Genomic DNA, 54,486 nt, shown 5'->3' with positions numbered 1-54,486 from the left:
ACCACGTCGCGGGGTGTTTCCGCGCGGGCTGAGCCGCGCGGAAACACCACAGGAGGACCTACTTTCCGGTGAACTTGGGGCGGCGCTTCTCCACGAACGCCTCCACGGCTTCCCGATGGTCGGCCGTGCGGCCCAGTTCGGTCTGCGCCGCGTCCTCCTCGGCCAGCGCCTCGGCGAGCGAGGACGACGCCGCGGCAGCCACCGTGCTCTTGACCTTGGCGTAAGCCCTGGTGGGGCCTGCCGCGAGCTGAGCGGCCACGGCCTGGGCGCGGGCGGCGAGCTCCTCGTCCGGCACCACCTCGCCGACAAGCCCGAGCCGCAGCGCCTCGGCGCTGTCCACCTTGCGGGCGAGCATCATCAACTCGATCGCCCTGCCCTGGCCGATCAGCCGCTGGAGCGTCCACGACGCCCCGGAGTCCGGCCCGAGCCCGACCCCGGCGAACGCCATCACGAAACTCGCCGAGGCCCCTGCGATGCGCAGGTCGGAGGCGTAGGCGAACGCCGCCCCCGCTCCCGCGGCCGAGCCGTTGACGGCGGCGATCACCGGCTTCGGCATGTCCACGATCGTGGTGACGATGGGGTTGTAGTGCTCGGACACGGTCCGCAGCGGCGCGCTGTCGCCGGAGCGCAGCATGCCGACGTGCTCCTTGAGGTCCTGGCCCGCGCAGAACGCCTTGCCCGCACCGGTGAGCACGACCGCCCGTACCTCGTCGTCCTCCGCCGCGTCCCGCAGCGCCGTGAACAGGCGCTCCTTCAACTCCACGGTGAGCGAGTTGTACGCCTTCGGCCGGTTCAGCGTCAGGGTTCGCACGCCGTCGGCGTCGGCGATCAGGAGCACGTCCTCCGCGCTCCTCTCGCTCTCGCCTCCTGCGTTCGTGGTCGTTTGTGTGCTGTGGTGTGCGGTCACCGAATCCTCCGTTGTCGTTCTCGACCCGCGAGTCTGACAGGCTCGCGGCGCGCATACCAGCAGCGATCCCGCGCCGCTAAGATCGGTCCACGTTCGCGGCCGACTCCTCATGGGGGACAATGGTCACGACCCGGTTGCTTTGACGAGCGCGACCCGGGCGCGCTGGTTCGTAACGGAGGGAGCACGCTATGGCGGCCATGAAGCCCCGGACCGGAGATGGTCCCCTCGAAGTGACCAAGGAGGGGCGGGGCCTCGTGATGCGCGTACCACTGGAGGGCGGTGGGCGTCTCGTCGTCGAGCTGACGGCTGAGGAGGCCAAGGACCTCGGTGCGGCCCTTCAGCAGGCCACCAGCTGAATTCCCCTTCCAACCCAGCCTGCGTCGATTCCGATCGACCTGGCCTGATTCGTAGTGCCTGGAGATCGCATGCCGCGTTCGCCGCTTCCGTCAGTCCCCTCGCGGTTGATCGACGTGGAGGTGGCAGGCCGCGCCAAGCGAGGAGCCCCCGAGGCGTTGCTCGTCCCCGAGGGGGCCGTGGCTTCAGCGTCTTCCCTGCCTTCCCTGCCTTCCGGCGTGCCGGCCGAACTGGGTTTCGGCGGTAAGGAAGGGGAGGTCGCTGTCCTGCCCGGCGCCGAAGGCCCCCGGTGGGTCGTCGGACTCGGCAAGGGCGCTCCACGGCACTTCCGTGCGGCGGGCGCCGCGTTCGTGCGCGCCGCACAGTCCTACGCCGACGTCGAGGCCGACTCGGGTGGCCGTCCACCGTTGACCGTGCAGGTGCGGTTTCCCGAGTCGGCCCTCGCCGGTGACTACGCGGCTTTCGCCACCGGAGCCCTCCTCGGCGGCTACCGCTACCGCGTGACCTCGGACGAGAAGCCCGCACGCGTGCGCACCGTCCGGCTGCTGGTTCCCGACGGTTCGGGCGGTGACGTCGGGAACGTCGGCGAGTTCGCGGACGCGGTGTCGCGGGCCCGCGAACTCGGCCGGGCCACCGCACTGGCGCGCGACCTGGCCAACACGCCGTCCAACGTGAAGACACCGGCCTGGCTCTCGAACACGGCCGAGTCGGTCGCGAGGGACGTGCGGGGTCTCACCGTCACCGTGCGCGACGAGAAGTGGCTGGCCGAACACGGATTCGGCGGCATCCTCGCGGTCGGTGGAGGCTCGGCGAACGCGCCACGGCTCATCGAACTGTCGTACCGGCCGGAGGGCGCGACCACTCACCTGCTGCTCGTCGGCAAGGGCATCACGTTCGATTCCGGTGGGCTGTCGCTCAAGCCCGCGGAGGGCATGCACCTCATGCGCACCGACATGTCCGGTGGCGGTGCGGTCATCGCGGCGTTGCGTGCGATCGCCGCGTTGGAACTGCCCGTGCGGGTCACCGGTCTCGTGCCGTCCGCGGAGAATCTCGTCTCCGGCTCCTCCTATCGGCCCGGTGACGTGGTGCGCCACTACGGAGGCCGCACGACGCAGATCGACAACACCGACGCCGAGGGCCGGATCGTGCTCGCCGACGCGCTGGCCTACGGGATCGCCACCTACCGGCCTGACGTCGTGGTCGATGTCGCCACCCTCACGGGCGCGATGAAAGTCGCGCTCGGCCTGCGCACCGGCGGTCTCTTCGCCACCGACGACGACCTCGCCTTGCGCATCGGCGCGGCAGGCGACGAGGTGGGGGAACAGTGGTGGCGCATGCCGCTGTCCAGTGAGCACGCCGACGCCGTTCGCGCCGATGTCGCCGACGTCCGCCAGTGCCCACCCGGTCCCGGCGGTATCACCGCTGCGTTGTTCCTGCGCGAGTTCACGGCCGATGTTCCGTGGGCGCACCTCGACATCGCGGGCCCGGCCCGTGCGGAGGGAACCTACGCCGAGGTGGTGCCCGGTGGTACGGGTTTCGCCGCGAGGACACTCGTGGAGTTCACGGCCTCCTACGCCCGTTGAGCGGCAGGGAGTGAGCTGCCTGGGGCGAATCCGATCGCGTTCGACGTCCTGCGCCGCCGAGCGGCAGCGAGTGATCGCCGCCGAGCGGCAGCGAGTGATCGCCGCTGGTGCGGTTGCGGACGAACTCGCGGAACGCGGCCACGGCGGGTGGCAGCGGCCGGTCAGACGGCCACACCAGGCCGATCTCACGAGTGACGCGCGGGGCGAGCGGGATCTCGACCACCCCTGACGGCGGGTGCGGTTCGAACGCGGGGAGCAGGGCGACACCGAGCCCAGCGGCGACGAGTCCCCGCACCGTGTCCGACTCCTGCCCCTCGAAGGCCACCGTCGGCGTGAACCCGGCCTCGGCACAGAGGTCGTCGGTGATCTGCCGGAGCCCGTAGCCGTGTTCGAGCATCACGAACGCCTCGCTGGAGAGTTCGCTCAGCTCGACGGTGGGTCTCGCGGCGAGCGGGTGGTCCTCCGGCACGGCGACGAACAGTTCCTGATCGGTGACCACCACCGAGTCCAGCGACGGTCCTGCGGGCAGAGGAGCCACCAGCGCGAGGTCGATGTCGCCCGAGGTCAGCCTGTCCACGATGCTCTGCCGGGAACCCTGCACGAGGCTGAACCGGGTTCGCGGGTGACCTGCCCGGAAGTCACGGAGCAGGCCGGGCACGAGGGAACGTCCGAGCAGGTGCAGGAACCCGAGTGCGACGTGCCCTGACTCTGGATCGATCTCCTCCCGCACCCGGCGCACACCCTGTCCGAGGACGCCGATGGCCTGCTCGGCCGCGTCGGCGAGGAGAAGCCCCGCGCGGGTGAGTCGGATTCCCCTGCCGTTCGGGACGGTGAGCGGAGTGCCGAGCGCGTCGCCGAGCGCGGCGAGGCGACGGCTGGCGGTCGGCTGGGGGATGCCCAGTTCGGCGGCGGCTTTCGTGATGTTCGAGGTGAGCTTCACCTCACGCAGCAGTGCTGCTGCCGGGGCCAGTTCAGCGGCCAGCCGCGTGACGTCGCATTCATCCATCATCGTATAGATCGTGGCATATATAGGTATTGGACGCATAGTTTAGCGTCGCTTACCGTCGGTCGGTGTGAATGTGACCGCGAGGGAGCCGCACGTCGAGGTGAGTGGTCGCCGCGTCACGGTGTCGGTGGCCGCGGCCGGGATCTGCTCGTTCTCGCTGCTGTACGCGCCGCAGCCGCTGCTTCCCCAGTTGGCCGCCGAGTTCGGGCTCGACCCGGGAGCGGCGTCACTCGCCGTGTCGGCGGGCACGGGTGGCCTCGCGGCGGCGGTCCTGCCGGTTGCGATCCTGTCCGAACTCGTCGGCAAGCGGCCGGTCATCGTCGCCTCGGTGCTGGCATCGGCCGTGCTGGGACTGCTGCTGCCGTTCGCACCGTCTTTCGACGTCCTGCTCGTGCTCCGAGTGCTCCAGGGGGTGGCCATCGCCGGTTTTCCCGGCGTCGCGGCCGCCTACCTCGCCGAATTACTCGGCCCGGCCGGAGTGGCGGCCGCTGTGGGTGCCATGGTCGCCGGGAACACGGTGGGCGGCATGCTCGGGCGCCTCGCGGCAGGGGGAGTCACCGAGTGGCTCGGGTGGCCGGGTGCGCTCGCCGTCGTGGGCGGAATCGCGCTGCTGTGCGCGGCGGTGGCTGTGGTGACCCTGCCGCGTTCGCCACGGCGAGAGCGGGCGGGGCCGCAGCGTCTCCGCATGCGCACGGTGTTGTCCGGGTTCCTCCTCGGGCTGCGCAGACCCGTCCTGCTGGCTCAGTACGGTGTGGCGCTGCTCGCGATGGGGGCGTTCGTCGCCCTGTACAACGCCGCGACCTTCCGGCTCACCGGTGAGCCGCTCGATCTCAGCCCCGCCATCGCCTCTCTCGTGTTCCTCTGCTACGCCGTGGGCTCAGTGTCCTCGGCGACGGCAGGCAGGCTGGTTGCCCGATTCGGCAGGCTTCGCTGCCTGCTCGCCGCGCTCGCGCTGACGGCCGCCGGAGCGGTGGCGACGGTCGCGGACTCGCTCGTCGTCGTGATCGCGGGATTCGTGGTGTTCACGGGTGGTTTCTTCGCCGCGCACGCCGTCGCCAGCGGGTGGGCGGTCGCTGAGGCGCCGCCGCGGGCCAGAGCGTCGGCGTCCGGGTTGTACACGCTGGCGTACTACGTGGGGAGCAGTGTCGGCGGCACCCTCGGCAGCGTCGTGTTCGGAAACGCGGGCTGGGTGTGGCTGGTCGGCGCGGTCGTGGCGTGGCTGGGATGTGCGGCTGCGGGTGTGGTGGCACTGGCTCGGCGCTGACACCCCTGACACCCCGGAGTTTCAGTTTCACTCCATCGTGTCCGAACGTATGTTCGAAATTCGGGCTACGGTGGAGGCATGAACGAACACAGCATGTTGTCAGGCGTGGGCCGTGGTCATCGCGGCGACAAGCAATCCGTTGCCCATGGGCAGCAGTGTGGGAACGAGGCGGGCGTCCTCCCGAACGGCGCGAGCCACGTCGCGCAGGGCCAGCAGTTCCGGCTCCCTGCGGGTCGGATCGGCGATCTGACCCGCAGCCAGCACATTGTGGAAGGCGATCACCCCGCCCGGACGCAGCAGCTGGACTCCGAGGTCGAAGTAGCCCGGATACTCCACCCGCGCGGCGTCGGCGAATACCAGGTCGTAGCCGCCCGTGGTGAGCCGGGAGAGCACATCGAGGGCCCGTCCCATGATCAATCGTGTTCGCCCGGAGGGATAACCCGCGTCGAGGAACGAGCGCCGTGCGCTGCGGTGGAACTCCGGCTCGATGTCGATCGAGGTCAGCACGCCGTCGGGCGTCATCCCCCGTAACAGGTAGAGGCCGCTGACACCGGCGCCGGTGCCGATCTCGACGACGGCCTTGGCCTGTACCGAGGCCGTCAGGAAACTGAGTGTCGAACCCGTGGCGCACGACACCGGTGGGCAGCCGAGTTGCTCGGCTCGGAGGCGTGCCGTGGCAAGGACGTCGTCCTCGGGGAGGTATGCCTCGATGAATTCGCCGAGATCAACCCAACCGGTGATGTGCGTCTCGGAGTTCACGCGCCAGAGGTTAGCGCGGCACAGTGGGTCGTCATGGCCAGTACAGAGCCTAAGGTGCCGTTCGTCTCGGGAGGATCGGTCCAGGACTGACGGGTGTGGCCGCCGTGACAGCCGACGAGGTGGGCTGCGGGGACCGCGTGAAAAGCGCGTTGCACCTGGTAGCGATGATCCGGGTCGGCCGCTGACCACGATCACGACGTTTCTCAGGGTGCTCTCAGACGAACTTCACTACAACCACAGGAAAGCGGGTAACACTGTGGTGCCAATGGCGGGAACTCCCGTCATAGCCGCCACGTTGGGTGGAGTAGTGAAGGGGACGGGCCGATGGAGGTGCCTCAGCTGCCACACGACAGCACGCAGACCGCTCCGGTTCCGGTCGAGGACGAGGTCACGTGGACACCGCCGACCTGGGAAGAGGTCGTCCGGCAACATGCCGATCGCGTCTACCGGCTCGCTTACCGGCTGACGGGTAACGCCCACGACGCGGAGGACCTCACCCAGGAGACGTTCATCCGGGTGTTCCGGTCGCTCGCGTCTTACAAGCCGGGGACGTTCGAGGGCTGGTTGCATCGCATCACGACCAACCTGTTCCTCGACATGGCGCGTCGTCGCGCTCGCGTCCGTATGGAGGGTTTGCCCGAGGACACCGATCGGATCGTCGGGGACGACCCGAGCCCCGAGCAGGTGTACTCCGACACCCATCTCGACCCCGACCTTCAGGCCGCGCTGGACGAACTCCCGCCGGAGTTCCGGGCCGCGGTCGTGCTCTGCGACGTGGAGGGTCTCTCCTACGAGGAGATCGGTGCGACGCTCGGCGTTAAGCTCGGCACTGTCCGAAGCCGGATCCATCGTGGCCGGCAGGCCCTGAAGTCTTCCCTCGAGCGCCGCCGCGCGCTCAAACAGGAGGCAACGGTATGACGGTTGGCAAGGGATGGGGGATGGCCGAATCCCATCTTCTGCCCGACGCCGTGGTGGCGTTCGTGGACCAGGAGTTGTCGCTCGGCGCGCAGGAACGTGCCGCTTCGCACCTCGCCCGCTGCCCACGCTGTGCGGCCGAGGTCGCCGCACAGCGTGCTGCCAGCGCCGCAGTGCGCCAAGCGCGGACACCCGCCATCTCTGCCGGTTTCCTCGCGAGTCTGTGCGAGATACCGCACACAGTCGAACTGCCACATTCGCCGGACAGCCTGGCCGTGGGGGCTGACGGTCAGGTGATGGCCGTCCAGCGCCCTGATCAGGTCGCCGGGTTGCGCGACAGCCTCCCGCCAGGGGCGCTGGGCACATCGACTCCCCTCGGTACGTCGCCGAACGTGCTGGGCAGCGGCCCCCGGCTGTCCTCCGCCCGGCGGAGAGCCACGCAGGGTGCCGGAGTCGTCGTCTCGGGCCTTGTGCTCAGCGCGCTCGCGCTGGTCGCCACCACCAGCGGAGGAGAGGGGCCTACCGTCGAGGCGGACCCGGAGTCCACGGCGACGCCGCGCACGGACGTCCTGCCCGCCGCGAAAATGGGCAGTCACCCCGCTGCCTACGCGACCGGAGAAGTCAAAAGCACGCCCTCCACACCGTCGGGTACCTCGGCGGCCCTCAGCACGCCCCCCGCGCCTACAGGCGTTCACAGCACAGTGAACACCGGGGTCTCAAGCTCCTCCGGCAGCGCAGCACCGGTCACGACGGGGCCGTAGACCGCTCCGACGGGGTTCCCACGCTGACTTCACCGGCCTGCGGGCAGCATCACTGTGGGAGGCTTGGCGTAGGGTCACACGCCGAGCGATCCCAGTGATCACAGCAGTCCAACCGGGGAAGAATGAGCGAACGAGCGACGCCGAAGCAGGAGGAGTCCGGGCCTCAGGAGCATCGTCTCCGACCCCGCCCGATCACGCGCCCGTCGGTGGACCCGGCATTGGCTGCGACGTTCGGCAGGCCACGAGGCGTGGACGGTTCGTTCGACCTGCTGCACTCACCGGACACGGCACAGCGTTCGCAGCCGCCGAGGCCCGCGCCGCCTCCGCCGTCGCTCGCCGAGGCGTTCGGGCGTCAGCCGGGTGAGGAAGACGTCATCCTGCAACGCCCCGAGGGGCAGCGATCGGGCGAGCGAGACTCCGGCGGCACCTCCGGGCCCGCGGACCCGCTGTGGACTGGTGAGGACGACCCGTGGCGTGATCCGGGCTCACCTGCCGTTCTGGGGCAGCCTGCCGCGCGGGAACCCGGCAAACCCGACGAGACAGTCGGCCGCCCGACAGGGCCGCTGCTGAGCCTTCCCGAGGTGCTGTTCGGCCGTCGCGTCAAACCGACCGCGCTGGCGCTGCTCGGTGTCGTCGCGCTGCTGGTGGGAGCGGCGGGCGGCCTTGTGGGATGGGCCGTCGCCACCGCGGGTGACTCCTTGAGGGGAGAGCTGAACATCACCGAGGCGGAGGCGGCCAAGGAACGGCCTGCCGGCTCGGTCGCCGCGATCGCGCAGAAGGTCGCCCCCGCCGTGGTGTCCATCGAGGTCGAGGCGGGCCAGTCCGGTGGAGTGGGGTCGGGCGTCGTCATCGACGAGGAGGGCTACATCCTCACCAACCACCACGTCGTGTCGCAGGCGTCCCGATCGGAGAACGCGAAGATCACGGTGGTGTTCATCGACGGCACCCGGACTCAGGGACGCATCGTCGGCACGGACCCGAAGACGGACCTCGCCGTCGTGAAGGTCGTTGTGGAGAACCCGGTCGTGATTCAGATCGGCGATTCCGAGGCGCTGGCACCCGGCGACAGCGTGATGGCCATCGGCTCGCCTTTCGGCCTGGAGAACACGGTCACCGAGGGCATCGTGAGTGCGTTGAACCGTCCGGTCACGGCACCTGGGGAGAACGGCGATCCGGCGGTCACCTACGACGCCATCCAGACCGACGCGGCGATCAACCCCGGTAACTCGGGTGGCGCCCTCGTCGATTCCACCGGCGCGCTGGTCGGCATCAACTCGATGATCCGCACCGCGGGAAGCGCGGGCGAGGGCGGGAGCATCGGTCTCGGCTTCGCCATCCCGATCAACGAGGCCATCGAGATCAGCGAGTCGCTCGTGCGTGACGGCGCCGTGAAGCACGCCTCACTCGGAGTCAATGCCGCGTCCGTCTCGGCCAACACGTCACAGGGAGCGCAGGTCCGCAACGTCGCCCAGAATGGTCCTGCCGCGAGGGCGGGCATCGCGGAAGGCGATGTCATCGTCAAGGTCGGTGACCGCAGGGTGCGCAACGCCGCCGAACTCACCGTGGCCGTGCGCAAACACGACATCGGTCAGTCGGTGCCCGTCCAGGTGGTCCGAGATGGACGGCAGCTGACCGTCGATGTCACCTTGGGTTCAGACTGACGAGGTAGGCTTTCACCGCATCGTGGTTCGAGGCGGAGGTTGGTCGCGTGTTCGACAGTATTGGCTGGGGTGAGATCCTGGTTCTGATCGTCGCGGGCCTGTTCATTCTCGGACCGGAGCGACTGCCGGAAGCCGCGGCGTGGCTCGGGCGGACCGTGCGCAAGGTCAGGGATTTCGCCACCGGCGCTCGCCAGCAGCTTCGCGACGAAGTGGGCACGGATTTCGAGGAGTTCCGCAAGCCCATCGAGGACCTGCGGAATCTCCGCAACTTCGATCCGAAACACGCTGTGCGCGAGCACCTGTTCGACGGGGACCCCGACCCGTTGGGCCTCAACAACATCAACGGGGCAGGCCCGGTAAACGGCAACGGCGTCCACGGCGTCCACGGCGCCCCGGCGTCCGCGCCACAGCAGGCCGAACCCCTGAAACCGGGGGAGAAGCCACCTGTGGACCCGGACGCCACCTGAGGGCTCCCGCCCGGCCCCGCCAGCCGGATGCCGGCAAGTGTCAGCGACCCGCAGGGCTGACGTTCAACATCATTCCCGCGAGGCCCCGCGCCCGGACGGACAGCTTCTCGGCCGCCTCGGTGAGCACCTGGCTCGCGGCAGCGTCCGGCTCGGCGAGCACGATCGGCGTTCCGGCATCGCCCTGTTCCCGCAGTTTCGGGTCGAGAGGGACCTGACCAAGCAACGGCACCTCGGCACCGACGGACTTCGACAGCGATTCGGCCACCGCCTTGCCTCCGCCCGAGCCGAAGATTTCCATGCGGGAGCCGTCCGGCGTCTCGAACCACGACATGTTCTCGATGACGCCCGCGACCCGCTGCCGGGTCTGCAATGCGATGGCACCCGCCCGCTCGGCGACCTCGGCGGCGGCCTGCTGCGGCGTGGTCACGACGAGGATCTCCGCGTTGGGGATGAGCTGGGCCACGGAGATGGCGATGTCTCCTGTGCCTGGCGGCAGGTCGAGCAGGAGGATGTCGAGGTCGCCCCAGAACACGTCGGCGAGGAACTGCTGCAACGCGCGGTGGAGCATCGGGCCGCGCCACACCACGGGTGTGTTGCCCGGAGTGAACATGCCGATGGAGATGACCTTCACGCCGTGAGCCTGAGGCGGCATGATCATCTTCTCGACCTTGGTCGGCTTGTCGCTCGCGCCGAGCATGCGGGGGATCGAGTGCCCGTAGATGTCGGCATCGACCACGCCGACGGACAACCCCTTGCGGGCCATCGCGGCAGCCAGGTTGACGGTGACGCTGGACTTGCCGACCCCGCCCTTACCGGACGCCACGCAGTACACGCGGGTGAGCGAGCCGGGTTGCGCGAACGGGATGACCGGCTCCTCCACGTCGCCGCGCAGCTTCTTGCGCAGCTCGGTGCGCTGCTCATCGCTCATCACGTCCAGCTCCACGCGCACCTGGGTGACACCGGGGAGTTTCTCCACCGCGGCCGTGGTGTCGCGCGTGATGGTGTCCTTCAGCGGGCAGCCGGCCACGGTGAGGTAGACGGCCACGGTGACGACGCCGTCGTCGCCGACGGAGATGTCCTTGACCATCCCCAACTCGGTGATCGGCTTGCGGATCTCCGGGTCGTTGACGGCGTTCAGCGCGGTGCGCACGTCATCGACGCTGGGAAGCTCTTGTGTGGTGGTCACTGCTGCGGCACCGACCTTCTCGTCGCTGATGGGTTGCTGTCCTCATGCTACGTGCCGGTAATCGGCGCTCACCGGCTACGTCCCGCCCCTCAGGACGAGAGCGAGGTAGCATGGATCACACTATCCCGACTGTGGTCGGGGCCGCGTCGCCGGACGAGCGAGGCGGGCGGCGCGACCCCGCGGAAAGCGGGGCGACGATCATGGAAACGTTGCTCGTCATCCTCGTCGTCGTTGGCATCGCGCTGGTCGTGCTGCTGGCGTCGTCGATCCGCATCGTCAGGCAGTACGAGCGAGGGCTGGTCTTCCGGTTCGGCCGTGTCGCGCGGTTGCCGAGGGAACCCGGTCTCGCGCTGATCGTGCCGGGCGTCGATCGCATGCACAAGGTCAACATGCAGGTCGTGACCTTGCCTGTGCCCGCGCAGGACGGCATCACGCGGGACAACGTCACCGTGCGCGTTGACGCCGTCGTGTATTTCAGGGTGATCGACCCGGTTCAGGCGATCGTCGGTGTGGAGAACTACCGGTTCGCCATGTTGCAGGTGGCGCAGGCGAGCCTGCGGCGCACGATCGGTGAGAGTCAGCTCGACGACTTGCTGTCGCATCGCGAGCGGCTCAACGAGGGGCTCGAATTGATGATCGACAGCCCGGCCGCGAGCTGGGGCATCCACATCGACAGGGTCGAGATCAAGGACGTCGCGCTGCCGGAGTCCATGAAGCGGGCGATGTCGCGGCAGGCGGAGGCCGAGCGTGAGCGCCGGGGCAGGGTCATCGCCGCCGAGGGCGAGTTGCAGGCATCGGAGAAGCTGTCGCAGGCTGCGGCCACGATGGCCGGTACGCCGGCGGCGCTCCAGTTGCGGCTGCTCGAGACGGTGGTCGAGGTGGCTGCCGAGAAGAACTCGACGCTGGTGTTGCCCTTCCCCGTCGAACTGCTGCGGTTCCTCGACGAGAGAGCGAAGCGGGACGCCGCGCGGCGGACGCAGGCAGACGACACGGTGCCTCAGGCGCGGGGCGCGTCGCAGCCGTGAGCGGGTGGCTGCCGCGCGCCCTGTTCACCCGGTTTCCCGGGTGTGCGAAGCGTGAGATCATGGATTCATCCCGCGCCGGGTAGCAGGCAAGCGCAACGAGCAGAACACAGGTGATGATCGTGACCGGTCCCTTCTCGTCGGGTCGTCAGGCGCCGAGGTCGCCTCGCCTCCCCACGCCTCCGTCCGGTTGGCCGATCGGCTCGTACGCCACCTACGAGGAGGCGCAGCGCGCCGTGGATTACCTCGCGGACAAGGAGTTCGAGGTCCAGGACGTGACCATCGTCGGGGTGGACCTGATGCTGGTGGAGCGGGTGCTCGGCAAGTTGTCGTGGGCGAAGGTCCTGGGTACCGGAGCGGCTTCGGGCGCCTGGTTCGGTGCGTTCGTCGGCATCCTGCTCAGCCTGTTCGACACCACGCAGGGATTCTCGTACATCCCGTTGTTCGTCGGTCTGATCGCCGGTGTGGTGTTCGGGGCCGCTTCGGCCGCGATGGGGTACGCGTTCACCCGGGGCCGCCGCGACTTCTCGTCGGCCAGTCAGCTCGTCGCGGGGCGTTACGACGTGCTCTGTCAGCCTCGAACGGCCGAGAAGGGTCGCGATCTGCTTGCGCGCCTGGCCATGGGATCACACGGCTGACCGAACAAGGTCTTCTATCTGGTTTACGGTCGTTACTGTCCGTACTTGCGCGCTCTCATCGACCGGCCTAGATTCATGGCACCGGTCACAGGCTCTTGTCTGACCTTGTGACAACGATGTCCATGCACGTCGGGGTGGGTGAGCCTGAACTCCTCCTCCCGACGTGCGGTGGGGAGGAGACTCATGGTGAAGGTCGCTGCACGGCGGCGACGACGCTCACCCGGTCGTGTGGCAGCGATGCTCGGTGTCACCGCGGTGACGAGTTCGATGCTGGCCGCGTGCGGGTCGAGCGACGGGATGCAGATCAACGTCTACTACGCCCCGGAAGACAACTTCCAGAAGGTGGTGGACGACTGTAACGCGCAGGCGAACGGTCGCTACGAGATCGTCTACAACAAACTGCCCCGCGACGCCGACGGCCAGCGCGAGCAGATGGTGCGCAGGCTCGCGGCCGGTGACACGTCGCTGGACATCCTGGGGCTCGACGTCACGTGGGTGCCCGAGTTCGCCGAGGCGGGCTGGGTCGAGGAGTGGACCGGCGAGCACAAGGCCGAGGCCGAGAAGGACGTGCTTGCCGGGCCGCTGGAGACGGCCGTCTGGGACGGCAAGCTCTACGCGGCGCCGAAGAACACCAACGTGCAGCTGCTCTGGTACGACGACCGCATCACCCCCGAGCCGCCGCGCACGTGGGAAGAGATGATGGAGATGTCGCGGCAACTGCGCGAGGAGGGCAAGCCGCACCAGATCCTGTTCACGGGCGCGCAGTACGAGGGCCTCGTGGTCGTCTACAACTCCATCGCCGAATCGGCAGGCGGGCACATCCTGTCCGAGGACGGGCAGTCCGTGGTCATCGACCCCGGTGCCGTGCGCGCGCTGGAGATCCTCAGGGAGGTCAGCTCGACCGGGCTCACGGACCCGTCGCTGACCAACCAGCAGGAGGACGAGGTTCGCCTGACCTTCCAGCAGGGACGTGGCGCGTTCCAGCTCAACTGGCCGTTCGTCTACGCCTCCTACGCGGCCGAGAAGCCGGACGAGCTGAAGCACTTCAAGTGGGCGCCCTATCCGGGTGTTGGGGAGCCGGGCACCGGGCGCAGCACCATCGGTGGCTACAACCTCGCGGTGAGTTCGTCGTCGCAGCACAAGGAGGAGGCGTTCGAGGCGGCGCTGTGCCTGCGCAACCCCGAGCACCAGAAGTTCTCCGCGTTGATGGACGGCGTGCCGCCGACCATCGAGTCGGTCTACGACGACCCCGCGCCGCTCGACCCGTCGAAGCAGGCCGACCCCGAGTCGAACCCGACGATGGAGCAGAAGTACCCGATGAAGGACACGATTCGGGACGAGCTCAAGGACGCCGCCGTCCGCCCGCTGACACCGGCGTACCAGAACCTCTCCATTGTGATGGCGAAGGTCCTTTCGCCGCCGTCGGCGATCGATCCGCAGTCCAAGGCACAGGAACTGCGTGACCAGCTCGACGAGGCGCTCAGCTCGAAGGGCGTGATCCCATGAGTGACACGGCTGCAAGCCCCGCGACCGAGGCCACGCCCGCGCGGCGGGCCGAGACGGGAGCGAAGCGCGGCAAGGCCCCGATGAGCGAGGGCAAGCGCGCCGAACGCAAACTCGGCCTGCTGTTGGTCGCGCCTGCCGCCATCGTGATGCTGGCCGTCACCGCGTACCCGATCGCGTACTCGGTGTGGTTGTCGTTGCAGCGTTACGACCTGCGGTTCCCCGACGAGCGCGAGTTCGTGTGGTTCGACAACTACGCCGCCGTGCTCACCAACTCGTACTGGTGGACGGCGTTCGGGGTGACGATGCTCATCACCGTGGTGTCGGTGGCCATCGAGTTCGTGCTCGGTATGGCGCTGGCGCTGATCATGCACCGGACCTTGGTGGGCCGGGGTCTCGTGCGCACGGTGACGCTGATCCCGTACGGCATCGTCACGGTCGTCGCGGCGTTCTCGTGGTTCTACGCCTGGACGCCGGAAACGGGTTACCTCGCGAACGCGCTCGCACCCGACGGCGCGCCGCTGACCGAGCAGTGGTCGTCGCTCGGCATCATCATCCTCGCCGAGGTGTGGAAGACGACGCCGTTCATGGCGCTGCTCCTCATGGCAGGTCTGGCTCTCGTGCCGGACGATCTGTTGAAGGCGGCCTCGATGGACGGTGCGAACGCGTGGCAGCGGTTCACGAAGGTGATGCTGCCGGTGATGAAGCCGGCCATCCTCGTGGCCCTGCTGTTCCGCACCCTCGACGCGTTCCGGGTGTTCGACAACATCTTCGTGTTGACGAACGGTGCCAACGACACCTCCTCGGTGTCGATGCAGACCTACAACAACCTGATGAAGGGGCTCAACCTCGGCATCGGTTCCACGATGGCAGTGTTGATCTTCATCGCGGTGGCGATCATCGCGTTCATCTTCGTCAAGGTGTTCGGCACGGCGGCGCCGGGCAGTGACCAGAACGGGAGGCGCTGATGGCTGTGTCTGGCCTGGGTACGGTCACCACCGCGCGGAAGGCGCGGTGGGCTCTCATCGACATCGTCGTGGTGGTCTACGCGCTGGTACCGGTGTTGTGGATCGTCTCCCTCTCGTTCAAGACGAAGGAGACGCTCGCGGACGGCAACTTCATCCCCCGCGAGTGGACGTTGGACAACTACCGCGAGATCTTCGCGACCAACGAGTTCATCCGGCCGCTCGTCAACTCGATTGGCATCGCCATCATCGCGACGCTGATCGCCGTCGTCCTCGGCATGATGGCGGCCTACGCCGTGGCGCGGCTCGACTTCCCCGGCAAGAAGCTGCTCATCGGGGTCTCGCTGCTGATCGCGATGTTCCCGCAGATCTCTCTGGTGACGCCGCTGTTCAACATCGAGCGCGAACTCGGGTTGTTCGACACGTGGCCGGGACTGATCCTGCCCTACATCACCTTCGCCCTGCCGTTGGCGATCTACACGCTGTCAGCGTTCTTCCGGGAGATCCCGTGGGAGCTGGAGAAGGCGGCGAAGATGGACGGCGCCACGCCGGGGCAGGCGTTCCGCAAGGTCATCGCCCCGCTGGCCGCGCCCGGCGTGTTCACCTCGGCGATTTTGGTGTTCATCTTCTGCTGGAACGACTTCCTGTTCGCCATCTCGCTGACGTCCACCGAGGCGTCGCGGACGGTGCCTGCCGCGCTGTCGTTCTTCACGGGTGCCTCCCAGTTCGAGGACCCGACGGGGACCATCTCCGCGGCAGCGGTGGTGATCACCATTCCGATCATTCTGTTCGTGTTGTTCTTCCAGCGACGTATCGTCGCGGGGCTGACCTCCGGTGCGGTGAAGGGTTAGGCAATGGCTGAGATCGTGCTCGACAAGGTGACCAAGCGGTTCCCCGACGGAGCCCTCGCCGTGTCGGAAATGGACATTCACATCGCCGACGGCGAGTTCGTGATCCTCGTCGGCCCCTCGGGCTGCGGTAAATCGACGGCACTGAACATGATCGCCGGGCTTGAGGACATCACCTCGGGCGAACTGCGCATCGACGGTCAGCGCGCCAACGAGAAGACGCCGAAAGACCGTGACATCGCAATGGTGTTCCAGTCCTACGCGCTGTACCCGCATATGAGCGTGCGGGAGAACATGGCGTTCCCGCTGCGGCTGGCGAAGGTGGACGACGCCACGGTGAAGCAGAAGGTCGAGGAGGCGGCGCGCATTCTCGACCTGACGCAGCACCTCGACCGCAAGCCCTCCAACCTCTCGGGCGGTCAGCGGCAGCGAGTTGCCATGGGGCGTGCCATCGTCCGCAGCCCGAAGGCGTTCCTCATGGACGAGCCCCTGTCCAATTTGGACGCGAAGTTGCGAGGGCAGATGCGGACATCGGTGTCGAAGCTTCAGAAGCAACTCGGCACCACCACCATTTACGTCACCCACGACCAGACCGAGGCGATGACACTCGGCGATCGCGTCGTGGTGCTGCGCGGCGGTGTCGTGCAGCAGATCGGTGCGCCGCAGTTCCTCTACGACAACCCCGCCAACCTGTTCGTGGCCGGGTTCATCGGCTCGCCGTCGATGAACTTCGTGCCCGCGACGCTGGAGAACGGGGCGTTGAACAGCGCGCTTGGTTCCGTCGAGCTGCCCGACCGCCTGCGCAGGCTGGTGGAGGAGGCAGGCGCTCCGCGTGAAGTGATCATGGGTGTGCGCCCGGAGAGCTTCGAGGACGCCGCGCTGGTCGAGGAGGGGCACCGGCGGGGTGGCGCCACGTTCGGCGCGACGGTGGACGTACTGGAGTCGATGGGCTCCGAGAAGTACGCCTACTTCACGGTGGAAGCCGAGCTGGCGCAGACGGCCGAGCTTCAGGAGATCGCCGCCGATGCCGGAGCGTCGGACGTCCCCGGAGCCGCGTCGTCGATCGTGGCCCGGTTGTCCGCGGCGTCGGAGGTCCGGGAAGGTGACGAGGTGCAGGTGTGGTTCGACGTGGAGAAGATCCACCTGTTCGACCCGTCGTCGGGCAAGAACCTCACCTACCAGGGCTGACCCAGCCTGCGGTAAGCCGGGGTTGCCCCAGGATGCGGTGAGCTGCAGGCTGCGGGCCAGGACGCCACGTCCCGTGTCCGCAGCCTGCGCACGGGTGTTTGCAGCTTATGTACGGATGTTTGCAGGCTGTGCACTCGTGTCCGCAGGCTATGTGCGGGTGTTTGTAGCCTGTGTACTTGCGTCCGCAGTGTGTGTGGGTGTTGGCAGTTTCGGTACGGGGGGTTGGCGTGTCCGCGCCGGAGGCTGCGGACACGCGTGCGGGAAGTGCGGACACGCGTGCGGGAAGTGCCTCAGCGGCGGCGGGATCGCACCGCCTCGATGACCTCATCGTCCCAACGATGGGTTCGGATGAGGCGGTAGCGTTCTCCCGCCACCCACAGGTACGCCTCGGCCTCCGTGCGGTCGCCCACCAGATCGGCCTGCCGCAGCATCCGCACCACCGGCACGTACTCGTCGGTGTACCAGCGGTGCGCCACGGTGGCTCTGTCGAGGAACGTGCCCTCGTCCTGCATGAGCCGGAAGCCCCACGCCTCGACGTGCTCGCCCAGTTCGGCGTAGTCCCATGGATCGGTCACCACCACGGCGGCGCGGGCCTCACCGCGCAGCGGTACACGTTCGAGGAACAGCCGCCGGTACCCCTTGACGATGAGGTCGCCACGGTACCGGATCCCGCCGGGATCGAGCGTGGTCCGGACCACGATGACGTTGGCCTCGATCGTGGAGAGTCCGAGCGCGTACGCCACCGACACCCGGTGGTGCCCGTCGATCACGAAGTGGAGATCGCCGACGCGGTAGACGTCGATGGGCGGGATGTGCTCGCCGCGCCTGCTCGCCAGAGCCAGCCGTTCCCACCGCTGCCGCACCCGTGCCGACGTGGGCCGGAACCGGCGGTCGAAGTCGCGGCCCCGGTCCACGCTCCCCACGATGGAGTCGAGCCGGATCACACGCAGGCCGATCCGCTGCTCGCCCTCCCTGCCGAGTGCCTCCACCACCTCGTCGAACGGCAGGGTGATGTTGACGTCGTCGGGTTCTCGCCGCAGCCAGGTGGCCAGCCGGGACAGCACCTGGCGGCGACGGGCGCGGAGGAAGTCGTGTTCGGCGTCGATGCGGGGGAATCCGGTGTCGTGGTTTCTCACGGTGCCTCCGTTCGAGACAGGGGACCGAGCCCGAACACGTGTGCGCCGACGACGTTACGGACCCGGGTGTCGCCGAGGCGCTGTTCGGGCGGATGTCTGCCGTAGGGGTGGATGTGTCCGTGCAGCAACCACCGTGGCCGCAGGCTCGTGACGGCGTCGTGGAGGCAGCCGAAGCCCCGGTGCGGGCGGTCCGCATCGGCTCCGTCCGCGTCACCGACGCCGAGGGGAGGGGTGTGGGTCAGCAGAACGTCAACGGGTGCGCCGCGTGCCAGCCGCACGAGCCGTCGGGCACGGCGGCTCTGCCGGCGTTCGGTCCACTGGTTCGGACCACCGTTGTACCAGGGTGATCCACCCAGACCAGCGACGCGGACGCCCGCGACCTCCACGATCCGCCCGTCGGCATTGATGCCTCCGGGCGGGCCGGGCCAGCGGGACGGGAATCCCGCACGAAGGGAAAGCCCGTTCCGCCAGCCGAATCCGCTCAGATCGGGGTCGTGGTTGCCCGGCACGAACACCAGAGGGCGGTCGAGCGTGCTCGCGAGGAAGTCGAGGTAGTCGAAGGGGAGATCACCAGCGGCGAGGATGAGGTCAACCGCCACGTCCTTCACGGACGTGGTCCACAGTGCCTCGTTCACCTCGTCGGAGACGGCGAGAACCCTCGGAGGCAAGTCCGCGCCAGGCACGCCACGCTGGAAACCGTCCGGCAGCGACACGCCTTGATTATCCCGCACCGCGCGCGAACTCGGGGTTCGTGGCGATGATCACGGTGACGACGACGACCCACACCAGCGCGGTGGTGAAGGCCCAGAACTTGAGGTTGGTGAGAATCCGGGGCATGCCCTCACTCCTTTCGGTCGAGCACGGGGAAGGGAGACGACTCGGTGCGACGTGGAGTCCGCGCCAGTCACAGCCATTTCTTCTTGCGGAACACGCGGTAGAGCACGAGACAGATCACGAGGATGACGGCGATCACGGCCGGATAGCCGTAACGCGACTGCACCTCGGGCATGTACTCGAAGTTCATCCCGTAGATGCCCGCGATGGCCGTCGGGACCGCGATGATCGCCGCCCACGAGGTGATCTTGCGCATGTCGGAGTTGAGCTGGAGGGTGATCTTTCCGAGCGTGGCATCGACGAGTGTGGTCAGCAGTTCGTCGAACGCGGCGACGCGGTCGGCGACGGTGGTCACGTGGTCGTGCACGTTGCGGAAGTACGACCGGACCTCGTCGGGGATCAACCGGGTGTAGCCCTCGGCGAGCCCGCGCAGCGGGGTCGCGAGCGGCAGCACGGCCCTCCGCAGTTCGAGTACCTCGCGCTTGAACAGGTAGATCTGTTCGGAGGTGACGCGGGTGCGCGGCGCGAAAACCTCGGTCTCCATCTCGTCGATGTCGTCCTCGATGCGTTCGGTGACGTTGAGGAAGTGGTCAACGACGTGGTCGGCGATGGCATGCAGCACCGACGCGGGGCCCGGCGCGAGACGTTCCGGGTCAGCGTCGAGCTCTCTGCGGAGGTGGGCGAGACCGGCGTGGTTGCCGTGCCGGACGGTGATGATGAAATCGGACCCGAGAAACGCCATCAGTTCGCCGGACTCGACGATCTCGTTGGCCGTGGTGGGGGAGTCGTGCTCCACGTAGCGGACGGTGCGGAACACCATGAACAGCGTGTCGTCGTAGCGTTCGAGCTTCGGCCTCTGATGGGCGTGTACCGCGTCCTCGACAGCGAGTTCGTGCAGCCCGAACGTGTCGGCGATGCCCTGGATCTCAGCCTCGTCGGGCTCGTGCAGCCCGATCCACACGAATCCTTCGCCCCGCTTGCGGACCTCGGCGATGGCGTCCCTGTGGGACCACTCGCCCGGCTGCCTGACGCCGTCGAGGTAGACGCCGCAGTCAACGACGTACGTCGAGGGCCTGACCTCGCGGGTGTCGCGGGCTCGGCCGTTGCGGGAGACACGGCCGTTGCCCCGGCCGCGCAGGTTGCCGAGTGAAGGAATGGCTGGCATGAGGATCTCCTGGCTGTGGCGTCGCGGATTCTTGACGACAGGCACACGCCAGCGGTCCCGTTCTCGGGCTCACGCCACGGGCAGCGCTACGACTATCGCGGCGGCAGTGGCCGAGCCATGGAGGTGGGAACGCCGGCTGAACTAGGAAGCGGACTATCGCCACTACTCATCTGCGTCCTCACCTCCTCGGAGTCGAAAGGCGCCTGCGGGGAAGAAATCTCGCCGTTCGCGATCTCGCCGCGCCGTTGTCCGAGGGTACTCCTGCCGGGGTGGTCGTGTCGGCACAGGTGGGTGTGACGCAGGTGAATTCCCGGTGGTACGGACGTGGCGCTCGCGTGGTGACCCCTGCCGGCCGCGTCCCACCGGCTACGGTGAGGCGAGTCCACGCCTGCCTCCCCGATGCGCGGGGCGAGGACGTCTTTGCCGCCACACTCCCCGAGGACGGACATGGCTTCGAGTCTGGACACGGTTCGCGAGAGACTCCGGCGCTTCGCCGAGGACGAGGCGGCGGAGGCCTCGCCGCTGTACTCGCACCTTGCCGCCAGAGCCGCAACCGACGATGACGTGGCCGCGCTGCTGACCGCGGCCTCGGGCAACGACGCGCACCCGACGTTGCTGCTCGCGGCGGTGCACCGGCTGCTCCAGTCGGAGCCGATCCACCCGTTGACGCGCTACTACCCCTCGCTCGGTGGGCTCGACGGTCCTGACGACCGGACATGGCCGCTGTTCCGGGAGTTCGTGCTGGAGCGCGCCACGGCGATGCGGGAGCTCGTCGCCACCCGGTACACGCAGACCAACGAGGTGGGCAGGGCCGCCGTGCTGTATCCCGCCGTCGCCTCCGTGGCGAAGCGGATTCGAGGCGCCGTCGGCCTGCTCGAAGTCGGCTGCAGTGCGGGACTGCTGCTCGGCATGGACACGTTCTCCTATCGCTACCTGCGTGACGGTGGTGAGCAGATCACGGCGGGGCCGTCCAAGGCGGCCGTCGGCCTGCACTGCGCGCTGTCCGTGCGTGAGGGAGCGGTGTTCCCGGCGCTGCCGAGGAAGATGACCGTCGGGGCGAGGATCGGGCTCGACCGCTCACCCGTCGATGCCTCCGACGAGGACGAGCTGGCGTGGCTGGAGGCGTGCGTGTGGGCCGATCAGCCGGACCGCGTCCGGTTGCTGCGCACGGCGGCCGCGGCGCAGCGCCGCCACCGTCCGGAGCTGGTAACCGGCGACGCGGTGGACGACCTCGCCGTCGCGGCGGCGAAGGTTCCCGCCGAGTTGCCGTTGATCGTCTTCACGAGCCACGCCCTGCCGTACCTGCCAGCCGCACGGCGGGACGACTTCGTGGCCGCGCTGCGCGAACTCGCCACCCGGCGCAGCCTGTGGTGGGTCGCGATGGAGAACTACGAGGTAGGTCTGCGGCACGTGCTCCCTGGCCACGACGAGCTGGCCTACCGCGCGACCGGCAAGGACACGCTGGGCGTGGTGTCCTTCGACGAAGGGAAGGCGCACGCCGAACTCAAAGCGCAGGCCGTCCCGCACGGGCAGCGGATGACGTGGCTCGCCGGTTGAGCGATGCGCCTTTCAGCGGCGGGGTAGTGCGTTCCACGTCGTGAGGGCCTCGGTCAGGCCTGCGGTGAGGAGTCCGGCCTCGTCGAGTTCGGCCAGCTCGGCCGAGGTCACCCAGCGGGCGTCGTCGGCGTCGTCTCCCGGCCGCAACCGCCCGCCTTCCACGGTGCACGTGTAGTCGTGGATCTCGTACCTCCCGCGGGTGACGAGTCCCACACACGAGATCGGCCGAACAGTGAGGCCGGTTTCCTCCCGCAGTTCCCTGATGACGGCCTCGGGGTCGCTCTCTCCCCGCTCCACCCGGCCTCCCGGCAGCGACCAGAGTCCCGCCGAAGGCTCCTGACGTCGGCGGATGAGCAACAGCCTGCCCTCGGCGTCGAACACGACACCGCCCACACAGCGTTGGGTGTCCACCGCGACCTCCGCTCCCCAGGTGAGTGGCGTGCGTCACTCGAAAGCCTCACGCAGTGTAGTTGAAGATCAATTTCGCCGCAGCGGACTGACCCAAGCGCAGTACTTCACTGCCGTAACGGAGCGCAGTGCGGTACAAACTTAGTGGCACCAAGCCGCACACACAGGTCTGCACTTCGAGAGACGGGATTGATCGCCGTGAACGCGAAAAAGCTTGCGACGTTCGCTGGTATCGCGTTGGTCCTCTTCTTCGTGATCGCCCGGCCAGGAGAGGCGGCGGGGTTCGTGGACAACATCATCACCGCGTTGCGAGACGCCGCCGAGGCCGTGATCACGTTCGTCAGCAACGTCTTCAGCTGACCGGCGAAGGGCTCCGGCCATGTTCGCGCCACGCGACCCAGACGAATATCTTCTCGACACCGAACGCCGGGTGATCAGGATCCGGCGGCACTGGGCCTGCCTCATCTGGCAGACGTTCGAGGCCGTCGCCCTGATCGCCGTGTGCGTGATGGTGTCGTACATCCTGCCGCCCGCGATGTGGGTGTTGCAGAACGTCCTGTGGTACGTCGCGCTGTTCCTCGTGTTGCGCTTCGCCTACCAGGTGGTCGAGTGGTGGGTGGAACGGCTGGTGGTCACGGACAAACGGTTCGTCATGACCACCGGAGTCTGGACCACGCAGGTCCTGATGATGCCGATCACCAAGGTCACCGACCTGACCTACGAGCGGCCGTTCCTCGGGCGGATCTTCGGGTACGGGACGATGGTCGTGGAGTCGGCCGGTCAGATTCAGGCGCTGAACCGCATCGAGTACCTGCCGAAGCCGGAGGAGTTCTACGACACGATCTCCGAGCTGGTGTTCGGCGACAAGCAGAAGCAGGCCGAGCGGTTCTCCATGATCAAGGCTCAGCGCGCGGCGCGGCGGAGCAAGAAGATGGTCGGCTGAGCCCGGCGAGGGCAGACGAGGCAGGTAACCCACACGCTGGACAATGGTCGGCGTGCGAATCGACCTGCATACCCACTCCGCCGTCTCCGACGGCACCGACAGTCCGGCCGATCTCGTGCGGGTCGCCTCGGACGCCGGTCTCGACGTCATCGCGTTGACCGATCACGACACCACCGAGGGCTGGGAGGCGGCCGCGAGTGCGCTGCCACCAGGGCTGACGCTGGTTCCGGGTGCGGAGCTGTCGTGCGAGGCGCGTTCGGCGGAGGGGTACGGCCTGAGCGTGCACCTTCTGGCGTACCTGTTCGACCCTGCCGCGCCTGCGCTGGTGGCGGAGCAGCGCAGGCTGCGGCAGGAGCGCAGGCGGCGGCTGCGGGTGATGGCGGAGCGGATGGCGGCGGACGGGCTGCCGATCGATCCCGACGAGGTGCTGTCCGGACTCGGCCCCGACGCCCCGGCAGGAAGGCCGCACCTGGCACAGGCCCTTGTCAGGGCCGGAGTGGTCCGGACCGTTGACGAGGCGTTCGCGCGCTACCTCGGCGGTGCGCGCGGGTACCTGGTCCCGAGGGCGGACACACCGGTGGACACGGCGATCGCCATGATCGAGGCGGCGGGCGGGGTCACGGTGCTGGCGCACCCGTTCGCCACCTCGCGGGGGCCGACGGTGTCGGAGGACGCCATCGCCGCGCTGGCCGAGCGGGGACTCACCGGTGTGGAGGTGGATCACCCCGACCATGACGCGGCGACCCGGCGACGGCTCCGCGCGCTGGCCGACGACCTCGGTCTTGTCCGGACAGGGGCTAGCGACTACCACGGCACGAACAAGGTCATCGCCATCGGGCAGGAGACCACGGAGCCCGATCAGTTCGAGGAATTGCTGGCGAAGGCGGCGGGAACCCCGGTGGTGGCGGCATGAGCGAGTTCTTCAACGCCACCCTCTTCCTCGAAGCGTCGATCACCCTGCTGGTGATCATGGACCCGCCTGGCACGGTGCCGGTGTTCCTGAGCCTTGTCGGCCGCAAACCGCCTGCCGCGAGAGCGAAGGCGGCGCGGCAGGCGGTGCTCGTGTCACTTCTCGTGATCACCCTGTTCGCCGTGGCGGGGCAGTTCATCCTGGCTTACCTGGGAATCGGCATCCCCGCGTTGCAGGGCGCGGGAGGACTGTTGCTGCTGCTGGTCGCGCTCGACCTGCTCACCAGCAACAATACGGCGGAGCCCGAGGCGGCCGAGGACGTGAACGTCGCGCTCGTGCCACTCGGTACCCCGCTGCTCGCGGGGCCTGGTGCGATCGCCGCGACCATCGTGTTCGTCCGCCAGGCACACGGGCAGGTTGGCGCGTACGTCGCACTGGGGGCGGCGATCGTGGCAACGCATCTCGTGTTGTGGGCGTGTATGCGGTATTCGGGTGTGCTGATCCGGGTTGTGCGCGAAAGCGGGATCACGCTGCTGGCCAAGGTCGCGGGTCTGCTGCTGGCCGCCATCGCCGTCGAGCTGGTGGCCGACTCGATCCGTGGCTTCATCGAGGGAGCGTGAGATGGAACAGCTCGGGTTCGATTTCGGTGTCGAACCTCGGCCGCTGATCAAGGTGACTCCCGCGAGGCTCTCGATCTACGACGATTGCCCCCGGCGATACCGGATGACCTACCTTGACCGGCCTGCTCCGATGCGGACGGGACCCTGGGCGCACAACACGCTGGGGGCCGTCGTGCACAACGCGATGCGTGAACTGTTCGGCCTCCCATCGGGCGAACGAACACCGGAACGGGCGGCGAAACTGGTGAGCCGACATTGGCGCGGCGCAGGATTCGCCGATGCGGTGCAGGTGGCGAGATACGCGGAGGCCGCCCGCCGATGGGTCGCCGATTACGTCGAGGAACACGGCGCGGACGCCGACGTGGTCGGCCTTGAGCGGTGGGTGTCGGCCACGGTGGGCAGCGATCCGGCCTCGCCGTCGTTGATCGTGGAAGGAAGGGCCGACCGCATCGATCGAAGGGACGCCGAACTCGTCGTCGTTGACTACAAGACCGGGCGGCGGGCACCCGAAGACTCCGACGCGCGACGATCGCAGGCTCTCGCACTCTATGCCGTCGCGGCGGGGCGAACTTTGCGTGCGCCGTGTTCGCGCGTGGAACTCCATCACCTGCCGTCGGGCACCGTCGCCGTGGCCGAGCACACCGACGAGTCGCTGAGCGAGCATGTGCGCAGAGCGGAGGAGACCGCTACAGCGTCACGCACAGCGACCGATAGGCTCACCGAAGGGGGCGATCCGGACCAACTCTTTCCTGCGCGACCGGCACCTCGTTGTGCCTGGTGTGAGTTGCGTCCCAGCTGTCCGGACGGCAGGCAGGCGGCGCCTGCTGCTCGTCCGTGGGACTTGCTGGTGCCGACGACGTGACGACGATTGACGGAGTGACATGGCTGAGCCGGAGACGGTGGAGTTGACGGTGGCGGCTCCTGAACGGGGGCCCGTCCAGGAACCCGCGCGGGCGCGGGTTCCCGTGTGGCGGGGGGTCACCGGAGCGCTGGTGGCAGGCTGGGGGGTGGTGTTCCTCATGTTGATCGTCGCGCAGGTCGCGGCTTGGGCGGACGAGGGTGAGGGGCCGGGCGCCTACTCGCTCGGCGGTCATCTGGTGGGAATCGCGCTCGCAGGCGGCGCGCAGTACGTCGCCGACCGCAGTGTGGGCCCGCGGGCGGGGCTGGCGGGTGGTGCCGTCGCGTTGCTCAGCCTCACGATGCTGTGGCTCTTCTGGTGGTCCTGACAGCTCCGTCCTCTCTGCGGACAGCAGCGGCGCTGGTGAACGGTTCCGGCTGAGTGGACGGTGTCCGGCAACGCCGCCGGTCCTTCCCGCCGGAGCCCGGTGAGCCCGGTGAGTGTCAGCGGCTCATCTCAGCGCCACCAGCGTCCGGCCCCGCTGTTCGAGCAGGACAGGGCCTGCCGTCTCCAGTTCGACAGGCCCCCGGTATCCGTGGCGGTCCACGGCCACGGTGCGCGTGGTGGCGCCGGTGCGTTCGTCGAGCACGGCGATGCCACCTGCCATGGGCACCACGTATTCGCCCGCGAAGACCGTGCCGGGGCCGAGTGTCCCTTCCACCGTCCAGCGAGGCCGCAGCCCGTCACGGGACAGCGCGACCGTGTGGGAGCCGGTGAACCAGTACACGTGCTCCCTGCTGACGGCGGTGGAGACCACGCCCGGCTCGGGGACGGCGGCGAGTTCGTCCGTCCCTGGCACGAGCCCGTAGGTTCCCACCTGCGTGCCGTTGTCGTCCCACACGAAAAGCTGCCGCCTGCCTGGCAGCGCCACAGCCACGTGCGTATCGGACATGGCGACGAGTTGCGCCGTCATTTCGGGCAGCAGCGCGCTGAACACCTGCTCGGGCTCGTCCGCCTCCGCGCCCGCGGCCTTCAGGACGGTGAGCCGCGCTCCGGTCTCGCGCGGGCAGTGTTCGATCACCCCGACCTTGTCGCCCCCCGCGGCCACCGTGGAGTACCGGCAGCCGGGCCTCGGCTGCCGTTCGGGATTGACGGGTGCCGGAACCTGGCCGTACTCGAGTGTCTTGACAAGGTCGCTGCGCCACGTGTTGATCAGCCGGGTGCCCGTTGTCGTCACGTGCGCTTCGTCAACGACCAGCCGCGTCGGTGACTCGGCGTCGCCGTTGCGCTGGGCCGTCCTGCGGCCGGTGGTGGGGTCGAGCTGGGTGACCTCGCTGCACCCGGCGTCCTTGCGGTAGACGGCCAGGACCTTCGACCACGCGGTGCCCACGGTGCACAGCTCCAGGTCGCGTTCGTAGCTCCAGCGGATGGCCCCCGTGAGCGGATCGCGGCCTGCGACCGTGCCGTGGGAGGCGGTGACCACGAAACCGCCCTCGGCGACGGGGACGGGGGCGGCCTCGCTGGGAGCGCTCCAGCGTTCCGCGAGGCTGCCCGGCACCGATTCGGGCGTGGCGAGGCGTGGGGGTGCCACGGACGTCGTGTGCAGGCTCGTGGCGTGGCTGTCGCCGAGCAACCACACCATCACGCCTGCCGCGACGCAGAACACCGTCAGCGCCACGGCCACTATGCGGTCGCGACGCCGGTTCCACGGCGAGCGCCGCGACGATCGCGGGAGCCGACGTTCGTCATCCGATGGGCTGTCGGTGGCACGGTGGGTGACCACGCTCCGTTCCCGATCTCCGGGAGAGGCCCCGGCCGTCGCGAGCACGTCCTCGGTCTCCGGCGGATGCGCCGTCGTCTCGGGTGAGTGCTCGCTGGGCCGTCCGGACGGGGTGGTCACGGGCCCTAGTCTGCCTCCGCCGCCGTTTCGGGAGTGTTGGAGGGGCCAGCGGCGCCCACTCCGGCTGCGCGGGTCCTGCGCCTGCGGCGCCGGGCCGGGCGCTCACCGTTGTCGCCGTGGGCCAGCTCTTCCTTGTCGGCAGGCGCGGGATGCTCGGCGGTCGGGGTGTGTGTGGCGCCTCCTCTGGTGCGGCGCCTGCGCGAGCGGCTGCCGTCGGTGGGTGCCTCGTCAGTGTCGGAGGAGACGGCCGACGGAGCCGTGGCGTGGTCGCTCGCACCTTCCTTCGCCGCCGCGACCTCACGCCCACCTCGGGTGCGCCTGCGCTGGCGCGAGTCGCGCTGGCGCGGGGCGTCCGCACGGCGCCGCCGCTTGCCCCCGAAGTCCTCCTCGTCCTCGGCGGACAGCCCGGCACGGGTGCGCTTCGACAGCGGCAGCCTTCCTGTCGCGCTCTCCGGGATACCGAGATCGGTGAACAGGTGCGGTGAGGTGGAGTAGGTCTCCACGGGCTCAGGCATCCCGAGTCCGAGTTCGTCGGAGATGAGCTTCCAGCGCGGCAGCTCGTCCCAATCGACGAGCGTGATCGCCACACCGGTCTTGCCCGCTCGGCCCGTCCTGCCGATGCGGTGCACGTAGGTCTTCTCGTCCTCGGGCGTCTGGTAGTTGACGACATGGGTGACGTCGTCAACGTCGATGCCCCGTGCGGCCACGTCGGTGGCCACCAGCACGTCCACCTTGCCGGAGCGGAACGCCCTGAGCGCCTGTTCGCGTGCGCCCTGACCGAGGTCTCCGTGGACGGCTGCGGCGGCGAACCCGCGTTCGGTGAGGTCGTCGGCGACCTTCTGGGCCGTCCGCTTGGTCCGTGTGAAGATCATCGTGAGCCCCCGGCTCTCCGCCTGGAGCACCTTCGCCACCAACTCGGGCTTGTCGAGGGAGTGCGAACGGTAGACGAACTGGGTCGTGCGCTCGTGGACGGCGCTCGCCTCGTGGTCCTCGGCCCTGATGTGGGTCGGCTGGCGCAGGAAGGTCCTGGCGAGCGTGAGGATCGGGCCGGGCATGGTAGCGGAGAACAGCATCGTCTGGCGCTTCTCCGGCACCATCCGCAGGATGCGTTCGATGTCGGGAAGGAAGCCGAGGTCGAGCATCTCGTCGGCCTCGTCGAGCACGAGCGTGGCGACCTTGCTGAGCACCAGGTGCCGCTGTTCCGCGAGGTCGAGCAGCCTGCCGGGAGTTCCGATGACGACATCGACGCCGTCTCGGAGAGACTTGATCTGAGACTCGTAGGGGCGGCCGCCGTAGATGGAGGCGATCCTCACCCCGAGGTGCTTGCCCGCCTTCTGGAGGTCTTGGCTGACCTGCACGCACAGCTCGCGGGTCGGCACGACGACGAGGGCCTGAGGGGTGCCATCGCCGGGGAGTGCCAGTCGTTGCAGCAGCGGAACGCCGAAGCCGAGCGTCTTGCCCGTTCCGGTCCGCGCCTGTCCGATGACGTCCTCGCCGCTCAGCGCGATCGGCAACGTGAGTGCCTGGATGTCGAAGGCACGTTCGATGCCCGACGCGTCGAGCGCGCGAACGATGTCCGGGTGGACGCCCAGTTCGGCGAACGTGGGGTTACCTGTGCCGGCGCCCGCCGAGGGCGAGGTCACCGGGACCGTGGTGTTGTCGTTGTGATCGATGTCGGATCGCCTCTCTCATACCAGCGCGCACAGCCGGGTACTGGCGGCTTTCGACCACCACGCGACAAGCGTTCGCTTCGCGACGCGTCACACGAAACGCGGTGGGACGCCGCTGGAGGCGTGCACGCACACTGTCAGTACGGAGTGAAGTGGTGTGACGGAAGACGGCGCGGAACAGGCGCCGGAACATCCGGTAACTGCCAGGACCGACACTGCCGTGTCGAGCGCCTCGTGCGTGCCGTCTCGACGTCGTTGCACTACACGAGGTCAACTTCACTACCACTCGACAGTCTAACCCGTTCAGCCCCGGGGGCCGGGAGCCTCGCCGGTGCGGCGGCGTGTTGTTGGTCTCGCCACCGGCTGAACTACGGTTGTCCCGTGACTGACGCGAAGGCTGGTGGGACCCGCGAGATCGGGACGGGTGTCGTCGATCTGATCGGCGTGCTCGCGTACGGCGAACTGTCCGCGTTCGACCGGCTCGCGGAGGACGCCCGCACGGCGCCGACGTTGTCGGGGCGTGCTGCGCTCGCGTCCATGGCCGCGGCCGAGATGGGCCACTACGGCCTGTTGGAGCGCTACCTCGCCGAACGCGGGGTGCGGGTCGAGGACGCCATGCGCCCGTTCATGCGTCACGTCGATGCCTTCCAGGACTCCACTGCGCCGAGGACATGGCTGGAGTCTCTGGTCAAGGCCTACGTCGTGGACAACCTCGCCGCCGACCTCTATCGCGAGCTCGCCGGTGTGCTCGACGACGAGACCCGTGGGCTCGTGGTCACCGTGCTGGCCGACACGGGTCACTCCGCGTTCGCGCAGCGCGAGGTCGCGGCGGCCATCGAGAACGAGAAGCCGCTGCGCGACCGGCTCGCACTGTGGAGCCGTCGCCTGCTGGGGGAGGCACTGACGCAGGCGCAGTACGTCGTGGCGGAGAGCGACGGTCTCGCGGAGCTGATCGTGGCGGGCACGGGGGATCTGTCGGGCATCGCCGCGTTGTTCCGCAAGCTCCAGCAGCAGCACACCAAGCGGATGCAGGCCCTCGGTCTCGGCTAGCCTTGAGGTGACGAACGGTCACGACTAGGCGGAGGTCGCAGTGGAGGTCAAGATCGGCATCAAGGACGCGCCGCGAGAGCTCGTGGTGGCCAGTAACTCCACGTCCGACGAGGTGGAGAAGCAGGTCGCCGACGCGCTGAGTGCCGACGACGGACTGCTCCGGCTCACCGACGACAAGGGCCGTACGTTCCTCGTTCCGGCCGATCGCGTCGCCTACGTCGAGATCGCGCCGTCCGACGCGCGCAGGGTCGGCTTCGCCGTCGGCTCCTGAAACCCGCTTTCGAATCCTGAGACGTCCGGCCATCCTCCGTTCCTGCCTCGCGGGCCACGGCGGGTGGCCGGACGTTGTCCCTGGTCGGCGACGCGGTGTGTAGCTTTGTGTGCATGACGCGTTTCACCGTGTATGTGCCGGACGACCTCGCGAAGCGGGCGAAGGCTGCCCGGTTGAACATCTCGGCCCTGACTCAGAACGCCATCGCGACCGAGTTGGATCGGCAGGCGACCAGTCGCTGGCTCGACAGCTTGCCCGCTCCGCGTCACCGGGTGACACACGAGGCGGTCTTGGCAGCGTTGGACGGCCAGGACCGAGCTGGGCTGCCGTGGCGATGGCTGAGACACCTGACTGCCACCTGGCCGAGTCTGTGACCGAGCCGCCCGCCTAGTCTGCGGCGGCAAGGTCGGCCAGCGAGGTCGGCACCGCGAACGGCGGTGTGCTGACTCCGGTGATGCGGTAGCGGCCCCACGGGTCGGGGTCGGAGAGTTCACCCCTGGCGCTGCCTTCCGGGGTGTGGATCTCGACCTCGCGCTTCCTGCCGCCCGCGAGTTCGGAGACCCGTTCGTCGGCCGCGATCCGGCCGTACCAGCGGTAGTAGCCGTCGATGGGCTGGAAATGCCCGCGCAGTTCCACCGCGACGTCGAGTTCGGTGTCGCCGAGGCGCAGCGTCGCGGTGCCCGCGTAGCCGTCCTCGTCGTGGTCGTGTCCGGTCACGATGGTTCTCCCGTCCGGTCGGGGGCAGGCCTGCGTTTCAGCATGACGACCTTGTTGGCGTCCAGCGGTTTGTGAGGGTCCAGCACGATCCCGTGCTGCCTGGTGAGGCCGTCGAGCGCGGCCCAGATGATCTGCGTCAGGTATTCCACGACGCTGTCGCGGCTCATGGTCCGTTTCTCCAGCCACCACTCGCCGGTGTTCTGCACCATGCCGACGATGCCGTGGGCCCACGGTTCGGCCGCGCCCGAATCCATGTTGAGCATTCGCAGGTAGTCGCCGAGGAGCGCGGTCAACGCGGTGGCGATGAGTTCCTTGTCTTCGGCGACCACGTCGGCGTCCACGGGCCTGTCGGGGAAACCCCTGCGAGCCAGCAGCCGGTAGAGGTTCGGGTGTTCCTCGATCACCGAGAAGAACGCCTCAAGGGCCATGCGGATGCGCGGCAGCGGCGCGAGTTCCGCGTTGATCGCCGGGATGAGCCGGGCGAACAGGATCTCCGTGCCGCGGTGGCCGAGCGCCAGATACAGGTCGGCCTTGTCCTCGAAATGGCGGTAGAGCACCGGTTTCGTGACACCGGCCGCCGAGGCCACGTCGTCCATGCCCAGATCGGGGCCGTGCTCGTCGAGCGCACGCAGTGCGGCCTCGACGAATTCGGCTCGACGGGCGATCCGGTGCTTGCGCCACCGGTCGCGCCGCGCGTCACCGGTGGATCGCTCCCCGGACGCGCGCCCCGATCTTCTGGATCTGTTGACAGGCTCGACCATGACGTCCATGCTACCAGAAGTAACCGTTACCTCAGGTAACAGACAAGGGGAAGGTGGTTGTCGCGATGACACGGGCCGTGACGGAGTCGAGCCGGGAGAAGACCGCCGAACGGCTGCTGAGGTCGTCGGCAGGCAAGTTCTACGACCCTGAGATCGACATCGACTGGGACGCTCCGCTGGTGGAGGGCAAGCGGTACCTGCGAGAGGAGCGCTCCAGCCTCTACGGCACCGAGTTGTGGGAGCGGCTCACGCCCGAGCAGCGCATCGAACTCGGCAAGCACGAGATCGCGAGCATCGCCACCAACGGCATCTGGTTCGAGGTGTTGCTCATGCGGATGCTGCTCAAGCAGGTCTACGACGCCGACCCCACCACCAGGTTCGCCCAGTACGCGCTGACCGAGATCGCGGACGAGTGCAGGCACTCGACGATGTTCGCCCGGTTCAGCGAGCGTGTCGGCTGCCCGCACTACGGTCCGGTCGTCTGGCGAAAACGACTCGGCAAACTGCTGAACGTGATCGCGTACGGCCCTGCGATGTACGGGTCGATCCTTGTGGCAGAGGAGATCCTCGACCGGTTGCAGCGCGAGCAGATGAACGACCCCGAGATCCAGCCGCTCGTGCGCATGGTGAACCGCATCCACGTGCTTGAGGAGGCGCGGCACGTGACGTTCGCCCGCGAGGAAGTCGTGCGCGGCATGCGGCGTCTGCGCGGCCCCGAGAAGGTCTACCAGCAGTGGCTGCTCGCCGTGGTGTCCCACGAGATCACCCGCAGCCTCGTGAATCCGGCCGTGTACGCGTCCGTGGGAATCCGGCCGAGGGACGGCTACGTCGCGGCGGTGAACAACCCGCACTGGCAGGAGACGATCCGCTTCTACGGTGAGCGGATCATGGGCTTCCTCGACGAGGCTGGGCTGGTCGGAGGCCCGGGTATGCGGTGGTGGCGGCGCTCGTTCCTGCTCGGCGACCGATGAGCCCTCGGATCGTCACCCGCGACGGCGTCTCGCTCGCGGTCGAGCACGGCGGCCCTGCCGACGCGGACACGACCGTCGTGCTCGTCCACGGATGGGCACAGGACCGGCGGACGTGGGACCGCGTGGTGGAGCTGCTGCCAGCCTCAGTGAGGTATGTGCGCTACGACCTGTGCGGGCACGGTGAGTCCGATCCACCGGAGGCGACCACCATCGATCGGTTGGCCGACGACCTCGCGGAGGTGGTGGCGGCCTTCGCGCCCACGGGCGGGCTCGTGCTCGCGGGGCACTCGATGGGTGGCATGACGATCATGGCCATGGCGGACCGATATCCGGACCTCGTCCGCGACCGCGTTCGCGGCGTGGTGTTCGTGTCCACCGCGTGCGCGGACATGGGACGGCTCACCCTGGGGCTGCGGGGCGTTGCCGGGACGGTGGCCCACCTCATCGAGCGCGCCGTCGCGACGGCCCTGGTGCGGTACCGGCCCCAGCGGCTACCGCTCGGGCGACGAGCCGTGATGCTCGGCGCACGGTGGCTCGTGTTCGGCCGCAGGCCGAGGCGTGCCGACGTCGCGTCGGTGGCCGACCAGCTGCTCCGTGCCCACCCCGCGAGTGTGGGAGCGTTCCAGAACGAGATCTCCTTGCACGACCGCACGGCGGCGTTGTCCGTGCTCCGCCGTACGCCGGGCGTGGTACTGGCAGGCACGGCCGACCGGCTCTGCTCCGTCCGCCACGCCAGGGCGATCGCCGACGAACTGGATGCTGCGCGTCTCGTGCTGTGTCCCGGCGCGGGGCACATGCTGCCGCAGGAGCGGGCGAGAGAGGTGGCCGACGAGATCGTGGCACTGTGTCGGGCCACCTCTGCGCCGGTTGTCAGTGGCTGCCCGCGAGTTCGCCACTGAGTCTGCCGTGGAGCTTGGCGCTGGGGTCGTTGAGGCCGATGATCTCCACGGTCTTGCCGCGCTGCCGGTACTTGGTCTCGATGGCGTCGAGAGCTGCGACGGAGGAGGCGTCCCAGATGTGGGCGGCGCTGAGGTCGATGATGACCTTGCCAGGGTCGCCTGCGTAGTCGAACTGCGTGACGAGGTCGTTGGACGAGGCGAAGAACAGCTCTCCCGTGACGGTGTAGATGACGCTGGTGCCGTCGGGGTCGGTGACGGCGGTGACCTCGGCGAGGTGAGCGACTCGCTTGGCGAACAGCACGATCGCGGTGATCGAGCCGACGACGACCCCGATCGCGAGGTTGTGGGTGACGACGACGCAGGCCACGGTGATGGTCATGACGGCGATCTCGCCGGCGGGCATCCGCTTCAGTGTCTTCGGCGCGATGGAGTGCCAGTCGAAGGTCGCGAAGGCCACCATGATCATGACGGCGACGAGCGCGGCCATGGGGATCTCGGAGACGATCGGGCCGAAAGCGATGCACAGAACCATCAGGAACACACCGGCGAGGAACGTGGACAGCCGTGTGCGGGCACCGGACACCTTCACATTGATCATGGTTTGGCCGATCATGGCGCAGCCGCCCATGCCGCCGAAGAATCCGGTGACGATGTTGGCGATGCCCTGGCCGATGGACTCCCGGGTCTTGGAGGAGTGGGTGTCGGTGATGTCGTCCACGAGCTTGGCCGTCATGAGCGACTCCAGGAGACCGACCAGCGCCATCGCGAAGGCGTAGGGTGCGATGACCTTCAGAGTGTCCACAGTGAACGGCACGTCCGGCAGGCCCGGCATCGGCAGCGACGACGGCAGTTCGCCCTTGTCGCCCACCGTGGGCACGGCGATTCCCGCGCCGACGGTGATGGCGGTCAGCGACACGATGGACACCAGCGGAGCCGGGATCAGCGTGGTGAGTTTCGGGAAGACCACCATGATGGCGAGTCCTCCGATGATCAGCGGGTAGACCGGCCACGGCACGCCGTGCAGCTCGGGGATCTGCGCGAGGAAGATGAGAACGGCCAGCGCGTTGACGAAGCCGACCATCACCGAACGCGGCACGAACAGCATCAGCTTCGCCACCCCGAGCGCGCCGAGCGCGATCTGGATGACGCCGGCAAGGATCACAGCGGCGATGAGGTAGCCGAAACCGTACTCGTGGTTGAGCGGGGCGATAACCAGCGCGATCGCTCCAGTGGCGGCCGAGATCATCGCCCTGCGGCCCCCGACCACGGAGATCACGACTGCCATCGTGAACGAGGCGAACAGCCCGACCGCAGGGTCCACCCCCGCGATGATCGAGAACGAGATCGCCTCGGGAATCAGTGCCAGCGCGACGACCAGACCGGCCAGCACCTCGGTGCGCCACACCCTCGGATCGGACAACCAATCAGGACGCAGACCGCGTCGCCCCGGTGTGGAGATGTCAACGGAAGAGGACAAGAAAGTACCCGTCGTTCTCGGGCACACCCATGGGCGGTTCCCGGGGCGTGCGGGGAAAGGACAGCAGAGGCAGCGAGCGCCGAATCGACGCGAGGGAAGGCTCGGCCTCGCGGTCAGTGGGCCGGAACGAGGCCGGAGCAGGCAAGCCGGGGCACGTGCCGGTGCCAGCGCGCGTTATGGCGGGCAGGACGCGACGCTGGGCACCCTGAGTGCCATGGACAGGCGCACGCTGCTCTCCCGTAAGGAATCGGCTTGGCGCCGGGACGTCATCGGCGCCGGCACGGCAAAGGGCGGGTTCGGACAGTCGCACCCACGGCCAGGGACGGCGTACGGCCACCCCTGCGCCTGGAAACCCTACCGGTAACGCCGATCGTGCTCGCGGGCGGCCTGATCCTCCCTGGCCGGCGCGGAGCGGGGCAGGTAGCCGTACAGGAACGCCCGCACACCAGCGGCGAGCACCCTGTGCCGGGACTCGGCGGACACCGTGGTGACGCCGTCGTGACCGCATTCGGAATACACGCCGACGGTCAGCACCAGGAAGTGTTCGGCAGCCAGTTCGGGATCGGACACGGTGAGGACGCCCAGCTCGTTCAGGCGGGTCAGGTGCCGCGCCAGCTCCTGCCGGGTCCGTCGTGGACCCGCTTCGTGCCACGCGCGCAGGAGCGTTTCCGGGAGCTGGGCGGCCTCGGCCTGCATTCGCCGCACGAGCGCGAAATGGTCCGTGAACTCGGCGCGCGGTGTGTTCCATTCGTCGGCCAGTGCCAGGAGCGCCTTCTCGGCGCCGTCCGGGTCGTTCACCGGCCCCAGCTGCCGCCGCATGAGTTCCGCGAGGATGTCTGCGACGTGGGTCGAACTGTGCTGAACCACCGCCGTGAACAACTCTTCCTTGCCCGCGAAGTGGTTGTAGATCGTGCGCGTCGATACCTGTGCCTCCGCCGCGATCGTCTCGATCCGCGCGGCGGTGAAGCCCTCACGCCCGAACACGGCTCTGGCCGCGCGGGTGATCGCCTCGCGTTTGGCGACGCGTCCCCTGGGCTCACTGGTCGGTGTGGGCACACGCGCCTCCCTGTTTGCATTGGTCATTTTACTTTTTTGCCATCGTCATTGTACTGTTCGTTCGTGTCCCGAGTCAGTGAAACGAACCCCGCAGGCGACAGCGTCGCCGACCCCGGATCCGAGCTCGACGGTGGCGGCGCCGTGGCCCGCACCCGATGGGTGGCGGTCTCCGTCTCCGCCTTCGCCACGCTCCTCGTGGCGAGCGAATTGAGCATGGCAGCCTTCGCGCTGCCCCTGATCGCCACGGACCTCGGCGTCGGAGAGGGCGCGACGGCGTGGGTGTTGCTCGCCTACCAACTTCCGCTCGCCGCGCTGGCTCTTCCGGCGGGCCGCTGGATCGACCGGACCGATCCCAGGACGGCGTTCGCCGCGTCGATGGCCTTGATCGCGGTGGTCAGCGTGCTGGCCGCGATCGCCCCACAGTTCTGGGTCCTCCTCGTGGCCAGGGTGCTCCAGGGGCTCGCCTCGGCGGCCTACCTGGCCGTCTACCTACCGGTCGTGACGCTGTCGGTGCGTCCTGACCAGCGGGGGAGGGCCATGAGCTACCACGCCACCATCATGATGGTGGGCAGCATCGCCGTCGCTCCCCTCGGAGGCTGGCTGGCCGACGCCTTCGGCTGGCGGGCGGTGTTCCTCGCGAAGGTGCCGCTGCTGCTCATCGCCGCTGTCCTGGGGCTGCTGGTCGTTCCCTCCCTGTCCCGCCGCGCCGGTGAGGGCGAGCGAACCGGCAGGGCACTGGCCGCCGACGTGCTCCTGGTCGGTTCCGCGGTCACCGCCGCCCTCCTGGCGGTCGAGCAGGCCGGGAAGGACCTGACGTGGACGCTCGTGCTCGCCGTCGTCGCACTCGGTTTCGGCGTGGTCTGGTCCCGGCTGGGCACGTCGGGGCCTGTGCTGGCGCTGGTCCGGCGCCCCCGCGTCGGATGGCCTGCCCTGGCGTTGCTGCTCACCGCCTCCCTCGTCGGGCTGATCACGTTCTCGCTGCCGTTCTTCATCAGCGCCGTACTGCACAGAGGTCCAGGGCTGCTCAGCACGGCGGTGGTGTCCTTCGTGGCGGGCAGCGCCGTCATCAGCCCCCTGGCCGGGTTCTTGGCCGACCGGTTCCGGCCACTTCCCGTCGCTACCTTGGGCGCCGCCCTCATGACCGGGAGCCTGTTTCCGATGCTCACCCTCGGCCCCGAGACGACCACAGCCGACCTCGCCTGGCGGATGGCGCTGCTCGGCATCGGCATGGGCCTGTTCAACTCGCCGAACATGACGACGTTGCTGGAAGCGATTCCGCCGCAGTACGCCGGGACCGTGGGTGGTGTCACCAACCTCGCCCGAACGCTCGGCGGCACTCTCGGCCCCGCCGTCGCCGCACTGGGCTGGACGCTCGGGTCGGGCGGCACGAGTGGTTTCCGGATCGGCGTCGCGACACTCATCGCGCTGACCGCTGCGGCCTTCGTGGCACTGCTGGCTGCCAGGTCCACCGCCGGGCCTGAGTGAACGCGCGGAATCCGGGGCGTGCTTGAGGCCGCCGTTGTCCGGTCAGTCCCGGCCGGACAGCGGGAAGCCCGCGCCGATGCCACGCCAGGCGAGTGTCGAGGTAAGCGCCACGGCCTCGTCCTGAGACATCGAGCTGTTGGCCAGCCAGAAGCGGGCGCTGACCTGGCTCATCCCCACGAGTCCCACGGCGAGCAGGCGAGCCTTCTCCTCGTCGAGGCCCGCGTCGGCCGTGATGGTCTCCGTGATGGCATCGACACTCGCCGACGTCGCCCTGTCCACAGCCGCCTGCACGGCAGGCTCACCCCGCAGGTCCGACTCGAACACCATCCGGAAGGCACCCACGTCGCCGTTGACGAAGTCGAAGAACGCGCCGACGGCGTTGCGGACCCGCTGCTTGTTGTCGGTGGTGGACGTGAGCGCTTCCTGCACGGTCTTCACGAGGGTGTCCACGTGACTTTCCAGCAGCGCGATGTAGAGGTCGAGCTTGCCGGGGAAGTGCTGGTAGAGCACAGGCTTGCTGACGCCAGCGCGTTCGGCGATGTCGTCCATGGCCGCCGCGTGGTAGCCGTTGGCCGCGAAGACCGCCTGTGCGGCCGCGAGCAGTTGGGCGCGGCGTTCGGTCCTGGGGAGCCGTACCCCCCGTCCAGGCGCCGAGCCTGCCTCGGCCCCGACCTGTCGCACCTGCCCTGTCTCCGTCATCCCCGCCTCCAGTCCTGCGTCCCACCGCACACTACTCGTGGGTACGTACCGCACGCCAAGCGCTGTGAGCGTCAGGCATGCTGTAGGTGTGCCCGTGACACACACCAGTTCACCCGAGAGCCTGACCCTCGCACGGCGGGGGAGTCGCCCTCCGCTCACCCACGTGCCGTTGTCGGACGCCCCACTCGCGGAGCTGGACGTCACCTTGGGCCCGTGGCCGGGAGCGACCCACAAGACGGGAGACCTGAGGCTCCATGTCCGGCGCACGCACACCGACGGCGAGGCGGCGCCCGAGACGGTGGTGTACGTGCACGGACTGGGCGGATCCTCGACGAACTGGACCGACCTCGGCAGGCTCCTCGCGCCCTCGGCGTCGGGGCATGCGCCCGACCTGCCCGGCTTCGGGTTCTCCGAACCCATGGACGGCTACACGTTCAGCCTCTCGGCCCACGCCGGGGTGCTCGGTGATTACCTGGCCGAGCACATCGGGCGGCCGGTACACCTCGTCGGCAACTCGATGGGCGGGGCCGTCGCCATGCTCGTCGCCGCGCACCGGCCCGAGTTCGTGCGCACGTTGACGCTGGTGTCGCCTGCGGTGCCCGATCTGCGCCCCGACCCGCGCAGGCTCTCTGACCCGAGGCTCGCGCTGGCCTACCTCCCCGTCGTCGGAAGGCGGGTCCGCCGTCAGCTTGCGGCGATGACCCCGAGGCAGCGGGCCGAGCAGGTGATCCGCCTCTGCTTCGCCGACCCTTCGTCGTTCCCCGCCCACCGCTTCGACGAACTCATCGAGGAACACAGTGCCCGCGTCGCGTACGAGTGGGCGGAGTCGGCGATGGTGCGCAGCACCATGGAGATCTTCCGGACCTGGTTCACGAGAGGTGCCGGGTCGTTGTGGTCGGTGGCGCCCCGGATCAGCGCGCCCACCCTCGTGGTGTGGGGCACCGACGACCGCGTGATCTCCGTGCGCAGGGCGCCGAGGACGGCGCGGCTCATCCCCAGGGCGCGGCTGCTGGTGCTCCCCAGGACGGGGCACGTGGCACAGATGGAGCGACCCACGACGGTGGCCAGGGCCATGCTGGGGATGTGGGAGAGCGTCGAATCCGGACGCTGGTGAGTGTCCGGACGCCCTGGACGGGTGACGCGGAATCGGCCGAACGTGTCGAGCCACGCGCGGAGCCGGGCGCCAGGGTGTGGCACTCTGAAAACCGTGGAGCGGGTGAGACAAGGAGCGCGGAAGAGCGACCGGGACATCGCGTCGGCCGGTGCTGATCGTGCTGGCGCCCGTGGTGCCGCCGAAGGGGCCGGACCGGACGGCGGCGCGGAACACGGAGCCCGGCCCCGGGGCAGACGACGCTCGGCGGAGCCGCTGCGCGCGTCGTGGCAGCCCGCCGGAACCGCCCCGCCCCAGCGCGCCCAGCGCACCGGTGTCAAGAAGTACACGGCCGCGTTCGGCTGGCGCGCCTACCTTGTGCCGATCCTGCTGGTCGTCACCGCCCTGGTCGTGTTCGACACCACCCGCGACCCCGGTGCGGGCGGTGCCGCGGGTGCCGCAGGCGGCGGGCAGGACAGCGCGGGTGGTCCTGCTGAGCCGGACCCCGTGGCCACCGAGGTCCCCGCGCAGAAGATCGACCTCGACATCCCCACCGCCGAGTTGCCGGAGGGCGGCGACTACGACGAGAAGGGCGAGGGCACCTGGCACTCCGTGCCACTCGGGGACAGCAGCGGCAAGCAAGCGGGTGAAGGACAGCTCTTCACCTACACCGTCGAGATCGAGGACGGCCTCGACCCCGGCAGTTACGGCGGTGACGACGTCTTCGCCGCCACCGTCGAGGCCACCTTGTCGGACCCCAGGAGCTGGCCCGGCACCGGGAAAGTGGCCCTGAAGCGGGTGGACAGCAGCCATGCCACGCCCGACTTCCGTGTCAGCCTGACCTCACCGTCCACTACCAAGCAGTTGTGTGGGGCGGCCATCCCGTTCGAGTCGTCGTGCTACACGAGCGCGCACGGCAGGGTCGTGATCAACATCGCTCGCTGGGTGCGGGGAGCGAAGGCGTTCAGCGGCAACATGGGCGTCTACCAGCAGTACGTCATCAACCACGAGGTCGGTCACGCACTCAAGAACGGGCACGTCGGCTGTGCGGAGGACGGCGGGCTCGCGCCCGTGATGATGCAGCAGACGTTCGGCGTCGCCAACGACTACGTCGCCAAACTCAACGACCTGCCGGGGGGCGATCAGGGCAAGGTGCCCGCCGACGGCAAGGTCTGCCTGCCCAACGCCTGGCCCGTTCCGCAGCCGGGCAACGACTGACCCGGCACGCCCTTGCCCGGTGCCCACCATGTGGACGTGGGAAGACCGGGCCCGCTCGCGCGGTTATAGATGTCGAGAGACCGCGACACGCGCGAGATGGAGGACCGATGTCTCCTACAGAGGGCGGAACGCCGCACGCCACGCTTCCGCCGCTCGTCGAGCCGGCAGCCGAACTCACCAAGGAAGAGGTCGCGCGCTACAGCCGTCACCTCATCATCCCCGACGTCGGCATGGACGGCCAGAAGCGGCTGAAGAACGCGAAGGTGCTGGTCATCGGCGCCGGCGGACTGGGAAGTCCCGCGCTGCTGTACCTCGCCGCGGCGGGTGTCGGCACCCTCGGCGTGATCGACTTCGACGTGGTTGACGAGTCGAATCTCCAGCGGCAGGTCATCCACGGCGTGTCTGACGTCGGCAAGCCGAAGGTCGTCTCGGCGCAGGAGTCCGTCGCCGAGATCAACCCGTACGTGAACTTCGTCGCCCACACCGAGCAGCTGACCACCGAGAACGCCGTGGAGCTCTTCAGCTCCTACGACCTGATCCTCGACGGCACGGACAACTTCGCGACCCGCTACCTCGTCAACGACGCCGCCGTGCTGGCGGGCAAGCCGTACGTGTGGGGCTCGATCTTCCGGTTCGAGGGCCAGGTGAGCGTGTTCTGGGAGGACGCGCCGAACGGCAAGGGCCTGAACTACCGGGACCTCTACCCCGAGCCGCCGCCTCCCGGCATGGTGCCCTCGTGCGCCGAGGGCGGTGTCCTCGGTGTGCTGTGCGCGTCGATCGGGTCGGTCATGGTCACGGAGGCGATCAAGCTCATCACCGGTATCGGGGAGCCGCTGCTCGGCAGGCTCGTCACGTACGACGCCCTCGAGATGCGCTACCGCGAGGTGAAGATCCGTAAGGACCCGGAGACGCCGAAGATCACCGAGCTGATCGACTACGAGGCGTTCTGCGGCGTCGTGTCCGACGACGCGCAGCGGGCCGCGTCCGGCCACACGATCACGCCGCAGGAGCTCAAGGCCAAGTTCGACGCCGGTGCCAACTTCGAGCTGATCGACGTCCGCGAGCCGCACGAGTACGAGATCGTCAACATCAAGGGCGCGAAGCTCATCCCGAAGGACCGCATCCTGTCGGGGGAGGCGCTGGCGGAACTGCCGCAGGACAAGCCCATCGTGCTGCACTGCAAGTCGGGCGCCCGGTCGGCGGAGGCACTGGCGGCGCTGCACAAGGCCGGTTTCTCCGACGCCACGCATCTCGGTGGCGGCGTGCTCGCCTGGGCCGCCCAGGTGGACCCGAGCCTGCCGACGTACTGAGCCCTGCGAATCCCTGCCTCGCGGGGGTTCCGAAGTGCAAAGACCCGTGCGCGAAGTACAAAGGCATGTGCACAGAGTGCGGGTGTTGGCACTTGCCGCGGGGTAACGTCGCCGCGTGATGCAGGGACCGCCGCCGGAGCATGCCAGACGCGCCTTCGGGCTCGGCGATGCGGACGTCGAGCCCCTGGCCTGCGGAGTGGGGTGGCTCTGCGGCGATGTGGTGCTCGAACCCGTACCCGACCGCGCGCAGGGTGTGTGGCTCGCACGCACGCTGGCCGCCCTCGACGTGCCCAGCCTTCGGGTGGCGCGTCCCATCGGGGCCAGCGACGGGCGCTGGGTCGTCGGGGGCTGGAGAGCGCGCCGCCATGTGTCAGGTGCACCCGAACACCGGCCGGACGACACCGTGCTCGCCGCTGTCCGGCTGCACCAGGCCACGGTCTCGTTCGAGCGCCCGGCCTTCCTCGACGAGCGCCGGGACGTGTTCGCCGTCGCCGAGCGTCTCGCCTGGGGTGAGGAACACCGCGAGCTGGACGAAGCCAAGGGCGGACGGCTGTTCGAGATCCTCGCGCCGTCCCGCCGTCCGATCCGGTCAGCCGACCAGCTCGTGCACGCCGAACTCTTCGGCACTCTCCTGTTCGATGGGGACCGGCCGCCCGGCCTCGTGGGTTTCGTGCCGCACTTCCGCCCCGCCGAGTGGGGGGCCGCGGTCGCGGCCGTGGACGCCGTGGCGTGGGGCGGTGCTGGCGGGGCACTGCTGCGGAACTGGTCGCATCTGCCCGAGTGGCCGCAACTGCTGCTGCGGGCGGCGTTGTTCCGTCTCGCCTGGCACGCGCTGCACCCACGCTCCAACGCCGCGACCCTCGACGGCCTTCGCCGTGCGGCAGGGGAGGTCACGGAACTGCTGTAGTCCTCACCGAGGACACTCGCGATGCAGGCTGGGGAATGCAGCACGGCTGTAACACAGTGGCACAGTCCGGGTAACACAGGCTCTTTAGCGTCGGGTATCGCCGCCGATCAGGCAGGAGGTCCCCGTGACGTCGATGGAGTCCCCGGCGCCGATCACCGAGCTGACCGAATCGCATTGCCCGTACTGTGCCTTGCAGTGCGCTATGACGATCAGCTCGGCGGGTGCGGTGTCACCCCGCATGTTCCCCACGAACCAGGGTGGCCTCTGCCAGAAGGGGTGGACGTCGAGCGGGCTGCTGCGGTCGCCTGCGAGGCTGACCACGCCGTTGGTGCGCGCTCGCGGCATGTTGCGCCCGGCAGGCTGGGAGGAGGCACTGGACCTCGTCGCCTCGCGACTGACTGAGATCCAGGCCCAGCATGGTCGTGACGCGGTCGCGGTGTTCGGTGGTGGCGGCCTGACCAATGAGAAGGCATATCTCCTCGGCAAGTTCGCCAGGGTGGCGCTTCGGACGTCCCGCATCGACTACAACGGCCGGTTCTGCATGTCCTCGGCCGCCTCGGCCGGGCTCCGGGCGTTCGGGCTGGACCGCGGACTGCCGTTCCCGCTCACCGATCTCGGCGAGGCCGATGTCGTGGTGCTGGTCGGGGCCAATCCGGCCGAGACGATGCCGCCGTTCATGCGGCATCTACGCAGGGCCGCGGACGGGGGCGGGCTGGTCGTGGTGGACCCACGGCGCACGTTGACGGCGGAGTCGGCCTCGCTGCATCTCGCTCCCGCCCCCGGCACCGACCTGGCTCTCGCGCTGGGCATCCTGCACTCGACCGTGGCGGACGGTCTTCTCGACGAGAACTACGTGCGGCGGCGGACGACGGGGTTCGCGGACGCCTGGCGGGTGGCCGCCGCCTACTGGCCGGAACGGGTCGAGCGCATCACCGGCGTGGCAGCCGCCGACCAGCGTAGGGTCGCCGACCTGATCTCGACCGCGCGTCGGGCATACGTACTGACGGGCCGGGGCGCGGAGCAGCACGCGACAGGGGTGGACACGGTGAGCGCGTGGATCAATCTCGCGCTGGCGCACGGCCTTCCCGGCAACTTCGGCTCGGGGTACGGCTGCCTCACGGGCCAGGGCAACGGGCAGGGCGGCAGGGAACACGGTCAGAAGGCCGACCAGCTTCCCGGCTACCGCTCGATTCGCGACCCGCAGGCTCGCCGGCACATGGCGGCGGTGTGGGGTGTTCGGGAGGAGGAACTTCCCGGCCCCGGCCCCTCGGCGTACGAGTTGCTCGACGCGCTCGGCACACCGGAGGGACCGAAGGCGCTGCTGGTGTTCGGCAGCAACCCCGCCGTGTCGGCGCCGAGGGTGGCACACGTGGTCGATCGATTGTCCACACTGGATTTGCTTGTCACGGCGGATCTCGTGCTGTCGGAGACGTCCGCGCTGGCTGACGTGGTGTTCCCGGTGACGCAGTGGGCTGAGGAGGACGGCACGATGACGAACTTGGAGGGCAGGGTGCTCCTGCGACGCAGGGCTGTGCAGCCGCCAGAAGGGGTACGCACAGACCTCGACGTGATCGCCGGACTGGCGCACAGGCTCGGGGCACCGGGCGACCGTTTCCCAACGGACCCGGAAGCGGTGTTCGCAGAACTTGGCGCCGCATCACGCGGCGGTGCCGCGGACTACTCCGGCGTCGGCTACGAAAGGCTCAAGGCGGGGGAGGCGCTGTACTGGCCGGTGCGGGGGGAGGGGCATCCCGGCACACCAAGGTTGTTCACCGACTCCTTTGCGCATCCCGACGGCCGCGCGCGGTTCACTGCCGTGGACCACACCGGTCCCGCCGAGCCCGCCGACGACGACTACCCGCTGACGGCCACGACGGGCCGCGTGCTCGAGCACTACCAGTCGGGCGCCCAGACGAGGGTGATCGAGGAGCTGAAGGCGGCCGTCGGGGCGGTCTTCGTGGAGGTGCATCCCGACACAGCCGCGCGCGCGGGACTGGCCGACGGCGAACTCGGCAAAGTGGTGTCGCGCAGGGGCGAGGTCGTGGCGCGGGTCCGGTGTGTGCCTTCGGCACGTCCCGACGTCGTCTTCCTGCCGTTTCACTTTCCCGGTGTGCAACGGGCGAACCTCGTCACCAATCCCGCGCTCGATCCCATGAGCCGGATGCCGGAGTTCAAGGTGTGCGCGGTCCGCCTGGAGGCCGTCGCATGAGGCCTCGCCACGTGGTGGTGCTCGGCTATGGCATGGCCGGTGCGCGGCTGGCCGACGAGATCCGCCGACGGGACCCGGACGGTGAGCGGGTGGCGCTGACGGTGGTGGGTGCGGAACGGCACGGTGCGTACAACCGGGTGCTGCTGCCATCGGTGGTGGCGGGAACCATGGCCGCCGACTCGGTGCGTCTGCACGGCGAGGGATGGGCACGCGAGCACGCGGTGGATCTGCGGCTCGGCGTCGAAGCGGTGGATCTCGACCTTCGCAGGGGGCTGGTGCGGCTCTCGGATGGTTCCGAACTGGGCTACGACACTCTGGTGTTCGCCACCGGCAGCAGGCCCCGTGTGCCGCCGGTCGAAGGACTGTCGGTGGACGGCGGATTGACCGACGGTGTGGTGGCGTTCCGCACGCTCGACGATTGCGCCCGCATCGAGCGGACGGCGAGCAGGGGCGCGCGGATCGCCGTGCTGGGCGGGGGTCTGCTGGGGCTGGAGGCGGCGCGGGCGCTCGCGGGCAGGGGCAACCGCGTGACCGTTGTCCATCCGGCGGCCCACGTGCTGGACCGGCAGCTCGACGCGGACGCGGCAGCCGTGCTCGCGGCGGCTCTGCGCGATGCGGGCATCGAGTTGCGTCTCAGGCGCACGGCGGCGCGGTACCTGTCCGGGGACGGGGTGAAGCTGGACGACGGCAGCACGGTCGCCGCCGACCTTGTGGTCGTGTGTACGGGCGTGCGTCCTGACACAGCACTGGCGGAGCGCGCCGGGATCGAAGCGGAAGGCGGCATCGTCGTCAACGACGAGCTGCGCACCAGTGATGTCCGGGTCCACGCGCTCGGCGACTGCGCGCGCCATCCCGGCACGGTCACGGGTCTGGTGCAGCCTGCCTGGGACCAGGCTGCGGTGCTGGCCGATCTGCTCACTGGTGCGCGGCCTTCGGCGAGGTACCGGGGGACGTCGGTGGTGACCCGGCTCAAGGCGAGCGGAGTGGATCTCACGACGCTGGGGGACAGCCACGTCGAGCCGGGCGCCGACGCGGAGGTGTTGCGGTTGCACGACCCGGTGCGGCGCCGGTACGCGAAACTCGTCCTTCATGACGAGCGGGTGTCCTCGGCCATCATGCTGGGGTTTCCCGACGCCGCCGCGGCCCTGACCCACCTCTACGACCGGCGGCTGGTGGCCCCGAGCGACCGGCTGGCGCTACTGGTCGGCAGGGCACTTCCGGCGAACACCAGGGCATTGGCAGCCGCCGACCTCCCTGCCTCCGCTGTGGTGTGCCGGTGCAACTCCGTGAGCAAGGGGAGACTCGTGACAGCGTGGCGCTCCGGATCGTCCACTGTGGACGAGCTAGCTGCCGAGACACGGGCGGGCACGGGGTGCGGGGGATGTGCGGACACGGTGCGTGCCATCGCCGACTGGCTCGCTCGGACAGCCTGACCGGAAGGAACCGATGACGATCACGCGAACCCCGGCGACGTCCCCGAGGTTCCGGCTGCGCGGCCGGTGGCTCGACGAGTGGAACGCGGAGGACGCGCTGTCCTGGGCGTCATGGGGGCGGCGGACCGCATGGAAGAACCTGGTGCTCTCGATTTTCTCGGAACACCTCGGGTTCAGCGTGTGGGTGTTGATGAGTGTGGTGGTCACCGACCTCGATTCTGCCGGGTACCACTTCGATGTCGGGGAGACGTTCTGGCTGCTCATTGTGCCGAACGTGGTCGGAGCGGCCCTGCGGGTGCCCTACACCTTCGCGGTGCCCGCCTTCGGTGGCAGGGCGTGGACGGCGATCAGCTCGGGACTGCTGCTCCTGCCGTGCGCGATGTTGTGGTTCGCGGTGACCAACGAGGGCACGCCGTACTGGTTCTTCCTGCTCACGTCGGCGACGATGGGGCTCGGCGGTGGCAACTTCTCGTCGTCGATGGCGAACATCTCGTTCTTCTTCCCCTCGCGAGCCAAGGGACTCGCGCTCGGATTGAACGCCGCAGGCGGCAATCTGGGCGTCGCGGTCACCCAGCTCGCCGTACCCGTGGTGATCAGCACGAGCACGGGGGTGACACTCGCGAACGCGGCGCTGCTGTGGCTGCCTCTGGTGATCGTCGCGTCGGTGGCCGCACTGCTGTTCATGGACAGCGTCACGCACGCGAGGCCGGAGGCCCGAGCGTACCGGGAGGCGCTGCTCGCGAAGCACACCTGGGTGATGTCGCTGCTTTATGCGGGGACGTTCGGCTCGTTCATCGGATTCTCCTTCGCGTTCCCTCTCCTGCTCGACCTCACCTTCGCGGAGGATGGCAGCTCACTCGTGTTCCTGGGAGCGGCGATCGGTTCGGTTGCCCGTCCGATCGGCGGCTGGCTGTCCGACCGGTTCGGCGGCGCCCTTGTCACTCTGTGGACTTTCGCGGCTCTGCTGCTCGGCACACTCGGGGTGCTGGTCAGCCTGTCGCGGTATGACTTCGGGCTGTTCTTCGGCTCGTTCGTGATGTTGTTCGTGTGTGCGGGTGCGGGCAACGGCTCCACCTACCGGATGATCGCCGTCATCTTCGCCGCCCTCGCCGTCCGTCGAGCGGAGGAGACCGGGCAGGAGCAAGGGGCTGCGGCGGCCCGGGCTGCCCGGCAGTCTGCTGCCGTGGTGGGCATCTGCGGTGCGGTCGGCGCTTTCGGTGGAGTGCTGGTGAACCTCGCCCTTCGCGCGTCGCTGTCGTCGGCAGGTGACCTCGTTCCCGCGCTCGCCGGGTTCGGCGCCTGCTATGCGGCGTGTCTGCTGGTCACCTGGTGGTTCTACCTGCGCACCCGGTTCGCGACGGCCTTCTCACCAAGCCTCGCCTGGGCTCGGGTGTGACGTGCTGACTCCGTGATCGCCCGCGTGCTGTGGGTAACGCGCCCGCAACATCGCCGTCGCAGGAGCGACACAGGTCGCAACGAGCATGGAAATCCGTGGAACGGCAACGAAAGGTCGCCATGGATCGGACACTGGAACGAGCATTCGGGCAGTCGCCGAGGAGCGTTTCGAGGCGGACTCTTGTGGTGGTCGGGCACGGCATGGTCGCCCACCGGCTGGTGGAGGCTGTGCGTTCCGGCGATGACGCGCAGCTGTGGCGGATCGTCGTATTCGGGGAGGAGCCGAGGCCAGCGTACGACCGGGTTGCACTCACGTCCTACGTGGCAGGCTGGGATGCCGAGGCGCTCACTCTTCCCGGCGCGGACTATGCCGGTGACGAGGCCGTCGATCTGCGGCTGGGTGATCCCGTGGTCGCGGTGGACCGCGACCGGAGACGAGTGCGCACAGCTGCTGGTCTGGTGCAGCACTACGACGTGCTGGTGCTGGCCACCGGTTCGGTGCCGTTCGTGCCACCGGTGCCAGGACGTGAGCTGCCGGGCTGCTTCGTGTACCGCACCATCGACGATCTCGATGCCATCAGAGTGGCCGTGGACCGCGCGAGGGAACGCGGCGACAGTCCGGCCGCCGCCGTCGTGGGTGGTGGGCTACTCGGCTTGGAAGCCGCGAAGGCGCTGCGGGATCTCGGCCTTACACCACACGTGGTGGAACTGGCGCCCCGTCTCATGCCGCTTCAGGTTGACGAGGGCGGGGGAAACCTGCTGCGTAGGCTGGTCACCGACCTCGGCGTCGAAGTCCACACGGGAACTTCGACCGACGAGATCCGCGCCGACGGCGACCGGCTCCGCGCCGTGCTCGGCGACGGGACCGAACTGGACATCGACCTTCTGGTGTTCTCGGCCGGAGTGCGGCCCCGCGACGAGCTTGCCCGCGCCTGCGGTCTCGCGGTGGGAGAGCGGGGTGGCGTGCTGGTGGACGATTCGTGTCGCACCAGCGATCCCGATGTGTTCGCCGTCGGTGAGTGCGCGGCCGTCAACGGCCACGTCTACGGCCTCGTGGCGCCGGGCTACGCGATGGCCGAGGTGGTCGCGGCGACGCTGCTGGGTGGTCAGGCGTCCTTTCCCGGAGCGGAGACCGCGACGAAACTGAAGTTGCTGGGAGTGGACGTCGCCAGCTTCGGTGACGTGCACGCCACCACGGAAGGCGCGCTGGAGGTAGTGCTCGCCGACGCGGTGGCGGGGACCTACGCGAAACTTGTCGTCTCCGACGATGCCGGCACGTTGCTTGGGGGCGTGCTCGTGGGTGACGCGAGCCGTTACGCGCTGCTGCATCCGCTCGTCGGCTCGCCGCTGCCTGCCGAACCGGCAGCCCTGCTCCGTGGAGACGGCGCGGAGCCAGGGGCGGGGGCGGAGGCCTTGCCCGATTCGGCGCTGGTGTGTTCCTGCAACGCCGTGACGAAGGGCGCGATCACGGAGGCCATCGTCACCGAGGGAGCGAGTACCGTCGCGGCGCTGAAGGCCGCCACCCGCGCCGGCACCTCGTGCGGCAGTTGCGTTCCCACCCTGGGCAGATTGCTCACAGCGTGCGGCGTCGAGCAGCCGAAGGCGCTGTGCGAGCATTTCCCGTTCTCCCGTGCCGAGTTGTTCGAGATCGTGCGGGCAACTCGGATCGGCACCTTCAGCCAACTCATCGCCGGATACGGCAGCGGGCATGGCTGTGCGGTCTGCAAACCGGTGGTGGCATCGATTCTCGCCTCCCTCGGCGGTGGCCACATCCTCTCGGGTGAGCAGGCCACGTTGCAGGACACCAACGATCGGTTCCTCGCCAATCTCCAGCGCAACGGCACGTACTCGGTGGTGCCCCGGATTCCGGGTGGCGAGATCACGCCGGACAAGCTGATCGTGCTCGGCGAGGTGGCCAAGGACTTCGGGCTCTACACCAAGATCACTGGTGGGCAGCGGATCGACCTGTTCGGTGCGACGGTGGACCAGCTTCCGCACATCTGGCGGCGGCTCGTGGACGCCGGGTTCGAATCGGGACACGCCTACGGCAAGGCGGTGCGCACCGTGAAATCGTGCGTCGGCTCGACGTGGTGCCGGTACGGGCAGCAGGACAGCGTCGGCCTGGCCATCCGGCTGGAACTGCGCTACCGGGGGCTGCGGTCGCCGCACAAGATCAAGGGCGGGGTGTCGGGATGCGCCCGCGAGTGCGCTGAGGCACGCGGCAAGGACTTCGGCGTGCTCGCCACCGAAGTCGGCTGGAATCTCTACGTCGGCGGTAACGGCGGGGCCACACCCCGCCACGCAGATCTCTTGGTGTCCGATGTGGATACCGAAACGCTGGTGCGTGTGCTCGACCGGTTCCTCATGTTCTACGTTCGGACGGCCGACCGCATGCAGCGCACGTCGGCGTGGCTGGAGGAGCTGGACGGCGGGCTCGGTCACCTGCGAAGCGTCGTCGTTGACGACAGCCTCGGTATCGCCGCCGAACTGGAGGCCGCGATGGACCGGCACGTTGCCACCTACACCGACGAGTGGAAAGGCGTGCTGGACGATCCGGACAAGCTCGCCCGGTTCACGAGTTTCGTCAACGCGCCCGGAACCCCCGACCCGACTGTGTCGTTCCGGGTCGAGCGAGGTCAGCGGGTGCCTGTCTCACTGGGAATCCCGGAGGTGACGAGCAGATGAGCACAGCGTGGAACTGGACACCGGTGTGTTCCGAGGCGGCCGTGCCGCGCGGTGACGGCGTGGCAGTGTTGCTCGGCGACGCCGTGCAGGTGGCGGTGTTCCACACGGCCGAGGGCGAATTCCTCGGACTGTCCAACGTCGATCCGTTCAGCGGTGCGGCCGTGTTGTCGCGGGGCATCGTCGGCGATCACGCGGGGGTGCCTTTCGTGGCGTCCCCGGTGTACAAGCAACGCTTCGCGCTGCGCACGGGCGATTGCCTCGACGACGAGAACATCAGCGTGCCGACCTTTCCCGTGCGGGTGGTGAGCGGGATCGTGCACGTCGCCGTGCGCGACGCCGCCCACGCGGCCGCGCGCGACACGGTGGTCGCGTCCTGACCGGCGCAGCTCCCTGATTTCGGTGCCGGGGCCACGGCGAGGCTGGCGCCGTCCAGTCGTTGCGACTGCTGAGGGCCGTGCTGCTCGCGGTCGCCTGCCCCGCGCCGCATCCGCGCGCGATCGTTCTGCCTTGCCGAGTCCCTGCTGTGTCACACGACGGCCCCGTCGCGCGGCGAGTGAGGTGGCGGACAGGCGGTAGCCCGGTGGCGGCCGCGCGTACCGAGCGTCGGCTACGAGCACGCCGTAGCCGGCAGTGCTGGGGCTCAGGTCCACGTCAGCCGCAGTTCACTCAGCCCTCGTGCCGCGCGCATCCGGTCGGCCTCGGCCTCGGCAGCCGTCCTGGCCTGCGCGGGCAGCGGCAGCAACGCCGTCATCGTCAGCTCCAACCGGTCACCGGACTTCGTCGCCCGCCACACCCCGGCGAGGTCGGTGCCGACGAGGATCGTGCCCGGGTTGCCGAGGACTCGCCACACCTCCTTGCGGTGCGCGGGGTCGGGAACCAGCAGGGCGCGGTCCCTGGCCTGCACCAGTGGGTCCTTGGGCGGTAGGAGGCGCACGACGTCGGCCTCGGGAGGGTTCTCCACCGCGGGCAGCGCGTCGGCGGGTATCGCGCCGCGCCTGCCGTCCACCGATACCTCCACGACGTCGTCCGGCCACATGGTTCCGGCCAGCGTCGTCCGCGTCGTGCCCATGAACCCGGCCGCGTCGCTGGTCGTGGCCGGACCGTGTAACCGCAGGTACGCCCGCACCACGCCGGTCGCCGCACGCCCGTCCGGGTGTTCGGCGAGCCGGGGGCGCGGTCGAACCGGCACGAGAGTGGCAGGGGATGCGCCCGGCGCCAGCACCAGCCCGGCCAGCGGTGCCGCCAGCCGCATGAGCTGGTCGTGGATGTGCGTGGCCTGACAGCGTCGGCACCACAGCGACAACCCGTCCGGGGTCGCGCTTGTCACGGCCTCGCTCACCGCCCCTTTCGTCATGGTTCGGGTGACGACCTTCCGCAACGCGGCCGCCGCCGTGCGCACGGCAGCGTCGGCTGGCATCCCGGCCGCGGCCACGTCACGGCGCTGCCAGCCCAGCCGCGCTGCGGCGTCGGCGTCGTCCCACGGCGGCAGTGCGGTGACGAGCGCAGGGAAATCGGCCGCGCGATGGTAGTGCGGCGCACCTCGATGCGACCACGCGAGAACGAACCGCTCGTCGTCGCCCAGCGGGGTCAGGGCGCCCTCGACGCGGGCCAGCATCGCCAGGTCGGCGGTGCCCCGCCTGCTGTCGTCCTGTACTCCGAGGTCGAACACCGCCAGCGCGCCGGGATCACCCGTGTGCCGCCTGTGCAGCCCGTGCGCTGCGACCCGGTAGGCCATCGCCTGCCGGCGATCGATCTTGAGCATCGCGCCCCCTCCGAACCCCAATCCGTGTCCGCACTTCCTGCACGCGTGTCCGCACTTCCTGCACGGGTGTCCGCACTTGCCGTACGGCATCCGTGTTGGAGGTTCGGAGCTCAGGCGAACCGGAAGTCGAACGTGTACGGCACCGTCTCGCTCGCCGACGTCGCCGTGCCACTTCCCGACAACCCGGCGAGTTCACCTGTCCCCGACCCCGGAACCACGGTGAACCGGTCAGAGATCCCGTCGTCGGAATAGGCGACGTCGTGCCGGAGGACGAACGTTCCGGAGCGGCCCGCGACGCTGCCTTCGATCCTCTCGTACCCTGGCGCGCGCTGTTCGCCGTGCGCGCCTGCCTCGTCGTAGTACAGGAGGTAGTCAACGGTGGAAGACCCCTCGATCACCCCCGCGTAGGTGAAGGTGGCGTGGGCGTGGGCGTAGCGGGGACCGGTGTCGCCGCCGGCGACGATGTGTTCGTCCCAGCTGGTCATGGTGTAGGCGTTCGTGCTCATGACGTCGAGCATGCACCGTATACCTGTCACCTTCTGTCAGTCTTTCCGAGCAGAATGGACGTCGTGCGAGCGAGCAGGTTGCTGTCGGTGCTGCTGCTCTTGCAGAACCGGGGACGGATGACGGCGAAGGAACTCGCCGACGAGCTCGACGTTTCGGTGCGCACGATCTACCGGGACGTGGAGGCGCTCTCGGCGGCGGGCGTGCCTGTGTACGCGGACAGGGGACGCACCGGTGCTTACCGGCTGCTCGGCGGGTACCGCACGCGGCTGACCGGGCTCTCGGAGGAGGAGGCGCAGGCTCTCGCGCTGGCGGGACTTCCGAGTGCGGCGTCGGAACTCGGACTCGGCACCGTGCTGGCCGCGGCGCAGTTGAAGCTGCACGCCGCGCTCCCGGCCGAACTGCGCCGCAGGGCGAACGAGCTGGCCGAACGGTTCCATGTGGACGTCCCCGGCTGGCATCGCGGCATCGACCATGCTCCCGTGCTGGCCGAGGTCGCCGACGCCGTGTGGCATGCGAGGCGGGTGCGCGTGCGGTACCGGCGCTGGGACGGCAGCGCCATCGATCGGGACCTCGATCCGCTCGGTCTTGTCCTGAAGGCGGGAGTCTGGTACCTCGCCGCACGCTGCGACGGCTCGGTGCGCACCTACCGGGTTTCGCGCGTCGATTCGCTCACCGACCTCGGTGACACGTTCGAGCGTCCACCCGGCTTCGCGCTGGCCGAGTACTGGCGGTCGTGGTCGGAGGGTTTCGAGCGGCGTCTCTACCCGGATACGGCGCTGGTCCGGTTGTCCCCGCTGGGGCGTGATCTCGTCCCGGTGTTCCTCGGCTCGGTCGGCGCGAGGGCGCTGCGCGACACCGGCACGCGCGCCGACAGCGACGGCTGGTCAACGGTGGAGCTGCCGGTGGAGTCAGGCGCGCCCGCGCTGGGGCAGTTGTTGCGCTTCGGTGCGGAGCTGGAGGTGCTTTCGCCGCCGGAGCTGCGGCGCAGGGTGTCCGAGGCCGTGGCGAGGCTGCGGGGCCTCTACTCCTGAGAGCTCGGCACCTCGCCATGGTCGTGGGCTCGGAGGTGCTCGCGTCCGGCGTCCTCCTCGGTGCGTCCGCGTCGCCAGTAGCCGGTGAACGTGATGTGGCGCTTGTCGATGCCGCGTTCGCGGACCAGGTGGCGGCGAAGTTGCCTGACGAGGTCGGCCTCGCCGGAGATCCAGGCGTACGGCGCACCGGCAGGCAGCGTCGCCTCCCTGACGGCGGCCAGCACGGCGGCGCCGACCGGGGTAGTGCCGTCGCGGTGGACCCAGCGCACGTCAACGCGGCTGCGGTGCGGGGCGAGCGGGATCTCGTCGGCGGCGTCGGCCACCTCGACGAACACCACAGCCGTGGCGGCGTCGGGGAGCCGCTCGCAGATGGCGGCGATGGCAGGCACGGCGGATTCGTCGCCGACCAGCAACTGCCAGGACGTGCCGGTCGGCACGTCGTAGAGGCCGTGGGGTCCGAGTAGCGCCACCTCGTCACCGGGCAGCGCCGACGCGGCCCAGCCCGAACCGGGACCGGCGTCGTCGTGCAGCACGAAGTCGATGTC

The 54,486-nt window shown here is 69.0% G+C and carries 55 protein-coding genes (2 of these 55 only partly in view); 37 read left to right on the top strand and 18 right to left on the bottom strand.

Annotated elements, in window-relative coordinates; translation table 11 throughout:
• Positions 1 to 32 carry the end of a DNA-3-methyladenine glycosylase I gene (locus SACXIDRAFT_RS06590; protein ID WP_006237742.1) on the top strand. Its footprint begins 541 nt before the window's first position, so the window shows 32 of its 573 coding nt (coding positions 542–573); the start codon falls outside the window, past its left edge; it ends in the stop codon at positions 30 to 32.
• Positions 33 to 58: 26 nt separating this feature from the next.
• Here the strand turns inward: SACXIDRAFT_RS06590 and SACXIDRAFT_RS06585 are convergent, their stop codons facing one another.
• On the bottom strand, positions 59 to 907 hold the full coding sequence (locus SACXIDRAFT_RS06585) for an enoyl-CoA hydratase-related protein (protein ID WP_006237741.1): 849 nt from the start codon (positions 905 to 907) through the stop codon (positions 59 to 61).
• Positions 908 to 1,095: 188 nt separating this feature from the next.
• Between SACXIDRAFT_RS06585 and SACXIDRAFT_RS22275 the strand changes: the two genes are divergently transcribed.
• Both SACXIDRAFT_RS22275 and SACXIDRAFT_RS06580 read left to right on the top strand, forming a co-directional pair.
• Positions 1,096 to 1,263 carry a DUF3117 domain-containing protein gene (locus SACXIDRAFT_RS22275; protein ID WP_005453727.1) on the top strand — a complete coding sequence of 56 codons (168 nt, stop codon included), beginning with the start codon at positions 1,096 to 1,098 and terminating at the stop codon, positions 1,261 to 1,263.
• Between the two features lie 69 nt (positions 1,264 to 1,332).
• Positions 1,333 to 2,844 (top strand): leucyl aminopeptidase family protein, encoded by a 1,512-nt coding sequence (locus tag SACXIDRAFT_RS06580; RefSeq protein ID WP_006237740.1) that lies wholly within the window; start codon positions 1,333 to 1,335, stop codon positions 2,842 to 2,844.
• On the opposite strand, the gene SACXIDRAFT_RS06575 is transcribed toward SACXIDRAFT_RS06580, so the two are convergent.
• Entirely contained in the window at positions 2,822 to 3,850 is a 1,029-nt protein-coding gene (locus tag SACXIDRAFT_RS06575; protein ID WP_083840072.1) for a LysR family transcriptional regulator, read from the bottom strand. The genes SACXIDRAFT_RS06580 and SACXIDRAFT_RS06575 overlap by 23 nt on opposite strands.
• 67 nt (positions 3,851 to 3,917) lie before the next feature.
• Here SACXIDRAFT_RS06575 and SACXIDRAFT_RS06570 point away from each other — a divergent pair, with 67 nt between their 5' ends.
• Positions 3,918 to 5,114, top strand: coding sequence for an MFS transporter (locus SACXIDRAFT_RS06570; RefSeq protein WP_006237738.1), 1,197 nt, complete (start codon positions 3,918 to 3,920; stop codon positions 5,112 to 5,114).
• 99 nt (positions 5,115 to 5,213) lie between these two features.
• On the opposite strand, the gene SACXIDRAFT_RS06565 is transcribed toward SACXIDRAFT_RS06570, so the two are convergent.
• Positions 5,214 to 5,873, bottom strand: coding sequence for an O-methyltransferase (locus tag SACXIDRAFT_RS06565; protein WP_006237737.1), 660 nt, complete (start codon positions 5,871 to 5,873; stop codon positions 5,214 to 5,216).
• 324 nt (positions 5,874 to 6,197) lie between these two features.
• Here SACXIDRAFT_RS06565 and sigE point away from each other — a divergent pair, with 324 nt between their 5' ends.
• From sigE to tatB, 4 genes are all read left to right on the top strand, one after another.
• Positions 6,198 to 6,791 (top strand): RNA polymerase sigma factor SigE, encoded by a 594-nt coding sequence (gene sigE / locus SACXIDRAFT_RS06560; RefSeq protein WP_006237736.1) that lies wholly within the window; start codon positions 6,198 to 6,200, stop codon positions 6,789 to 6,791.
• A complete protein-coding gene (locus tag SACXIDRAFT_RS06555; RefSeq protein WP_006237734.1) occupies positions 6,788 to 7,549 on the top strand; it encodes a zf-HC2 domain-containing protein in 762 nt (253 codons plus the stop codon). Before sigE ends, SACXIDRAFT_RS06555 begins: the two co-directional genes overlap by 4 nt.
• A 122-nt stretch (positions 7,550 to 7,671) precedes the next feature.
• Positions 7,672 to 9,210, top strand: a complete 1,539-nt coding sequence (locus tag SACXIDRAFT_RS06550) for a S1C family serine protease (RefSeq protein ID WP_198284304.1) — start codon at positions 7,672 to 7,674, stop codon at positions 9,208 to 9,210.
• A 47-nt stretch (positions 9,211 to 9,257) separates the two neighbouring features.
• A complete protein-coding gene (tatB, locus tag SACXIDRAFT_RS06545; protein ID WP_006237732.1) occupies positions 9,258 to 9,677 on the top strand; it encodes a Sec-independent protein translocase protein TatB in 420 nt (139 codons plus the stop codon).
• A 40-nt stretch (positions 9,678 to 9,717) separates the two neighbouring features.
• On the opposite strand, the gene SACXIDRAFT_RS06540 is transcribed toward tatB, so the two are convergent.
• Positions 9,718 to 10,863, bottom strand: a complete 1,146-nt coding sequence (locus SACXIDRAFT_RS06540; RefSeq protein WP_006237731.1) for an Mrp/NBP35 family ATP-binding protein — start codon at positions 10,861 to 10,863, stop codon at positions 9,718 to 9,720.
• A 200-nt stretch (positions 10,864 to 11,063) separates the two neighbouring features.
• On the opposite strand from SACXIDRAFT_RS06540, the gene SACXIDRAFT_RS06535 reads away from it, so the two are divergent.
• The 6 genes from SACXIDRAFT_RS06535 to SACXIDRAFT_RS06510 all read left to right on the top strand — a co-directional run bounded on the left by SACXIDRAFT_RS06535 (position 11,064) and on the right by SACXIDRAFT_RS06510 (position 17,027).
• Positions 11,064 to 11,888, top strand: a complete 825-nt coding sequence (locus tag SACXIDRAFT_RS06535) for a slipin family protein (RefSeq protein ID WP_040922505.1) — start codon at positions 11,064 to 11,066, stop codon at positions 11,886 to 11,888.
• A 113-nt stretch (positions 11,889 to 12,001) separates the two neighbouring features.
• Complete coding sequence (locus SACXIDRAFT_RS06530; protein WP_006237729.1) at positions 12,002 to 12,523, top strand: YflT domain-containing protein; 522 nt, start codon at positions 12,002 to 12,004, stop codon at positions 12,521 to 12,523.
• Between the two features lie 183 nt (positions 12,524 to 12,706).
• On the top strand, positions 12,707 to 14,029 hold the full coding sequence (locus tag SACXIDRAFT_RS06525) for an ABC transporter substrate-binding protein (RefSeq protein WP_006237728.1): 1,323 nt from the start codon (positions 12,707 to 12,709) through the stop codon (positions 14,027 to 14,029).
• Positions 14,026 to 14,994, top strand: a complete 969-nt coding sequence (locus tag SACXIDRAFT_RS06520; protein WP_006237727.1) for a carbohydrate ABC transporter permease — start codon at positions 14,026 to 14,028, stop codon at positions 14,992 to 14,994. The genes SACXIDRAFT_RS06525 and SACXIDRAFT_RS06520 overlap by 4 nt, the downstream gene beginning before the upstream one ends.
• On the top strand, positions 14,994 to 15,842 hold the full coding sequence (locus tag SACXIDRAFT_RS06515; RefSeq protein ID WP_006237726.1) for a carbohydrate ABC transporter permease: 849 nt from the start codon (positions 14,994 to 14,996) through the stop codon (positions 15,840 to 15,842). Before SACXIDRAFT_RS06520 ends, SACXIDRAFT_RS06515 begins: the two co-directional genes overlap by 1 nt.
• A gap of 3 nt (positions 15,843 to 15,845) precedes the next feature.
• The gene (locus tag SACXIDRAFT_RS06510) at positions 15,846 to 17,027 is read left to right on the top strand and encodes an ABC transporter ATP-binding protein (RefSeq protein ID WP_006237725.1); all 1,182 of its coding nucleotides are present in this window, start codon (positions 15,846 to 15,848) and stop codon (positions 17,025 to 17,027) included.
• A gap of 290 nt (positions 17,028 to 17,317) precedes the next feature.
• Here the strand turns inward: SACXIDRAFT_RS06510 and SACXIDRAFT_RS06505 are convergent, their stop codons facing one another.
• The 3 genes from SACXIDRAFT_RS06505 to corA form a co-directional block, all read right to left on the bottom strand.
• Positions 17,318 to 18,163 carry a ParB N-terminal domain-containing protein gene (locus SACXIDRAFT_RS06505; RefSeq protein WP_006237724.1) on the bottom strand — a complete coding sequence of 282 codons (846 nt, stop codon included), beginning with the start codon at positions 18,161 to 18,163 and terminating at the stop codon, positions 17,318 to 17,320.
• Positions 18,160 to 18,876, bottom strand: a complete 717-nt coding sequence (locus SACXIDRAFT_RS06500; protein ID WP_083840070.1) for a metallophosphoesterase family protein — start codon at positions 18,874 to 18,876, stop codon at positions 18,160 to 18,162. Before SACXIDRAFT_RS06500 ends, SACXIDRAFT_RS06505 begins: the two co-directional genes overlap by 4 nt.
• 191 nt (positions 18,877 to 19,067) lie before the next feature.
• Positions 19,068 to 20,162, bottom strand: coding sequence for a magnesium/cobalt transporter CorA (corA, locus tag SACXIDRAFT_RS06495; RefSeq protein WP_006237721.1), 1,095 nt, complete (start codon positions 20,160 to 20,162; stop codon positions 19,068 to 19,070).
• 447 nt (positions 20,163 to 20,609) lie between these two features.
• Between corA and SACXIDRAFT_RS06490 the strand changes: the two genes are divergently transcribed.
• A complete protein-coding gene (locus SACXIDRAFT_RS06490) occupies positions 20,610 to 21,719 on the top strand; it encodes a DUF2332 domain-containing protein (protein WP_006237720.1) in 1,110 nt (369 codons plus the stop codon).
• A gap of 12 nt (positions 21,720 to 21,731) precedes the next feature.
• Here SACXIDRAFT_RS06490 and SACXIDRAFT_RS06485 read toward each other — a convergent pair whose 3' ends face one another.
• On the bottom strand, positions 21,732 to 22,130 hold the full coding sequence (locus tag SACXIDRAFT_RS06485) for an NUDIX hydrolase (protein WP_006237719.1): 399 nt from the start codon (positions 22,128 to 22,130) through the stop codon (positions 21,732 to 21,734).
• Between the two features lie 195 nt (positions 22,131 to 22,325).
• Between SACXIDRAFT_RS06485 and SACXIDRAFT_RS23275 the strand changes: the two genes are divergently transcribed.
• The 6 genes from SACXIDRAFT_RS23275 to SACXIDRAFT_RS06460 are packed head-to-tail and all read left to right on the top strand — an operon-like array spanning position 22,326 to position 25,826.
• On the top strand, positions 22,326 to 22,487 hold the full coding sequence (locus SACXIDRAFT_RS23275; protein WP_005453762.1) for a hypothetical protein: 162 nt from the start codon (positions 22,326 to 22,328) through the stop codon (positions 22,485 to 22,487).
• A gap of 19 nt (positions 22,488 to 22,506) precedes the next feature.
• Positions 22,507 to 23,070 carry a PH domain-containing protein gene (locus SACXIDRAFT_RS06480; protein WP_006237716.1) on the top strand — a complete coding sequence of 188 codons (564 nt, stop codon included), beginning with the start codon at positions 22,507 to 22,509 and terminating at the stop codon, positions 23,068 to 23,070.
• A gap of 43 nt (positions 23,071 to 23,113) precedes the next feature.
• Positions 23,114 to 23,983, top strand: a complete 870-nt coding sequence (locus tag SACXIDRAFT_RS06475; RefSeq protein ID WP_006237715.1) for a PHP domain-containing protein — start codon at positions 23,114 to 23,116, stop codon at positions 23,981 to 23,983.
• Positions 23,980 to 24,600: a MarC family protein gene (locus SACXIDRAFT_RS06470; protein WP_006237714.1), complete on the top strand. Its 621-nt coding sequence runs from the start codon at positions 23,980 to 23,982 to the stop codon at positions 24,598 to 24,600. Before SACXIDRAFT_RS06475 ends, SACXIDRAFT_RS06470 begins: the two co-directional genes overlap by 4 nt.
• Before the next feature lies 1 nt (position 24,601).
• Positions 24,602 to 25,462, top strand: coding sequence for a RecB family exonuclease (locus SACXIDRAFT_RS06465; RefSeq protein WP_006237712.1), 861 nt, complete (start codon positions 24,602 to 24,604; stop codon positions 25,460 to 25,462).
• Between the two features lie 19 nt (positions 25,463 to 25,481).
• Positions 25,482 to 25,826, top strand: coding sequence for a hypothetical protein (locus SACXIDRAFT_RS06460; protein ID WP_006237710.1), 345 nt, complete (start codon positions 25,482 to 25,484; stop codon positions 25,824 to 25,826).
• Positions 25,827 to 25,949: 123 nt separating this feature from the next.
• Here SACXIDRAFT_RS06460 and SACXIDRAFT_RS06455 read toward each other — a convergent pair whose 3' ends face one another.
• Both SACXIDRAFT_RS06455 and SACXIDRAFT_RS06450 read right to left on the bottom strand, forming a co-directional pair.
• Positions 25,950 to 27,338 carry an Rv3212 family protein gene (locus SACXIDRAFT_RS06455; RefSeq protein WP_006237708.1) on the bottom strand — a complete coding sequence of 463 codons (1,389 nt, stop codon included), beginning with the start codon at positions 27,336 to 27,338 and terminating at the stop codon, positions 25,950 to 25,952.
• A 5-nt stretch (positions 27,339 to 27,343) separates the two neighbouring features.
• A complete protein-coding gene (locus SACXIDRAFT_RS06450; protein WP_006237707.1) occupies positions 27,344 to 28,981 on the bottom strand; it encodes a DEAD/DEAH box helicase in 1,638 nt (545 codons plus the stop codon).
• Between the two features lie 408 nt (positions 28,982 to 29,389).
• Between SACXIDRAFT_RS06450 and SACXIDRAFT_RS06445 the strand changes: the two genes are divergently transcribed.
• From SACXIDRAFT_RS06445 to SACXIDRAFT_RS06435, 3 genes are all read left to right on the top strand, one after another.
• Positions 29,390 to 30,058 (top strand): ferritin-like fold-containing protein, encoded by a 669-nt coding sequence (locus SACXIDRAFT_RS06445; RefSeq protein ID WP_006237706.1) that lies wholly within the window; start codon positions 29,390 to 29,392, stop codon positions 30,056 to 30,058.
• A gap of 40 nt (positions 30,059 to 30,098) precedes the next feature.
• Positions 30,099 to 30,329, top strand: coding sequence for a DUF3107 domain-containing protein (locus tag SACXIDRAFT_RS06440; protein WP_006237705.1), 231 nt, complete (start codon positions 30,099 to 30,101; stop codon positions 30,327 to 30,329).
• 113 nt (positions 30,330 to 30,442) lie between these two features.
• On the top strand, positions 30,443 to 30,703 hold the full coding sequence (locus SACXIDRAFT_RS06435; protein ID WP_050986912.1) for a type II toxin-antitoxin system CcdA family antitoxin: 261 nt from the start codon (positions 30,443 to 30,445) through the stop codon (positions 30,701 to 30,703).
• Between the two features lie 13 nt (positions 30,704 to 30,716).
• On the opposite strand, the gene SACXIDRAFT_RS06430 is transcribed toward SACXIDRAFT_RS06435, so the two are convergent.
• Together SACXIDRAFT_RS06430 and SACXIDRAFT_RS06425 are read right to left on the bottom strand one after the other, a co-directional pair.
• Complete coding sequence (locus tag SACXIDRAFT_RS06430; RefSeq protein WP_006237702.1) at positions 30,717 to 31,046, bottom strand: DUF4873 domain-containing protein; 330 nt, start codon at positions 31,044 to 31,046, stop codon at positions 30,717 to 30,719.
• Positions 31,043 to 31,816, bottom strand: a complete 774-nt coding sequence (locus SACXIDRAFT_RS06425) for a TetR/AcrR family transcriptional regulator (RefSeq protein ID WP_006237701.1) — start codon at positions 31,814 to 31,816, stop codon at positions 31,043 to 31,045. The genes SACXIDRAFT_RS06430 and SACXIDRAFT_RS06425 overlap by 4 nt, the downstream gene beginning before the upstream one ends.
• Before the next feature lie 56 nt (positions 31,817 to 31,872).
• Between SACXIDRAFT_RS06425 and SACXIDRAFT_RS06420 the strand changes: the two genes are divergently transcribed.
• Entirely contained in the window at positions 31,873 to 32,778 is a 906-nt protein-coding gene (locus tag SACXIDRAFT_RS06420; RefSeq protein ID WP_006237700.1) for an AurF N-oxygenase family protein, read from the top strand.
• Entirely contained in the window at positions 32,775 to 33,677 is a 903-nt protein-coding gene (locus SACXIDRAFT_RS06415) for an alpha/beta fold hydrolase (RefSeq protein WP_006237699.1), read from the top strand. The genes SACXIDRAFT_RS06420 and SACXIDRAFT_RS06415 overlap by 4 nt, the downstream gene beginning before the upstream one ends.
• Here SACXIDRAFT_RS06415 and SACXIDRAFT_RS06410 read toward each other — a convergent pair.
• Together SACXIDRAFT_RS06410 and SACXIDRAFT_RS06405 are read right to left on the bottom strand one after the other, a co-directional pair.
• On the bottom strand, positions 33,649 to 35,154 hold the full coding sequence (locus SACXIDRAFT_RS06410; protein ID WP_006237698.1) for a SulP family inorganic anion transporter: 1,506 nt from the start codon (positions 35,152 to 35,154) through the stop codon (positions 33,649 to 33,651). The two genes, SACXIDRAFT_RS06415 and SACXIDRAFT_RS06410, sit on opposite strands and share 29 nt — an antisense overlap.
• Positions 35,155 to 35,508: 354 nt before the next feature.
• On the bottom strand, positions 35,509 to 36,210 hold the full coding sequence (locus SACXIDRAFT_RS06405) for a TetR/AcrR family transcriptional regulator (protein ID WP_006237697.1): 702 nt from the start codon (positions 36,208 to 36,210) through the stop codon (positions 35,509 to 35,511).
• 63 nt (positions 36,211 to 36,273) lie between these two features.
• Between SACXIDRAFT_RS06405 and SACXIDRAFT_RS06400 the strand changes: the two genes are divergently transcribed.
• Entirely contained in the window at positions 36,274 to 37,695 is a 1,422-nt protein-coding gene (locus SACXIDRAFT_RS06400) for an MFS transporter (protein WP_006237696.1), read from the top strand.
• Between the two features lie 42 nt (positions 37,696 to 37,737).
• Here the strand turns inward: SACXIDRAFT_RS06400 and SACXIDRAFT_RS06395 are convergent, their stop codons facing one another.
• The gene (locus SACXIDRAFT_RS06395; RefSeq protein WP_006237695.1) at positions 37,738 to 38,394 is read right to left on the bottom strand and encodes a TetR/AcrR family transcriptional regulator; all 657 of its coding nucleotides are present in this window, start codon (positions 38,392 to 38,394) and stop codon (positions 37,738 to 37,740) included.
• Between the two features lie 94 nt (positions 38,395 to 38,488).
• On the opposite strand from SACXIDRAFT_RS06395, the gene SACXIDRAFT_RS06390 reads away from it, so the two are divergent.
• The 9 genes from SACXIDRAFT_RS06390 to nirD all read left to right on the top strand — a co-directional run bounded on the left by SACXIDRAFT_RS06390 (position 38,489) and on the right by nirD (position 51,018).
• Entirely contained in the window at positions 38,489 to 39,508 is a 1,020-nt protein-coding gene (locus tag SACXIDRAFT_RS06390) for an alpha/beta fold hydrolase (RefSeq protein ID WP_006237694.1), read from the top strand.
• A gap of 93 nt (positions 39,509 to 39,601) precedes the next feature.
• Positions 39,602 to 40,702, top strand: a complete 1,101-nt coding sequence (locus SACXIDRAFT_RS06385) for a DUF3152 domain-containing protein (protein WP_040922071.1) — start codon at positions 39,602 to 39,604, stop codon at positions 40,700 to 40,702.
• 107 nt (positions 40,703 to 40,809) lie between these two features.
• Positions 40,810 to 42,012 (top strand): adenylyltransferase/sulfurtransferase MoeZ, encoded by a 1,203-nt coding sequence (gene moeZ, locus SACXIDRAFT_RS06380; RefSeq protein WP_006237691.1) that lies wholly within the window; start codon positions 40,810 to 40,812, stop codon positions 42,010 to 42,012.
• A gap of 118 nt (positions 42,013 to 42,130) precedes the next feature.
• Positions 42,131 to 42,919, top strand: a complete 789-nt coding sequence (locus SACXIDRAFT_RS06375; RefSeq protein WP_006237690.1) for a TIGR02569 family protein — start codon at positions 42,131 to 42,133, stop codon at positions 42,917 to 42,919.
• A gap of 133 nt (positions 42,920 to 43,052) precedes the next feature.
• A complete protein-coding gene (locus SACXIDRAFT_RS06370; RefSeq protein WP_050987002.1) occupies positions 43,053 to 45,128 on the top strand; it encodes a molybdopterin oxidoreductase family protein in 2,076 nt (691 codons plus the stop codon).
• Positions 45,125 to 46,561: an FAD-dependent oxidoreductase gene (locus SACXIDRAFT_RS06365; protein ID WP_006237688.1), complete on the top strand. Its 1,437-nt coding sequence runs from the start codon at positions 45,125 to 45,127 to the stop codon at positions 46,559 to 46,561. Before SACXIDRAFT_RS06370 ends, SACXIDRAFT_RS06365 begins: the two co-directional genes overlap by 4 nt.
• Before the next feature lie 13 nt (positions 46,562 to 46,574).
• Positions 46,575 to 47,957: an MFS transporter gene (locus SACXIDRAFT_RS06360; RefSeq protein WP_006237687.1), complete on the top strand. Its 1,383-nt coding sequence runs from the start codon at positions 46,575 to 46,577 to the stop codon at positions 47,955 to 47,957.
• Between the two features lie 119 nt (positions 47,958 to 48,076).
• Complete coding sequence (gene nirB / locus SACXIDRAFT_RS06355; protein ID WP_050986910.1) at positions 48,077 to 50,641, top strand: nitrite reductase large subunit NirB; 2,565 nt, start codon at positions 48,077 to 48,079, stop codon at positions 50,639 to 50,641.
• Positions 50,638 to 51,018 carry a nitrite reductase small subunit NirD gene (nirD, locus tag SACXIDRAFT_RS06350; protein ID WP_006237685.1) on the top strand — a complete coding sequence of 127 codons (381 nt, stop codon included), beginning with the start codon at positions 50,638 to 50,640 and terminating at the stop codon, positions 51,016 to 51,018. The genes nirB and nirD overlap by 4 nt, the downstream gene beginning before the upstream one ends.
• Before the next feature lie 263 nt (positions 51,019 to 51,281).
• Here the strand turns inward: nirD and SACXIDRAFT_RS06345 are convergent, their stop codons facing one another.
• Entirely contained in the window at positions 51,282 to 52,403 is a 1,122-nt protein-coding gene (locus tag SACXIDRAFT_RS06345; RefSeq protein WP_006237684.1) for a DNA glycosylase AlkZ-like family protein, read from the bottom strand.
• Between the two features lie 110 nt (positions 52,404 to 52,513).
• Positions 52,514 to 52,909 (bottom strand): DUF3224 domain-containing protein, encoded by a 396-nt coding sequence (locus SACXIDRAFT_RS06340; RefSeq protein WP_040922496.1) that lies wholly within the window; start codon positions 52,907 to 52,909, stop codon positions 52,514 to 52,516.
• Positions 52,910 to 52,972: 63 nt separating this feature from the next.
• Between SACXIDRAFT_RS06340 and SACXIDRAFT_RS06335 the strand changes: the two genes are divergently transcribed.
• The gene (locus tag SACXIDRAFT_RS06335) at positions 52,973 to 53,941 is read left to right on the top strand and encodes a WYL domain-containing protein (RefSeq protein WP_494299802.1); all 969 of its coding nucleotides are present in this window, start codon (positions 52,973 to 52,975) and stop codon (positions 53,939 to 53,941) included.
• Here the strand turns inward: SACXIDRAFT_RS06335 and SACXIDRAFT_RS06330 are convergent.
• A protein-coding gene (locus SACXIDRAFT_RS06330; protein ID WP_006237681.1) for a siderophore-interacting protein crosses the window boundary here: on the bottom strand, positions 53,932 to 54,486 show its 3' portion. Its footprint extends 312 nt past the window's final position; only the last 555 of its 867 coding nucleotides appear in the window; its start codon lies beyond the right edge, outside the window; it ends in the stop codon at positions 53,932 to 53,934. The genes SACXIDRAFT_RS06335 and SACXIDRAFT_RS06330 overlap by 10 nt on opposite strands.

It is taken from the genome of Saccharomonospora xinjiangensis XJ-54 (genome assembly GCF_000258175.1).
GTDB lineage: Bacteria > Actinomycetota > Actinomycetes > Mycobacteriales > Pseudonocardiaceae > Saccharomonospora > Saccharomonospora xinjiangensis.
This window is presented reverse-complemented; position numbering and strand designations above follow the sequence as displayed.

What these genes read in the sequence shown, in the direction of transcription:
- nirB (WP_050986910.1), top strand. Translation starts at nt 48,077, where the DNA reads ATGGATCGGACACTGGAACGAGCATTCGGGCAGTCGCCGAGGAGCGTT.
- SACXIDRAFT_RS06475 (WP_006237715.1), top strand. Translation starts at nt 23,114, where the DNA reads ATGGTCGGCGTGCGAATCGACCTGCATACCCACTCCGCCGTCTCCGAC.
- SACXIDRAFT_RS06520 (WP_006237727.1), top strand. Translation starts at nt 14,026, where the DNA reads ATGAGTGACACGGCTGCAAGCCCCGCGACCGAGGCCACGCCCGCGCGG.
- SACXIDRAFT_RS06510 (WP_006237725.1), top strand. Translation starts at nt 15,846, where the DNA reads ATGGCTGAGATCGTGCTCGACAAGGTGACCAAGCGGTTCCCCGACGGA.
- SACXIDRAFT_RS06470 (WP_006237714.1), top strand. Translation starts at nt 23,980, where the DNA reads ATGAGCGAGTTCTTCAACGCCACCCTCTTCCTCGAAGCGTCGATCACC.
- corA (WP_006237721.1), bottom strand. Translation starts at nt 20,162, where the DNA reads ATGCCAGCCATTCCTTCACTCGGCAACCTGCGCGGCCGGGGCAACGGC.
- SACXIDRAFT_RS06550 (WP_198284304.1), top strand. Translation starts at nt 7,672, where the DNA reads ATGAGCGAACGAGCGACGCCGAAGCAGGAGGAGTCCGGGCCTCAGGAG.
- SACXIDRAFT_RS06515 (WP_006237726.1), top strand. Translation starts at nt 14,994, where the DNA reads ATGGCTGTGTCTGGCCTGGGTACGGTCACCACCGCGCGGAAGGCGCGG.
- SACXIDRAFT_RS06415 (WP_006237699.1), top strand. Translation starts at nt 32,775, where the DNA reads ATGAGCCCTCGGATCGTCACCCGCGACGGCGTCTCGCTCGCGGTCGAG.
- sigE (WP_006237736.1), top strand. Translation starts at nt 6,198, where the DNA reads ATGGAGGTGCCTCAGCTGCCACACGACAGCACGCAGACCGCTCCGGTT.
- SACXIDRAFT_RS06465 (WP_006237712.1), top strand. Translation starts at nt 24,602, where the DNA reads ATGGAACAGCTCGGGTTCGATTTCGGTGTCGAACCTCGGCCGCTGATC.
- SACXIDRAFT_RS06525 (WP_006237728.1), top strand. Translation starts at nt 12,707, where the DNA reads ATGGTGAAGGTCGCTGCACGGCGGCGACGACGCTCACCCGGTCGTGTG.
- SACXIDRAFT_RS06480 (WP_006237716.1), top strand. Translation starts at nt 22,507, where the DNA reads ATGTTCGCGCCACGCGACCCAGACGAATATCTTCTCGACACCGAACGC.
- SACXIDRAFT_RS06460 (WP_006237710.1), top strand. Translation starts at nt 25,482, where the DNA reads ATGGCTGAGCCGGAGACGGTGGAGTTGACGGTGGCGGCTCCTGAACGG.
- SACXIDRAFT_RS06575 (WP_083840072.1), bottom strand. Translation starts at nt 3,850, where the DNA reads ATGGATGAATGCGACGTCACGCGGCTGGCCGCTGAACTGGCCCCGGCA.
- SACXIDRAFT_RS06345 (WP_006237684.1), bottom strand. Translation starts at nt 52,403, where the DNA reads ATGCTCAAGATCGATCGCCGGCAGGCGATGGCCTACCGGGTCGCAGCG.
- SACXIDRAFT_RS06365 (WP_006237688.1), top strand. Translation starts at nt 45,125, where the DNA reads ATGAGGCCTCGCCACGTGGTGGTGCTCGGCTATGGCATGGCCGGTGCG.
- SACXIDRAFT_RS06435 (WP_050986912.1), top strand. Translation starts at nt 30,443, where the DNA reads ATGACGCGTTTCACCGTGTATGTGCCGGACGACCTCGCGAAGCGGGCG.
- nirD (WP_006237685.1), top strand. Translation starts at nt 50,638, where the DNA reads ATGAGCACAGCGTGGAACTGGACACCGGTGTGTTCCGAGGCGGCCGTG.
- SACXIDRAFT_RS22275 (WP_005453727.1), top strand. Translation starts at nt 1,096, where the DNA reads ATGGCGGCCATGAAGCCCCGGACCGGAGATGGTCCCCTCGAAGTGACC.
- SACXIDRAFT_RS06530 (WP_006237729.1), top strand. Translation starts at nt 12,002, where the DNA reads ATGATCGTGACCGGTCCCTTCTCGTCGGGTCGTCAGGCGCCGAGGTCG.
- SACXIDRAFT_RS06490 (WP_006237720.1), top strand. Translation starts at nt 20,610, where the DNA reads ATGGCTTCGAGTCTGGACACGGTTCGCGAGAGACTCCGGCGCTTCGCC.
- SACXIDRAFT_RS06340 (WP_040922496.1), bottom strand. Translation starts at nt 52,909, where the DNA reads ATGAGCACGAACGCCTACACCATGACCAGCTGGGACGAACACATCGTC.
- SACXIDRAFT_RS06425 (WP_006237701.1), bottom strand. Translation starts at nt 31,816, where the DNA reads ATGGACGTCATGGTCGAGCCTGTCAACAGATCCAGAAGATCGGGGCGC.
- SACXIDRAFT_RS06360 (WP_006237687.1), top strand. Translation starts at nt 46,575, where the DNA reads ATGACGATCACGCGAACCCCGGCGACGTCCCCGAGGTTCCGGCTGCGC.
- SACXIDRAFT_RS06420 (WP_006237700.1), top strand. Translation starts at nt 31,873, where the DNA reads ATGACACGGGCCGTGACGGAGTCGAGCCGGGAGAAGACCGCCGAACGG.
- SACXIDRAFT_RS06580 (WP_006237740.1), top strand. Translation starts at nt 1,333, where the DNA reads ATGCCGCGTTCGCCGCTTCCGTCAGTCCCCTCGCGGTTGATCGACGTG.
- moeZ (WP_006237691.1), top strand. Translation starts at nt 40,810, where the DNA reads ATGTCTCCTACAGAGGGCGGAACGCCGCACGCCACGCTTCCGCCGCTC.
- SACXIDRAFT_RS06375 (WP_006237690.1), top strand. Translation starts at nt 42,131, where the DNA reads ATGCAGGGACCGCCGCCGGAGCATGCCAGACGCGCCTTCGGGCTCGGC.
- SACXIDRAFT_RS06370 (WP_050987002.1), top strand. Translation starts at nt 43,053, where the DNA reads ATGGAGTCCCCGGCGCCGATCACCGAGCTGACCGAATCGCATTGCCCG.
- SACXIDRAFT_RS06555 (WP_006237734.1), top strand. Translation starts at nt 6,788, where the DNA reads ATGACGGTTGGCAAGGGATGGGGGATGGCCGAATCCCATCTTCTGCCC.
- SACXIDRAFT_RS06395 (WP_006237695.1), bottom strand. Translation starts at nt 38,394, where the DNA reads ATGACGGAGACAGGGCAGGTGCGACAGGTCGGGGCCGAGGCAGGCTCG.
- SACXIDRAFT_RS06535 (WP_040922505.1), top strand. Translation starts at nt 11,064, where the DNA reads ATGGAAACGTTGCTCGTCATCCTCGTCGTCGTTGGCATCGCGCTGGTC.